The organism is Reichenbachiella sp., assembly GCF_965223055.1.
In the GTDB taxonomy this organism is placed as follows: domain Bacteria; phylum Bacteroidota; class Bacteroidia; order Cytophagales; family Cyclobacteriaceae; genus Reichenbachiella.
The window spans coordinates 1-57,671 of sequence record NZ_CBDCVM010000002.1 but is presented as its reverse complement, the minus strand read 5'-3'; the positions used below and the strand labels follow the sequence as shown (position 1 = coordinate 57,671).

Sequence of the window (57,671 nt, the reverse complement as noted above, 5' to 3'; positions counted from 1 at the left end):
CATATTTGTTTTGAACCGAGAATTGACCAGTGTTCAAATCCACAGCTTTGAATTTGATGTTTTGATACACCTTTTTTACTTCCCAAATGTGAGGGTTGATTTCTCGATTGGCTTGTACCAAACCATTGATGCAGAAGTTTGAATCACTCTTGACCGGTGCGTGTGGATAGTCCCCGCCGTAAGCAAAATACGCCTCTCCCTCTGGTGAGGTTTCCAACAATCCCTGATCTACCCAATCCCATATGAATCCGCCTTGCAGTTCTTTGTACTTTTCGATAGCGTCCCAGTAGTCCTGTAGATTGCCTACACTATTGCCCATGGCGTGCGCATATTCGCATAAGATCAGCGGTTTGTCTGTGTGTTTTTCTGCATACTCCACTATACGTTCGATCGAATGATACATAGGGGCTTGAATATCTGAGTATTCCGTATTCTGCGACATTTCGTATTGTACGGGTCTGCTCTGATCCTGCGCTTTGAGCCAATTGTAAGTGGCTTCAAAATTGACTCCATAGCCCGCCTCATTACCCAACGACCAAGTAACAATACTAGTGAAGTTTTTATCGCGCTCGTACATGCGTTGTACGCGATCCAAATGGGCCTTTTCCCATGACGGGCTGTTGGCTAATGTGACCTCAGGATCTCGAATATCCAACCCATGGGATTCGATATTCGCCTCATCCACCACATATAGTCCATACTCGTCGCACAGCTCATACCATCTCGTAGCATTCGGATAGTGACTGGCTCTGACAGCATTGATGTTGAATTGCTTCATCAGCTGAATGTCTTTGATCATAGAGGCTTCGTCTACCACATGACCTGTCACTGGATCATGCTCATGGCGGTTAACTCCTTTGATCATCACTGTCTGACCATTGATTTTGAAATTGCCGTCTTTGATTTCGGCGGTTCGGAAACCAATGCGCTGCGTATAGGCTTCGACGGTATTCCCGAGACTGTCTTTTAGTTCCATGGTCAGGGTGTAGAGGTTTGGCTTTTCTGCAGACCACTTGGCTGGATTTAAGATTTGTGATTCAAAGTTCAGGATTTGAACATCTTCATTTGATATTTGGGATTTGAGATTGGAAATTTTCTCCTCTCCATCCAGCAAGCTGACTTCTAATGAACCTACACCCCCGCTTACTTCGGCGGTGACTTCCAGCACTCCATGCTCATAGTTTTCATCCAACCCTGCCAAGACCGTATGGTCTGCGACATGAAACTTTGGGCGTGCATAGACGAAGACTGAGCGGTCGATCCCACTCAGGCGCCACATGTCTTGATCTTCGAGATAGCTTCCATCGCTCCAGCGGTAGACTTCGATAGCCACCAAGTTTTCGCCTGCTTGCACAAATGATGTGATATCGAACTCCGCTGGAAGTTTTGACCCTTGGCTATAGCCTACTTTTTTACCATTCACCCAGAGATAAAACGCGGAGCGTACGGCTCCGAATTGGATAATTACCTCGTTTCCATTCCAAGAAAGTGGCAGGTCGAAAGTCTTGCGGTAGGATCCCACCGGGTTATAATCATTGGGAATGTGAGGTGGATGAGCAGGGAATGGATAATCAACGTCCAGGTAATGAGGCACGCCATACCCCAGACGCTCCCAATTACCCGGCACGTCGATCAAATTCCATTCACTATCACTAAACGTTAACTCAAAAAAGTCTTTAGGTCGATCGGCTGGCTTTCTTACCCAGTTGAATTTCCACTTCCCATCCAAGGACAAATATCTCTCAGAGGCATGCTTGTCTTTCGCATTCGCTAATGCCACTGATTCATACGGAAAGTAGTCAGACCGTGCCGGCAATTTGTTGATCTCTGTTATGGATTCGTTTTCCCAATCGTAAGACGTGTCTGATGTAGTACAGCCCAAGGCCAAAACACAGGCTAGCCAACCTAATTTTTTTATTCCTTTCTTCATATTTGATTATTCTCTGATCAACATCAATAGGTGTGCAGCAGACCAACTAAAGTGTTTGGCATTGAGTCCTTCGCCAGTGATGGGATGATAATTTTCCCTGATCGGTCCGTCAGTCAATAAACTCTCGGCGTTGTCAAACAACTTCCTTTTCAATTCATCAGCTTCGGCTCGATAGCCATAATTCTCTAATCCTTTGATTCCGAAATAGACTTGATCGAGCCAAACGGGACCGCGCCAGTAACCGTTCTTAGGGTTGAATTTAGGATGTGAAGCATCTAGTGTGGGCAGTGGCACCTTGGTATTGAATTTATTCTGATTCATGAGTTGCTTCAGCACCGCCTTGGCTTGCTCGTCAGTAGCAATTCCGGCCCAAAGCGGAATCCAGCCCTCTGGCCCAAAAATCTGGATCATCTTTTCGTCCAGCATCATATCGAAGAAATAACCCTGATCTTCATCGTAATATTTGTCTCTGATTTGAGTAGCCAAGATATCTGCCTCTTGTTGATATCTGTTTGCATCTGCAGACTCTCCAAGAATTTTTGCCAATTGTACCAAATACATTTTTTCAGCATAGAGGTATGCATTGAGATCGACGGACTCCTGATCGAGAGAATACCCTCCTCCCTCATTGGTGAGCATGGTGGCCTCGTCGAATCGAACGGCATTGTCCATTCCACTTTCCCAAGCCGCTGCCACTCGAGTGCCATCGGTAGACCCGTATTCGCAGAGACCGTTTAGGTCGTGATCACGGAAGTTGTACCACCACTGATGATACTTCTTCAATTTTGGATATAGTGTCTTTACAAATGAAGTATCATTCGTTGCTTCAAATACTTTGGCAATAGACCAGGCTGACAAAGGTGGCTTGGTGTCACGCCAATTATGCTTTTCAATCAAAGTATCTCTAAAAATACAATCGGCAATCATGCCGTCAATATCCTGATAATCATACATGGTTATGATTTGATCTTTGGCTAATTGTGGTACAATATCGGCTAGACCTACTGAATGCTTCCAAGAGTCCCAAGCCCAAAAACCATGAAAGCCACCGTAAGCATAGGATGGAAACAATCCGTCATGCTTGAGCTCACCAGCGGCACTACGCCAGTTGTTGATAAGGGTATTGAGCGACTTGATGGCGACAGTTGTATAGACAGAGTCAATCTTCTCACCGTTCGTTTTCGTGAGGGTTTTGCTCAGATAGCCATTCCACCGCTTTTGATTGTTGGCGAAAGCCCAATCTGAGTTCTCCAGCACTTTTTTCACTGTTTCTCGATCGCGTCTCATTTCTTTTTCAGAAAAATAGGCAGACTGAACGTAAGAGATTCTAACCGGAAAATTTGGATTGAGATCGTATTCTTGCTCCTGACCGATATACGAATTAGAAACCATAGATCCCTCTGCAGGCTGGTCGAAAGTCAGTATCAGTTTCGTTTGGCTACTGTCGGACTGCAGCCATAATCGGCTATCCTCCACACTAAAATTCCAATCAGGTAGCCAAGTAGATGCTTTCAAATTTGTTGTAACTTTTGGCTGCTTCACGCTGCTTTGTATTTCGTATTGGACTAGAGTTGACCGGTTGGAAATGAAGATCAAATGCTGTTGTATGCTCAAGTTCTCCAACTCATAGGTTTGCGTCAATCGCCCGGGTAAATATTGGCTGCTAATTATTTTGGCGGAAGCCCAATCTAAATCCCTACCTCCAAGAGAAAGCTGTAAGGTAACCAGTTGTTTGGATGCCCATAATCCATTATCGTCGGTCATTAAAAACGGACCAATAAAGCCACCTGAAGGAGATGGGCTGAGTGAATAGCTATGCCATGCTCCTAAGTCAGAAAAACTATAGACTGATCGGTCTTTTTTGTTGGTAGGAAAACCGGATAGATCTAGCGTATTGACATAGGCAGACTGCAGGTCTGACGTCTTTTTCTCAGAGGAAAATTCACAACTAAAAAGTCCCCCCAACCCTACACTTTCTATAATGAGTAATATTATCAATCCATTTTTCATAGATCCAAATGTATGTCTTCAGAAAGATTTTAGTATAAATTTTACCCCTACAACACCCCTACATTGTAGGTAAATCATACAAATTCTGGTGTTAGGGCCATTTTTCGAGCTTTAATTTCTTCTACTAAAGCTTCCTGCACTGCTCGCTTTTGCAAATCCACCTTTAAATGTTCTTGTTGAAGTGTTGAACGTTTCAATTTTTCATTTTCTATATCAAATGCTTCGACCTGATCGATCGAAAAATCCTGAGGTTCACAGTGACTGACCGCGTATCCGTTCTTCTCCAACATTTGCCCAGCAATGGACTCAAAAATACTCACTTCTTCAGTGGTCAAAATAGCCTTATATTTTTGTGTATTATTTTTCAATATCGGTTGTGTAACGTTAGCCCACATATAACCAGAAGCCGCAGTATGTTTGGATTCCTCGGATTTGAAATAATTAAAAATTTGATTGGAATAGGGAATACCAAGAAATGCACACACCAAACTCATCACCTCCTCTGGTTTTTCAATCAAATCTTCGTACTTAATAGTAAGCGCTCGACCCGAGCCCAACCGATTAACCAACTTTTCGGATTTCTCTTGAAGTTCTTTCCAATATGTAGCCAGATGATAAATGTGCTTTTCACCTACCGCTACTTTTTTGAAGGATGCTGCCACATCTCTACCGTCTCGAACCAGTCTGATGAATAAGGGGTTCAACCCATGCCTCTCCATTTGATCCACATATTTGACATTCGCCATGCTTTTGCAACACCAAAAATCAGCTTCATTGGCAGAAGCCATTTGCTCATATACCTGAATAAAAACTTCTACCAAACTTCGCTGCTTTGCCGATCGAAATATTTGTTCTCTGTCCAGATTCACTTTTTCCCAAACCACGGGATTCGTTTCTACCAGTCGGCATACGTCGTCCACCAACTGAGAAAACTTTTCATCCACACTGAGATCACCATACTGATTCATCATTGGCATAAATGTCTTCAGAATATGTGGTGGGTGAGGCGCTACTACACCCTGTAACTCATTAATCATGAGACGGAGCAAATTAGAACCTGATCGTTGGGTACCTATAATTTGAATAGGTGTATATGTTTTATTCATAATAAAAATCCGATTAATCCTATGCCTAATGCAGTTAGCATGAGCATTGGGGTAGATGTTTTAAACCAAAGACTACAAACCAGTAGTATTCCAAATGAGATGATACCGGACCACTCACGAAGAGTATCACTTCCGATTGTTACTGCTGCGGACATTATAAGGCCAATGACTACCGGCCTTAATCCAGTAAAAATGGCTTTTAGCGCTAAATTTTCTTTGAACTGGCCCAGCCAATGACTACAGGTGATCATGAGCAATCCTGATGGAAGGAAAATACCAATCGTGGCCAAACAAGCTCCCGTCATACCGGCGACTTTATAACCGATAAAACAAGCACTAATCAATATAGGGCCAGGTGTAAGCTGACTAATTGCGATAGCCGTGTTGAATTCTGAAAAGGTTAGCCATTGCATCGATGATACTATTGATTCCTGAATGATGGGAATGATGACATAGCCTCCACCGAACAAAGTCAAACTCATGGATGAAAAGGTTAAAAGCACCTCCATATTCGATAGCCATTCGGTATGCCCCAGACCGATAAATAGCAAAAACAAAGTGGCCATCATAAGAGCTAACAATTCCGTCAAGCTTTTAAGTAAATGACTTTTCGGACTATCTCTTGTTGGCTCTGTGGTTTTAACTTCTTGTTTATAAAAGAAAAAGTATCCAATCACTGCCCCGGCAAGCATGATACCCATAGTTGTCATCACTCCACCTACCCATTGGCTCAGAAACAAGGAAGTTAACCCTAGCAAATAATGACCAACTCCAGCTAAATGTTTTTTGGACATGTTGACTACAACGGTCACGATGATGACAACGATTGCGGGCATTACCCAAGCAATGATGGTTTTGAACATTTCCAATTCGCCGAATTGGAAATAAAAAACAGAAAACATCAACACCAGCAAAAAACAAGGAAGTGTGACTGCAAACATAGAAAGCAAGCCTCCCCAAAAACCGCGCAACTTGTAGCCCACAAACCCCACAGTGTTGACTGCTAATGGCCCAGGTAGAACGGCTGCCAAACTCACACCATCCAATAAGATCTGAGGATCCAGTTTTTTATCTTCTTCGACCATTTGCTTTTGTAGCACAGCAATGAGCGCCATAAAACCTCCAAATGAAAATGAGCCAATCTTGAGAAAGGTCAAAAACAAATACTTCATCGATATGCTCGGTGAATTATTTGACATGGCTCAAATCATATAATTGAGGAACATATTCAGCTCTATAAGGATCTGGAATACCTACCCTTGCTCTGGATAGTACCTGCCCATCAGGACTCAGCACTACTAATGAGTTGGTGCGTGGTGCACAGAATAAATAATTATCATTATTCATCAAATAGGCACTTCCCATTTTATCGCAATACAATTCTTCTGGTAGCTCAATAATTTCTTCTACCACGCCCTTCTCATTTGTTTCATTCAATTGATAGGTCACTACTCTTGTTTTGCGCTCTTTTCTTCCATTATCAAAGACCTGATAGTGGCCTTCTGTATTCACATGAAAAGCATGCTGACCATAAAAATATCCTGATTCATCGATCGAAATATTTCCACCTTCTCCCAACTTCCATATCACAGCACCCGAATTAGCATCTACTTTCCACACTTGATTGAAGTTTCTAAAAGAAATTAGATAATTGCCGTCTGGATCTATAAACAAACTGTTGGCATGACTCCAATCGTCAGCTGTTTCAACTATTGAGCTATCTGCCAAAGGATCAGTATGGTCGAATACCGACCAGGCCCATAGCACTTGGCCGGTGCTATCCATCTTTACAATTTTATCACCCATGACCAGTTGATTGTTATCCCCTCCTTTTGCGGATAAATCGAATGCTTTGAAATCATAAACCAGAGCCAACAGGTTTCCAGCATCATCATACCTCACTTCATGATGAGCTTCCAAAGGTTCGTTCAGTGCGCTCAAATCCAAGTGCATGTGTTTGTTGCTCCAAAGGTCGTATGCTACTATCTGATCACCGGAGCTATTGCGATGTTTGGCAGCGCCATACAGCACTAAGATGGTATTTTGATCTGTCCAATGAGACAACTTAGGTTGCTTAGGCACAGATTGGTACCATACTACATCGCCGTCCTCATCTATAAGGTAAATGATTCCATTCACCATTCTACGCTGTGAAAGGATATAACCATCCAACCCTCTTACCTGCTCATCTTCCCAACGCAAGTGAAGGACATTGATTGGAAACTTTTTAGTAGTGAATGATTGCACTTGACTTTCTATTTCTGATTGATCATTCCTTACCATCACCTGATACTCATAGGTGGTTTTTCCTTTGAGCGCTACTAGCGTCACATGATGATTTTTGGTAGAATGAGAAAGTGGAGAATAGTATTTTTTATCTGACTTACCTTTCACCCAATAGGTCACATACGCTTTGGCCGAATCACTTAGATTAAAATCAATGTGCATCCGAAGTTCATTAGCTGAATCCTGTTGGACTATTGGCAAGGTCTCAAAATGTACAGTATCGGTATTGCAAGACATGGTCCAGCCACATAAGGTCAGCCATATGAAAAGTGGGGTATGTTTAAAAAGAATCAACATCAGCGTGTTTGATGAATATCAAAAATACTCGTAAACACATGCCGAAAGCAGTTTTTGAACTCTACATGACCTCTACACTACACATCCCGAAGGTAATCTGTGAGAATATCATCGGGATCAAGCTCCAGTTTCTTTCTTAATCGGTACCTGCTGATCTCTACTGATTTTACAGAGATATTATTGAGCGAAGAAATCTCCTTGGAGCTTAGGTTGAGTCTGAGTTGAGCGGCTAGTCGCATGTCGTTGTCAGTGAGATTAGGAAATTTCTCTTTAAGTCTAAAGAAGAAATCATCATGCAATTGTTCTACATCAGAATAGAATCCATCGATGTCTTCATTGATTTTTAGACGGCTCTCAAATTCACTTATCAGCGATTTGATTTTTTGGTCGGCATCAGCTCGATCCAGAAAGTCAAACTTCTTTAGAGAATTGGCTAGCAGCTGATAAGTTTCATTTCTTTGAGAGATGAAAAGCCCCATTTTTGTAAGTTCCTTTTTTCTATACTCCAGTCTTTCTTTGAGTCTTGCCGATTCCACTTCTTCTTTTTCCAATTGCACTTTGACCAGGTTCTGATTGATCTCGAAGATTTTCTTGTTCTTCTTCATACCACTGACCAGTCGGTTCACAATTAAAACACCGATTACCAATAACAAAATGATACCTACGAACAAGGCATTTTTCCTGAGTCCTTCGGCTTCTTTCTCTTGTTTGAGTAGCCTTACTTCATTCTCCCTTCTCTCGGCCTCATACAAAATGCGCATCTCTGCTAGTCTATATTGCTTTTCATCCGAAAGAATTTCTTTTTTTATGGAATCATAAGCCTTGAAAAATGTTAACGCTTGTTCATGATCTCCCAACTGATGATATAATTCAGCTGAAATCTGATAATTCCTTTCTTTAAGCACCTTATTAACATTCAATGAAGCAATATAAATTCTTGCTTCTTTGAGATATGTTAAACTTTGATCGTACATTTTGCGATGAAAATAAACGAGAGCCAACTCGTTTAGGGTCTCTACACGGTCATAATAATCCTTTGTGTTATCAATAAGTGTAAGTGCCTTTTTCAGATTTGCTTCTGCCAAATCCAGGTGACCGATAGCAGCGTAACTAATTCCTAGATTTTTAAGAGATTCTGATATTCTAACATCATTACTGAAGGGCTTTTTTAGTTTTAGAGATTTATCAAAATAATCAATGGCCTTTTCATGCTCCGACTTCTTAGCATAGATCAAACCCAGGCTATTGTAACTATAAGCTATACGTTCATTGTCTTTTAGCTCCTGGTGAATTTCAAGTACTTTGTAGTGATAATTGAGTGCATGGTCAAGGTAGCCAATATCGTAGTACAACCAACCCAAAGTCCTTAGAGTAAATGCAATGTCCTTAGCCTCACCAACGGCCTCTCGTACACTCAGTGATTTCAAACCATAATCAAGTGCCTGATCGTACGCATCGTTGAATAAAAACCCCTGGCATATATTAAGCAAGGCATATCCTTCTTCTTTTTGATCATGGAGTCGTCGAGCCAAGGTTAATGCCTGCTGACCGTATTCGATGGTCTTGTCCGCATTCACCTCCCAATAGGCTTCTGCCAAAAGATTAAGGTTTTTGACCCTTTCTTCACTGGACATTTGTGGAAGTAGGACTTCCAAACTATCTATTAAGGCACGGGAGCTGATGATGGGTTTGTCCCACATAGAGCTTTGGGCAAGGCTCACCTGAGAGATCAGCATGAGCCAAATTACTGGGGTATAGTTGCTTCTCAAAATATGCTTTTTACATTAGTAAATGTATCAAATTGATTTTACATGGCTGTTACAAATCTGGCCAAACCACTATTCGAATTGGTTCGTTGTTTACTGCTACCAATAGAGCTCGACTGCCATCTGTTAATTGGATTGATAGCATGTCCTTTACATCACAATTCAGGTTCAGGTGGTTAGTATACTTAAATCTCCCATCCCCCGACCCAATCATCACGGCTCCAAAACTCGCATCATTTCTCGGCGTCTCTACTTCCGATTGGTAAAGATTCCCTGCCAGCAGGATATCTAAATTCCCATCCTTGTCAATGTCTTCTATAAGAATTTTATTAGTTGCAGAAAACTGGGCCTCAACAGGAAGTGATGTCAAAGTAAATTCGCCATTTCCTATGTTCTCAGCATAGGAAGTAGCAAAAGTATTGACATGATATTGCAAAGCGCTAGCTAGTTTTGATTGATCATAGACCTGATCTAAAGTGGCTTGGCCAAATTCATGATAGGTTGGAAATTTTTCTTTGATAAAGGGCATCTGGTTGGATGAACATTCTCTTCCTCTGAGCGGGAATAGCTTTTCATCATTGTAATAGCCCAACACAATATCCGTACTGCCATTGGCGTCGAAGTCATCAGCATATATAGAAAATGGCTCGTCAACAGTAGCTCTATATTTATAGTTTAGGCCATTGTTACCCAACACAAGGTCTAAGTCACCATCCTTATCGAAATCTGCAGTTGCTATACTATTCCACCAGCCTACAGAATTTGGCACTACTGTTTTAGTAAATTGACTTGCTTCGTTTGTGAAGATTGTCAGTGGCATCCATTCACCTACTACAACTAAATCCATAGAGCCATTCCCATCATAATCCATCCATTTGGCATCAGTCACCATCCCTAAATCGATCATTTCAGGTGCTTTGGTTATGGTGACATCTATAAATCGTTCTCCTTCGTTTTGAAGTATAAAACTACTGACAGGGTTGGGGTACACACCTGGTTTTTGTCTGCCTCCAACGAACAAATCCATATCTCCATCCTGATCATAATCAGCCGCAGCTATCGCATATCCGCTCACCCTAATGTCCGGCAATACGTGACTTGCATCTATAAATTCACCCTGTTTATTGAAGTACAAATGATCTTTAAACTCAGGAGCACCTTCGTCAAACTCATTGCTTCCGCTGACCACATACAAGTCTGGCCACTGATCTCCATTGGCATCGAAAAAAAGTGCAGACACCTCTTCAGCAGAGGAATATTTTTTCCAAGGCGCGGCCTTCAATGGTTTAAACTCTCCCAGTTTATTTTGCATGAACAACACTCCACTTTGCCCTTTGGCGCCACTTACATATACATCTTCTAAGCCATCCAAATTCACATCTGCCATTGCCAATCCAGGGCCCATTTCGGACATTTTATGCGGAAGTAAACTCTCTCGTGAAAAATCATTGAATTTTGATTCCTGATGTATGAAAGGAAACGTTGGCAACTCTTTTTTAAGTTTTGTTACCGATTTCTCTTGGATTTGGCTCTTGCGATAATCCAGAATAATCAATTGGTTGGCCGTTGCATACTTTTGTGTTTGCACTCTACCATCTGGCCAAGTCACCAAGAGAGAGTCTATTGTTTCGACCAACCCTAACCCAAATATCAACCCTTCTGACACTGAAGATTGATAGCCTCTGGTGAGATAATGTTCCTGCATTTGCAGCCCGTTCGATGTATAAACAATGACTTTGGCTCCTATACCACTTTTGTTTTTTTCACTCCCTCTAAATTTTACCGTGAGGTAATTTTGTTTTTCAATTTCCTGCGTATTGTTTTTATAGATTATGGGTTCTTCGTCAATATTATTGGTGATAAAATCTAAATCACCGTCATTATCAAAATCGGCATAAGCAAGCCCATTGGAATACGTGAAAGAAGAGATCCCCCATTGTTCTTGCTTGTTCTCAAACTGAAGATTGCCTTGGTTCTTAAAAACATAGTTTCTGATTTTCTTTTGTGGAGTCATATTGATCAGTTCTTTGATCAATCGTACTTTATCTACTCCTGTTTTGCCTTCGACCGCCTCCAAACGCTTCATTTTATACTTTCGATAGTCATTGTTTCTGAAATCTCTTTTCAAACCATTGGTCACAAACAAATCTTTATGTCCATCCAGATCAATATCGACTAAAAGAGGTGCCCAGCTCCAATCAGTGCTGTGTACACCTGCCAATTGCCCAATATCACTAAACTCAGCATGGCCTCGATTGAGTTGCAACGTATTATACATATACTGATACTGCAGCCCATTGTCCAAATGTGTTTGAAAACGCTCTGGGTTCATTCCGCTCATGCTGGTTTTGATACCGTAGTTATCCTCGGCTACCATATCGAGCGTCATGATATCCTGTAAGCCATCGTTATTGATGTCTTGGATATCTGTACCCATGGCGTAATTAGAATGGTGCATGAGTGCAGATTCCGACTGATCTGTGAATGTTCCATCCTGATTGTTGATGTATACATAATCATGCTCAGAGTAGTCGTTGGCTACGTAGATATCCGGCCAACCGTCATTATTCAAATCTCCAATCGAAACGCCCAATCCATAGCCTATTTCATTACCATAAATACCGGCCGATTCGCTTACATCCCGAAACCTACCGTTATCATTTACAAACAATTTGTCACCTACAAAAGGATCTCGGGTTTTCTTTAAGTCTGCTACTTCGTAAAATGGTCGTACTTCCACATTGTGATTGAGTAAAAAAACGTCCAAATCGCCATCTCGATCATAGTCGAAGAATGCGGCTTGTGTGGAATAAGAAGGGTCGTCTAGGCCTAAGGCCTGAGCCTGATTAGTATAAGTTGGTATCCCTTTTTTCATTCCTGAAGAAACGAAGAATAGGTTTCTTCTTTGACTTTCGTCCAATTTGCCCGATCGACATATGTAGATATCCAAAATACCATCGTGATTGATATCCACCATGGTCGACCCTGTGGTCCAGCTAGGCGAATCTCGTAATCCAGCATCATCAGTGACATCCTTGAACTTTAAATCTCCCTGATTGAGGTATAGTTTATTTGGCGTGATATTTCCTGTGAAAAATACATCCACCAATCCATCGTTGTTGACATCCCCGGCTGAAACGCCTCCTCCATTGTAGTAATACTCATAAGTGAGGCTATTCATTCTTTCATTTTCAGGAATGATGTTCTTGAAAAGAATTTGTGTGTCCTGACCTTTTAGTTCAGTGAACAGGGTCTGATTGGGTTGATTTTTCTGATACTGCTTTTCACCTGACTCACAAGCAGAAATACAAGCAATTATTAAAATCCAAATGGCTACTCTTTCCATCATCTCTTCAATGTAAAAAAGAGCAAGAGAATATTTCCCTTGCTCTTTGAACTATTATCAACTCCTAATTTCTAAAATCCATCATTTTGGGTCAGGTTATCATTCTTGTTTATTTCCTCTAGTGGGATAGGGAAAATGTCATGTTTACCATCCACATAGTTTTCCGCAAAAGGCTTGTTATGCGCCGCCATCACTTCACTGATTTTTTCAGGGGCCGCACTTCCCTTCGCCCATCTGTATAGGTCAAACCATCTTATGGTATATTCCATAGACAACTCCACGGGTCTTTCGTGATGCCTGATTTGTTGTCTGAGCTCTGCCTGTGTCATTGATCCTGCTGGAATATCTGCAGCATTTGATCTGTTTCGTACTCTATTCACAATGGCAATCGCCGCATCGGTGTTTGAAGCACTTTGCTCGTTTAACGCCTCTGCTTGCATCAACAACACATCTGCAAATCTCATCAGATGAATATTGATTCCGTTGTAATAATCTTTGTCAAACTCTCCAGTGTATTTTTTAAAATACTTAGTGTGAGCTAGTGCATCCTTTACATCACTATAGGCTACAGGAATACCACTATACACATCTAGCATTTCGGAATTTGCATCATCGAAAAACACTGAACTGTATACTCTGTCGCTCAATTCAGCAGTAGACGTCTGATCTGTCATCATTTCACTCAACAACCAATCTGATGGATAGTACAATTCCCATCCGCCTAAAGCACCAGGAGTCACTTCAAAATTGAATGGGTGACGCTCATCGTTGCCATTGGCTCTATTGGCACTCCATTGAATTTCGAAAACAGACTCTACGCCATTTTCGCCGGCTCCGTTAAAATTATCCGCATAACTGGGCAACAGATCGTAAGGTCCATTATCCACTACGTTTGTAAGTTCGTTAGCTGCTACATCGAATTTCTCTTGAAACAGGTACACCTTTCCTAGATAAGAAGCTGCAGTCCAGCTAGTAGCTCGACCTATATCATCACCTTCTCTGGTCTGTGGTAAAGCAGCTTTGGCGGCCACTAGATCTTCTTCAATCTGTGTCCACACAGCAGCAGGCTCTGCTTGAGACACATAAAAATCTTCAGGACTTTTAGGTGTTTCTGTGATCAAAGGAATGTTTTCAAATGCAACCAACAAATTGAAATTGTATAGGGCTCTCAGAAATTTGGCTTCTGCTACAAAAGTCGCTTTGTCTTCATCAGACATTATTTCTATACCAGGTACTTTTTCGATGATCTGATTAGCGTATGATAATCCTGTATAATTGGCCTTCCAAAAACTGGCAATAGCACCATCGTCTGTGCCATTGGTGAAGTCTGCAATAGACTTTCCGTAGTCAGTAGGCGCATTCAGAATATCATCCGCCTTCCAAGTCACACTGATATACAGTTGCTCAAAGAATGTCCACTTGGATCCCGTATGAGATTGCAAAGAGCCATAGGCGGCTACCAATGCTTTTCGCGCATCATCTTCATTCTGCCAGAATGAAGATTCTGTCAATTCTTGCACGTTTTCTGGTTCTAAAAAATCTTTACAACCGAAAAAGCTAAGTGCTGTAAATAGAATTACAATATATCTTTTCATGATTATTTTATTTATCATTTTAAGTCCTAATTAAAATTTGAGCTGAACGCCCATGATCAGGTTTCGAGATAGTGGGTACAGCCCCACATCTACTCCTCTGGAGAATTGCTGATAACCTGTGTTGCCAGGGTCGTAGCCATCATAGCCAGAGATAGTCAGCAAATTTTCGGCAGCCACATACACTCTAGCACTAGAAAACAAATTGTTCACTTCACCGAAGCTATAACCCAGCTGGACATTTTTCAATCTCAAATAAGAACCATCCTCCATGAAGTAATCTGAAGGTCGAATGTTCTGATTGGCATCCAACATAGTTACTCTTGGTACACTGGTATTGGTATTGCTTGGTGTCCAGGCATTCAATAAATCTGCTGAGAAGTTTTTGTCATCTACCTGTCTTCGGTAGAGGTAAACTTTAGTGCCATTATAAATTTCGTTGCCTTGACTTCCTTGTAAGAATAGACTGAAATCAAATTTTTTGAACGAAGCATTAAATGTCAACCCATACTCAAATGCAGCAATACCACTACCCAAGTATGTTCGATCGTCATCGTTGAGTTCTCCATCATTATTGGTATCCACAAATTTCAGATCACCAGGTTGAGCATTTGGCTGAATACCATGCGCATCGATTTCTCCCTGATTCTGAAACAAACCGTCAGTTTTGAAAAGATAAAATTCGCCAATCGATCTCCCAACTTCTGTTCGCGTAGTAGGATGTGTATCATAAATCACATGCCCATTAGTAAATGACTCATCTGCAAAACCAAGCTTAGTCACTTCATTTCTGTTGCTAGTGATATTCCCAGCAATATTGAACTGGAAGTCACCTTTTACCTTTTTATAGGTCAAAGCCAATTCCCATCCCTTGTTGACCAACTGCCCACCATTGGTTACTGGAGTAATGGTAATACCCGAAGTAGCAGGCACAGGTACGCCCACTAGCATATCGCTGGTTTCGGTATGAAAGTAATCGAAAGTGAATGTGAATTGATCATCCAACAGTCCCAAATCTAAACCGACGTTTCGTGTCGTAGATTCTTCCCATTTGATATCATAGGAAGCCAAAGAACGACTGATTGTTCCTATGTTTGGCACCTGAGAGGCTTCACCACCCAACGGATAGTTCAATGCCGAGTTATTACTAGATACTCGAGCCAGGAAGAGATAATCATCAATATTTTGATTTCCTAGCGTCCCAATACTAATTCGAGGTTTTAAGTTGCTTATTATTGGCACATTGAAAAACTCTTCAGAACTGATTCTCCATCCTAAAGAAACTGAGGGAAAAACACCATATCTATTGTCTTCACCAAACCTCGAAGAACCATCTCTTCGAATACTAGCTTGCACCAGATATTTGTCTCCAAAGGCATAATTGAACTGTCCAAAGACGGAAGAAATAGTTCTTGTAACATTTGAACCAAAAGAATTGGCATCTCCAATACCCGCGCCAAGAGCCATTAGTTTATTAGAAGGCAATTCGTTGTTGCTTCCTCCTGTCGACTTGTACACACGCTCTTCAGCGGATACTCCTACCAAAGCAGAAACGGAATGATCTCCGAATGTCTTGTTATAATCCAAAACATTGTTCCATACCCACTCTGAAGTTTTAGATCTTAACTCCCAAAGTGAAGCTTTGTCATTGGCACTTTGTGGACCAAAAGTATAGGTAGGCACATGATACACCTGATCTTCTCCATACATATTCACACCAAATCGAGTTCTGAACTTTAAACTTTCAATGATCTTGGCTTCCAAATACACATTTGCTTGAAAGTTGTCTACGTTACTTTTATCTGTAATTAAGTTGTTTAAGCCCACTACGTTGCCTGACGAAACCACTGCTTCTGCGTATCCATTAGGAGAATTTGGGTCATAGACAGCATTGTGAGGCATAGACTCCAATATTTGGAGAATAGGTGAGAGACCTGAGTTGCCACCATTATCTACGGACTCGTCTTCGCCGAGTCTATTTCTTTCTGATCGAGCATAGGAAATGGTTTGACCAATGGTAAAGCGGTCACTCAACTTGAAATCTATATTCATTCTCAGGTTGTACCGATTGTAGTCGGTAGCGATAATTGTTCCTTCTTTGTCAAAAAAACCGACAGAAAAATTATAATTAGCAAATTCATTTCCACCAGAAATACCCAAATCATACTTCTGTTCTATGCCATTCCTGAACATTTCATCCTGCCAGTCAGTATCAGTAGTGATCGGCAATGTGGTATACGCCAATGGAGTCTGCCCTTCGGCAACATATGCGGCTGTACTTACTTGATTATTCTGCTCTCGGTTTAGGACATCTATTTTTTTAGTGATAGAACTCACTCCTACATAGGCATTCAATGACACTACTGGAGGTCCTACTTTTCCTCTTTTGGTAGTGATTACCACCACACCATTGGATGCACGAGACCCGTATATGGTAGCTGCTGCTGCGTCCTTCAAGACATTGATCGATTCGATGTCGTTCGGATTGATCGAAGATATATCACCAGGAATACCATCAATCACGAATAAAGGGTCATTGTTTCCAATGGTTCCCAAGCCTCTTACTCTGATCACTGGAGCAGACCCGGGAGAACCTGACCCAGAAGTGGAAGTCACACCTGCCACCTGACCTTGCAACATTCCCGCTACATTGGCACCAGGGAGCTTTTGCAAGTTTTCTACATCGACAGAAGAAACCGCACTACTCAGTTCAGCCTTTTTCTGCGTACCATATCCAATCACAACAATTTCCTCCAAGGTTTCAACATCGGGTTCTAATACCACTGAAACAGTAGATTGATTTCCAACGACTACCTCCTGTGTGGTATAACCGATGTAACTAATAACTAGAGTGGATCCGCTCCCAACTTTAAGAGAGTAATTTCCATCAAAATCAGTGACAGTTCCGTTTGATGTTCCTTTTTCAAGAATGCTTACTCCTGGAAGTCCCCCTTCTTCATCAGAGGCCGTAATGGTACCCGTGATGACGGACTGTGCTTGAGCTGGTAAACCCAGCTGAATTAGGAAAAGTACCAACAGTACTGTGCCCAATGTTTTAAGTATGTTTTTTTTCATAGACTTTATGATTAATTAATTATGGGTTTTGATTCAAGATCAAATGTTCATCTTAATTAATCATTGTCATAAAAAAACACCTTTACACCACCTCTACAATGGGGTAAAAACGGCATTTGGTGACATTAGAGCAAGATTTAATAAATGTTAATTTTACGGTTTTTGTCAACCAATTTTACTTCCTTCAGTTTGGTTCTTTAATCGAAAGGGTAAAATTTCATTAGAAATTTGTGTGGTAAGCTAATATAGTATCAGGTGAGAAATTGAAGAAAAGTGGCATTTGATTCTTTCTTCTTGTCCAATCCTCCATTTATTTCTTAACCGTTTTGAGAGACTCCACCAACACAGCTACAGAAATGAGTATTCCACCAATCCATACATTTCCTTGAGGAGATTCATCAAGAAATAAAAACCCAAGTCCTATTCCGATTAAAGGAGTCAAAGTACTCAAAATACTGATGACTGTAATGGAGAAATTTTTGAAAGACACTACGAAAAGCGTATGTCCTAAAGCCGTTGTAAACAGCCCAAGCGTCAGTAGTTTCCACCAGTCTACAACGATCATATCCAGTTGCAGGCTAATATCTCCTAAAAGGAAAACAGGACTAAGTAATACCGAAAGGCCAACAACTTGCATGAACATTAAAGTAATACCTGAATGGTTTTGGACATGCAATTTCAGCATGATATTTCGGAAGGAATAAGCAATCGCAGAAATCACACCTATAAATACACCCAATGTGACATCATTACCTAAATCATAATCCGGCACCAAAAAAAACACCCCAAAAAAGGCCACAAACGAAAGTCCGATGTCAATCATTTTAGGCTTAGACTTTACAATAATAGGTTCCAAAATTGCAGTAAAAACTGGGTAGGTAAATAAAGAGAGCATTCCAATAGCCACACTTGAATAGTGTAAAGCATAAAAGTAAGAGACCCAATGCAAGCCAAACATTATGGTACTAAGCAAAACTATCATGCGAGCCTTTGGCTCCTTTATCCACAAAGGCAGCTTCAAGAATTTCAATACAAAACCTAATGCAATCCCTGCTATCACACATCGCACCCAAATGGCGAGTCCGGGGGAAACATTCATGGCCCTTGCAAGTACTCCTGAGGTACTCATGACGATAATAGCTAAAACGAGCTGAGGAAAGTGGCTTTTGGATAGATTCACTAAGGCAGATGTGAGAAAGTGGTATAGAAAAAAATGTTCGAACTATTCACGAAGCATTCACTGCTAGACGTGAATGTACTTTTTATTTACTTCAACTTAAAACATACTTGTTCTAGTGCAGGTTCAGCCCTTTCTTCACCAAGATCATAGGCAGTACGAAGCGCTTGACAAGCTTCATCGTCTTTTTTTGCTTTCATATAAGCTAATCCCATGTTGTAGTAGACCACGCCATCACCGGTTTCAGATCTTAGATAACGTTGATAGTACGTAACGGCCTGAGGGTAATTTTTTAATTCCTGATAGGAGTTGCCGATAAGAACAAAATTCCTAACTAAAGTATTATCGGTGTATACCGAAGTTTCGAAATCTTTAATGGCCTCTTTGTGCCTATCGAGTTTTGCTTTCACCATTCCTCGATTCATAAGGTCATTGGCATTATCTCGCTTGATCATCAAAGCAGAATCGTAATCCAATAAGGCTTCTTCATATTTCCCTTTTTGGTATTTTTCAAAAGCCCGACGCGAATAAGCCATAGCAAAGTCACCAACTCCATAAAGAATCTTATTGATTTCATCTTTTTCTTCTTCATCCACCAAAAAACTGAGGTTATAAAGCGCAAGTCGATGGTATTGATCAATCTCCAACGCACTTCTAAAATCCTTTTCTGCTCCAACTTTATCCTCCTTACCTAGCTTAAAAAGGCCTCTATGCACATAATAGTTTGGTTCGTGATTATTGAGTTCGATGGCCTTATCAAAATCCAATCTGGTTGGTGTATTGAAACCCATTTGTTCATAAGTTAAAGCCCTGGCCAGATATACATCCGCCTTCATGTCGTCCAGAGTAGCTATTCCCGAGAAAATCATTTCACCTTTTTCATCATAGGAAGCGCCTTTGAAAACAATGGCTTGGGTCTCAAAGGTTTCGACATTATTGATTAAATAAGTAAAGTCTTGAGCCGCTTGTTTGTAATTTTTTTGTTTGTGATAAATCAGCGCTCGTTTGAATATCGCGGTATTATTTTCTGGATCCACGCGTAAAGCAGCTTCAAAATCAGTAAGTGCACCGATATCATTGCCTGCTAACTCCTTAGCCTGGCCCCTGGCAAAAAAGTATTCGGTAGATCCACCAAACAACCGTAGGGCACTATCATAATACAATACAGCTAGTGAAAACTGGCCACGACTACCTGCACTATTCCCCTGTTGGTAATATTCTTCTGCTATCCTTTTTCGTTCTGCCGGACTGGCATTAATATCCATTCGTTGGGATAGCCCATCAGTGGTGAAAGCAATCATTAACATCCATAGCCACAGGTGTGTTCTTTGCATTCTCATTGTAATAGTGTCAATCTTTCAAATATGCTTCATCATGTCTGAAGTGAATCTGGATCCTCACTTTCAAACCTCGAAATGAAGGTCCAAAAACAACCCTTCTCATTCCTTTCGTCAATTTACAAATTTTGCGTTAGAAATTTATTTTTTGGGATTATTATAAGAAGCATATTCAAAAATCCTTTAACCCTATATCTTTGTCGACTTATTGAAAATTTATCAGAATACAATGACTAAGGATTTTGTCGAAGAATTGAAATGGAGGGGTATGATTCATGATATGATGCCCGGAGTACAAGAACAGCTTAATAAAGAAATGACATCTGCCTATATAGGTTTTGACCCTACTGCAGATTCTCTTCATATTGGTAGTTTGGTGCAAATCATGACCTTGGTTCATTTCCAAAAGGCAGGACACAAACCTTTCGCCCTAGTAGGTGGTGCTACAGGTATGGTGGGCGATCCTTCTGGAAAATCTGCAGAACGGAACTTACTAGACGAAGATACTTTAAACCATAATTTAGCTAGCGTTCGAAAACAGTTAGAGCAATTTTTGGATTTCGATTGTGGCGACAACTCTGCCGAAATGGTCAATAACTACGACTGGTTTAAGAATTTCAATTTTCTAGATTTTATTAGAGATGTAGGAAAACACATTTCTGTAAATTATATGATGGCGAAAGACTCGGTAAAGAGTCGTTTGGAAACCGGTATGTCATTTACTGAATTCAGCTACCAACTGGTACAAGGCTATGACTTTTGGTGGTTATACAACAATAAGAATTGCAAATTACAATTGGGGGGGTCTGACCAGTGGGGTAATATCGTAACCGGAACAGAATTGATTAGAAGAAAGGGACAAGGAGAAGCCTGGGCCATTACCACTCCGTTGATCAAAAAAGCAGACGGTACCAAATTCGGAAAGACCGAAGGTGGTAATGTCTGGCTAGATAAAAAATTGACTTCTCCGTACAAATTTTACCAGTACTGGTTGAATTCTTCGGATGAAGACGCTACTAATTACATCAAAATCTTCACCTTGAAAACCAAGGAAGAAATTGATGCTTTGATTGCCGAGCATAATGAGGCCCCACACATGAGAAAACTTCAGCAGGAGCTTGGTAAGGACATTACGATCCGAGTTCACTCGGAGGAAGATTACAACATGGCTATTAAAGCCTCTGGCATCTTGTTTGGAAAATCCACCACTGAAGATTTGGAGTCATTAGATGAAGATACTTTCCTTGCTGTATTTGAAGGAGTGCCACAAACAACTATCTCAAAAAGCACTTTTAGTAGTTCGCAAAATGTAACGGATCTACTTTCTGAAGATAGTAATGGCATCGTATTCCCATCAAAAGGCGAAGCACGACGAATGATTAAAGGAGGTGGGGTAAGCATCAACAAAGCCAAGTTGGAAAATGAAAACCAAGCAGTTGATTTTAAACTACTAAATAATAAATATCTGCTCGCTCAAAAAGGCAAGAAGAATTACTTCCTGATCACTGTAGAAGACTAATATGCCAAGAGGACTCGCATTCTTATTAATTGTTGTTTTATCCATAAACGCCTGCACGCAAAACATGGGACAAGAACATAAACACACCAATCATTTAATAGATGAAACAAGTCCTTACTTACTCCAGCATGCACACAACCCAGTGGACTGGTTTCCGTGGGGAGAAGAGGCACTGAACTTGGCCAAACGTGAGGACAAGCTGATGATCATCAGTATTGGCTATGCGGCTTGTCACTGGTGTCATGTGATGGAGCATGAGTCATTCGAGGACTCAACAATAGCTGCCAAGATGAATGCCAACTATATCTCGATCAAGGTAGATAGAGAAGAACGTCCAGACATCGATCAGATTTATATGGACGCCGCACAGCTCATGACAGGAAGAGGCGGTTGGCCACTCAATGTGATCACACTTCCAGATGGTAGGCCTGTTTTTGCAGGCACTTACTTTCCGAAAGAAAACTGGGGTAAAGTGGTTGACTATTTCGCAGAAATGTATCGCACGCAACCAGGCAAGATGCTGGAGCAAGCTGAAAAAATTACCGAAGGCATTAATCAGCTTGAAGTACCGGAACTCAATGAATCAGGAGCTCCATTTGATTCTACTCGATACGCAAATGCTGCAACGAAAGTAATCACATCTATAGATAAAAAGTACGGTGGTCGACAAGGAGCTCCTAAGTTTCCAATGCCTGCCATTTATGAATTCTTGTTAGCCCGAGACTATTATCAACCTAGTGAAGAAATCAGGGACGCCCTGAAAGTAACTTTAGACGGCATGGCAGATGGAGGTATTTACGACCATCTTGGTGGCGGATTTGCCCGTTACTCCGTAGATGAGACCTGGACCGTACCTCATTTTGAAAAAATGCTATATGACAATGCACAGTTGATTAGTTTGTACAGTCATGCCTATCAAGTTTTTGGTGATGAAAAGTATGCACAAGCTGTCAGCGAAACTATCACTTTTTGTAATCGTGAATTGTCCGATAAGTCCGGAGGATTTTACTCCTCGCTAGATGCGGATAGTGAAGGCGAAGAAGGGAAATTCTATGTATGGTCTGAAGCGGAAGTTGACCAAATTCTGGGGGGTGACACTGAACTTTTCAAAACGTATTACGGAGTAACCAAAAAAGGAAATTTCGAAGGCCACAACATTCTGGAAAGAAAAGTATCAATCAGAGAACTTGCAGATAAATTCAACCTTTCCGAATCTGAGGTCAAAGAGAAACTAACCAGGTCCAAGTCTAAAATGATGGAAGTTAGAGATGGCCGAGTTCACCCAGGATTAGATGATAAAACTTTGACTTCTTGGAATGGCCTCATGATTATCGGACTAGTAGATGGTTATTTTGCATTGCAAGATGAGGGATACCTGAGCAGAGCAATAAAGACTGGTGAATTTATCAAAACCAATCAAATACAAACTTCGGGATTGTTACTCCGAAACTATAAGAACGGTCAGTCTACCATCAACGGCTTTCTGGACGATTATGCATATACCATTTTAGCCTTTATCAAACTATACGAAGCCACATTTGACGAATCATGGTTGGTCGAAGCAAAAAAGCTAAAAGAATATGTGATCGAACATTTTTCTGACAAACAAACACAGATGTTCTTCTACACCTCAGATCAAGATGAAAAACTGATTGCCAGAAAAATGGAGCTATCTGACAATGTAATTCCTGCTTCGAATTCTGCTATGGCTGAGGCTCTCTATTTACTAGGTCAGTTTTATTTCAATCAGGAAGATCTGGATCATGCGACTCAAATGGTGTCTAATATGGAAAAAGAATTTGCTGAGCAGCCTTATTTCTATAGTAACTGGGCCAGACTATATGGACTGATGGGACAACAACATTTTGAAGTCGCTATAGTAGGAGAAGGGGCGAAAAGTAAAAAACTCGAATTGGCTAAAACATACATTCCAAACAAAATTCTATTAGGAGGAACATCTGAGGGAACTCTTGAATTATTGGATGGCAAGTTATCTGAAGGACAAACACTGATTTACGTATGTGAGAACAAATCTTGTTTATTGCCAGTAGCTGAATGTTCGAAGGCTATAGAACAAATATTAAAATAAACTTTCGATCAATGAAAAAATAAAACCCAGCCTGGTCTACCAAGCTGGGTTTACTTTTATTAAGGGGAATATTTTATTCTTCTGTGTATTTGATTTTCAAAATTCGCTCATCGATGAGTAATAATGAAGCTGGATCTTCTCCAAGCATATCGAAGAATTCTAATGCTCTTCTTGCTACAAACTCCTCTTCTACTTGCTCTTTCACAAACCACTGCATGAAGTTCTCTGTAGCAAAATCATTTGATTTTCTACAAGCCGCCACGATTTGATTAATGGATTCGGTCACATTGATTTCACTTTCCAGAGCCAGCTCAAATACTTCTCTCAAAGAACTGAATTCATTTTGTGGAGCCTCTATAGTCGCCACTAATGGCTGACCTCCCATATCGCTGATATAGTGAAACAGTTTCAACATATGAGCTCTTTCCTCATTGCTCTGTTCGTAGAAAAAATGCGCACTATGGTCAAATCCATGCTGATCACACCATGCTGCCATAGCCAAATAGGCTGCTGACGATTGTGCTTCCAACTTCACTTGTTTATTGAGCATGCTCATGACATTGTCCTGAACTGCTACTTTTTGTCTCATTAGATCTTTCATGTCCTAGTATTTTATGTTCATGAATGTGCAAGTGTTGATCCCATTGCAACTTCAATTCAAGATAAATATATACTATAGGTAACTAAATGGAGCCAGAATAGTTCGGACAAATAGAAATTTAGAACTAGTCTAAGTTAGACTAAAATGCAGTTTTGGTTTATACCAACGCTCTAACGAGCCGCTGTTGTACGATGCTATTAAGTTCAAGCATTACTAGAGAACCTGGAATGAGGTCCTTCATTTCGATAATTTCATCCAAGGTCAGCACCATGAGATGTTCTTTGTTACACAAAGGAATGATTTCAATGTCATTGATTGAGGCATCACTCAAAAGCATTTCTTCGATATTCAATTGATCCAATTTGGTTTTGAATGCAATCAAAGCACAAACTGCCATACGATATTCATTCCCTTTATACTTGAGATAAAAATGATTATCCTTATCGTTTTGAAGTACTTTTCCGTTTGTTGTATGGTATATCTCGTGGATCACGAAGCAAAATTAGTTCTTATTTAGACTTATTACAAATAATACTTCAAGGTCTTTGTAAATTATTTTTCAAACTCAAAATCACTCACATGGAGCGTCTCCTTTCCCTTTTTATTCTGCTTGGATTTTCTATTAATGTCTCCTCCCAGCATGCCATATCTTATATCGCCAATGAAGGTATTTATATTCAAGCAGAGAATAAGAAAATATTGATAGATGCCATTTTTGACAATTATTATGAATCCTATGCCGCACCTAGTGAAAAAACTATTCAACAGTTAAACGATAAACAAGACCCTTTTCAGAATGTTGACTTGCTCTTAGTGACTCATGCTCATTTGGATCATTTTAATGCTGAAATGGTTAGTAGGTTTCTCAAGTCGCACCGAGAAACCGAACTCATTGGCCCAAAACAAGCGATCGACTCTATAGTCAAAATAAGGAAAGACATGGAAGTATTAGCTCCAAGGCTCAATGGAGTTGAATCTAAAACAGAATGGGACGCCCTATTCTTGAAAGGAGTTAGCGTTCATACTGCTTATGTACGTCACGGAGGCAAGCAAAACTATGATATCGACAACCAAATCTATTTGATTCATGTAGAAGGTAAGAAAATACTACACTTAGGAGACGCAGAGATGGACCCTTCTCATTTTTCAAAACTGCATTTATCCAAACCTCCAATAGATGTAGCGTTAATTCCTTATTGGTTTTTGGCATATCCACCAGGCATCGACATTGTTAAGAATCAAATAAAACCCAAAAAGCTCGTGGCTATCCACTATCCTAAAGTAGGAGACCCCAAGACACTTCTAAAAATTAGGGAAACCTTCCCCAATGCCGTTGTATTTATGAAAGAAGGCCAAATGATAGACTTTTAACTACTTCTACAATTTAGGAATAGAAATAAAATTCATTTAAACTAATTTTGCTTTCAAACAAACCAATGTTAAAGTAAACTTAATTCTTACATGCAATTTCTGAGAGGCACAATTACTGCGTTTTTCTTATTCCTGTCATTCTCCTTATTTGCTCAAAAAGCCACCTATGTAGCCAATAGTGGAGTGCTTGTACAAGTTGGTCAAAACAAGGTCCTCATTGATGCCTTTTTTAACGATGGAAGAGGACGGTTCCTGGCGCCAAAGGAAGCTCAACTAGACGCTATGGTTGCGGGTAGACCTCCTTATAATAACCTTTCGCTTGCTTTAGCTACGCATGCTCACCCTGATCACTTTAGTCCTATACAAATTGGTAAGCTTTTGTTCACCAACAAGAAACTAAAATGCCTAGCAACACCTCAAGTAGTCGATTCTATTGAAGCAGTAATGGATAATTTTGAAATTATACATGACCGCACGCTAACATTTCCTCTTTCTCGATCTTGGAAAAGCTATACTCAGGAAGGGTTAACCGTAAAGGCCGCCTATGCCAAGCATGCTGGAAAAAGCAACGCCAAAATTCAGGATTTGATTTTCTTAGTGAATTTCAATGGCAAAAAAGTACTTCACCTGGGCGACGCCAATATGGACCCGGATCGCTTTGAAGAGCTAAAGCTGGAGTTTGAAGAGGTGGATCTAGCCTTTGTACCTTTCTGGTATCTGACCAGCTTTTATGGAGCCGAAGTGGTTCGCCAACATATTGGAGCTAAAAAAGTAGTGGCTATTCATATTCCTGAAAACTACAGTCAGCAGTCTTTGGATAAGATCAGAAAGTTTATGCCAGATGCTATCATGTTTGAAAAGGCTGGACAATATGTATCATTCTAATCTTCGGGCTTAGCTACCAAAAGTACTTCACCGTCTGCCAATACTTGATATCCCAGATCGTAGCAGTAATAGAACATTTCTCCTGCCTTAGTCTCTCGGGTGTTAGTATGAAAATCAAAATCGAATCCTGCACGAAGTAGGTGATCTCGATGAACTTTGGTACCCTCTCCATTCTTGAAATCAACAAGAATTCTTCGATTCTTTCGAAGGGCATTATTTACGTTTCGCACAAAATTCGTGGCATCTGCATTCACTCTGTTGTTATATGAGTTTCTACAAGCATCAGAACAGAATTTCTTATCCGTTCGGCCGAACAGTGGACGCTCACATTCTTCACAAAGGCGTTGGTTGGCATTTTCCTTCATAAGCTTAAAGTACTGAAATACTGATACATATCCAATAATAAACGACTACAAACGGTTACAATTACTTAAATACCGACTCCGGTTTGCTGGTCATTTCATATTTGCCATGTCAAACGACAAATTCATCTGCCATCAGGTGAACCTTTTATAAAACTTAACTTTTAATATTATGACTACTTTAAAAAACAACGTGCAATTAATTGGCAGATTAGGCAACGATCCGGAATTGAGAACTTTCGACAGTGGCAAAAAAATGACCGCCTTCTCATTGGCTACTAATGAAACCTACTACAACAACAAAGGTGAAAAAGTAGAAGACACTCAATGGCACAACATTGTAGCCTGGGGCAAAAAAGCTGAAACCATTGACTCATACCTTAAAAAAGGAAGCGAGATCGCCATTCAAGGCAAGCTAGTAAACAGAAAATACGAAAAAGAAGGTGTGACCAAGTATATCACAGAGATTAGCTTAAATGAAATGTTAATGCTCGACAAGAAAGAAAGTTAATACCGATCGAGTCCTAATGAGGTCAGTTCAATAATTTGGGCTGGCCTTTTTTTTGTTTTATGCCGCTGGCAAATCAAAATAAAAAGTACTTCCAACACCCACTTCACTCTCGCACCAAACCTTGCCACCCATGGCTTCCACATATTTTTTTACAATTGGCAACCCTAGCCCAGTAGACTTCTCGTTTTCAGTTGGTAACGTGGATATTTTGGCGTAACGTTCAAACAATTTTTTCATCTCTCCTTTAGGAATTCCCTGACCTTGATCTTTCACTTCAAACCTGAGCTTACCATCATGTGTCCCAACTTTCACATAAATCTCAGACTTCTGCTTGGAAAACTTGATGGCATTGGCACATAAGTTTTCAAGCACCTGCAACAAATAGTTTTGATCGGCCATGCATTTCAGGTCCTTTACGGAATGGGCATAAAAAGAAATATGTTTTTGCTCTGCCTCAGGTGTAATGTGATGAACCAGTTTGGTAAGAATATCAGACACATTAATCTCCTCAATTTTTAAATTGATTTTTCCTACATTGATCGCCTCTACATCCAGTATCTGATTAATTCTGGTTCTCAGCACATCAGTCGATTGATTAGCCAGTTCAACCATCTTTTCTCGTTCTTCTCCATCTGCATCCTTGATTAAGGCTAAGAGTCCTTTAATGTTGTTCAATGGGCTCCGTAGATCGTGAGCTACCATTGCAATAAGGTCATCCTTTTCTTTATTCAATCCGGTCAATTGCACTTTCTGATCCGACAGTATAGTTGAAAGATCTTTTTGTCTGCGGTAGAGGTAGAAAAACAATGCGATCACCAGTAGGGAAAGAAAAATACCCACAGTCAAAAATTGGCTGATTTTATGCTCCTTATCGGCCAATGATTTTTGATAAGAGTTAATAGTCTCCAGGCCTTTAATATCTTCTTCTTTTTGCTCAAGGTCATACTCTGTCCGAAGTCGATTGATTTGTTCTTGAGACTCTTTTCCTAGCAAACTATCCTTTACTTGTTTGTACTTTTTGTAGTAATCCAGTGCTAATTCAAAATCTCCAAGTTCTTCGTAATTCTGAGCAATTAAAGAGGTTAGCTCTTCCTGCTTCTCTAAAAATCCATGCTCAGTAGCCAGGTTATATGCTCTCAGGGCAGACTTATTAGAAATATCTGCTCTACCCATACTTTTCAAGGCCTTGGCCAAAACAATCTGATTACTCACCACAACAGTCCAATATTGCAAATCAACGGCTATCGCTTGAGAAGCGTCAACATGATGTAACACTGAGTCTGTTTTATTCATCATTAGATATATCTCGGACAAATTGTGATGTGCAATGGCTATACCTCGATTCAATCTTACTTTTTCGAAGTTTCTGAGGCTATAGTACACTTCAGATAATGCCTTATCGAATTCTCCAAGATCCTTATACAACAATCCTCGATTGAGTTTGCTTATGGATATTCCCACCGTATCATTTAATTGTTCTCCCATTTCGATGCTCTTGTCGAAATACTCCAGAGCACCTTTGATATCGCCTAGTTTTCGATATATGATTGCCACATTATTAATGACCCCTCCAAAAACTGCACTATCATTAGTCGCTTCATAAATTCTTGAAGCTTCGAGATACTTACTCAGTGCCTTACCTTGATTACCATTATTATCATGTAGTGCGCCTTGTAATGATAACATATCTCCATACGAGCCCGAATCCGCAACAGACAAATACAAATTGGCAGCAGTATCCAAGTGACTCAACGCTCTAAAATATTCATCCTGATTTCCAATATGGTTTCCATATTGATGGTGAACCTTAGCACGAACAATTGGTGCTAGATCCACATTTTGAGCTTCGTTCAAAGCCAGATCAAAATAATAATCACTGCTGTCGCCTTGCTGTCCTTGCTCATAGATGATTCCTTTTTCTATAAGGGACTCGATGAATACGTCTGCGTTATCTTCTCTATTTGACTCTTGGATAGCCAAATCAAGTAAGAGCAAAATAGAATCGGAATTGGAGGTCCTAAAGGATGCAGACAAGAGTTGTTCAGCTTTCGATTCATTCTGTGCCTCAGCATCAATATGACAATTTAAAATCAGCAGCCAAAAACCAATATAAAACCTTAACAAACTCCTCATCATGCTCAGTGTACCTCGCGGTAAAAACCCACAATTTAGTTTAATCTACAAAAACATATAACCAATGATTAATAATCTTTTATTCCACACATTTCATCCAAATCAGCAGACAATTGCTTTGTCAAGTTACTCCTAAGAAATTGATCCGTGTTTACTGATTTTTGCTCCAAATTTCCTTTTTTAAATGCCACATATATCCTTATCAATTTATTTTTAACACCTTCCCGGTTTTCAAAATCAAAAACTTGTCCTGAATTAGTTTCATTCAAAACATCTCCTACATCACTCTCGATTTCACCTAAAGTAAGTATTGGTTTTTTGGTTAAAAGATACTCAAATAACTTCCCTGGAAGTATCCATTTAGCATTTTCACTTTGATTGAGTAGCAGCAACAGAACTGTAGAATTTTGATAATACCCAAAAACTTCCTGATGTGATATGTAATCTAAATGCCTTAAGCAGCCCGATAATTCTTCCGAGTTTTTCAACCTGTCCAAAATTGAATCGCTAACCATACCAGCCAATAGAATTTCCAGATCTTCTTTGAACCCTTTTATTTCAAAGCAAAGATCTTCTAATGTCTTCCATAGAATCTGGGGATCTCTTACTTCGTTGAGAAGCCCCATATGCGTAATTCTAAATTTTGAATCTACTTTCAATTCACTCTTTAAGTTCAAATCATCCTCATCTACACCATTCGTAATGATTTTAATTCTACAAGATTCAGATTTTTCTTTAAGTGATAAGGCCAATCTTTTACTAACTGTCAATGTCAAATCAGCATTACTCAAAACACTTTTCTCTAATTTTGCATGAATTTTTCTTACCAAGGGATTCACGTCTAGCTTGTCTAGTACATCCCAATCCGACCAAGGGTCTCGAAAATCAGCTATCCATTTAATATCGCATTTCCTTTTTAGTTGGAGACCAATCAAATGCATACTATGTGGTGGGCCTGTCGTAACGACTGCATCAATATTATGCTGCTCAATATATGGTACCAAAAATTTAACTGATGGGTTTACCCAAAATCTCCGCGGATCAGGAATAAACAAATTCGCTCTGACCCAAACACTCAATCGATCAACAAATGACATATTGGTCTTTTCTATCACAATTCCTTGCTTGAGTTTTTCCTTTTTCTTGAACAGTTTCTTATAGACGCCAAATGGCTCCCATATAGGAAACCGCAGCACCTCCAATTCTGAACTCACATCTTTCGAAAGAGATTCATCTTTCAAATCAAATTCAGGATTCTCTGGTGTAAATACAATTGGTTGCCATCCGAAATCAGGTAGATATTTCGCAAACTTGAGCCATCGCTGTACACCTCCTCCTCCACTAGGTGGCCAATAATAAGTGATTATCAGTACTTTCTTCTGGGACATATTGCATCTAACTATGAGTGGCTAAATAAACCAAAATTGATTGGTATCTATCGAAAATGTGAAATTTTAAATAATTAGACACATTAAGTAAATGAAATCACAGATTTCAAGCATATTGTTGATGAAATTTTAGTTTTTTATGACTTACTTTGAATGCCCAAAACATCACAACACCCAAAAACGGTATAAAGGTTGAGTATAAAATATTAGTAAATACCTTATGAAAAAAATCGCATTATTTACCTCAGGGGGCGATGCACCGGGCATGAATGCCTGCATTCGATCTGTAGTGAGAAGTGCCATTTATTTGGATCTCGAAGTTTACGGGATCAAGTATGGCTATGACGGGATGATCCGAGGCGAAATACAGAAAATGGAGTCGTATTCCGTAAGTAACATCGTACAAACTGGTGGAACCATTCTAAAATCAGCACGAAGTGAAGATTTTAGAACCAAAGAAGGAAGAGAAAAAGCTTACAAAAATCTCCAAAAACATGGAATTGAAGGGCTTATTGCCATTGGCGGTGACGGTACATTTACAGGAGCAAATTTATTTTATGATGAGTTTGGCATTCCTGTAGTTGGAGCACCCGGCACCATCGACAATGACTTATATGGTTCTGATTACACTATCGGTTTTGATACCGCAGTCAATACAGCTTTGGACGCCATAGATAAAATTAGAGATACGGCAGCTTCTCATGATAGAGTATTCTTTATCGAGGTAATGGGAAGACACAGTGGGTACATTGCCATACAGTCTGGAATTGGAGGAGGTGCCGAAATGGTCATGGTACCTGAAACTTCTACAACTATCGACGATGTAATTCAAAAATTGAGAGATGGACGAGATAATAAAAAAACCTCATCTATCGTGGTGGTTGCAGAGGGAGACGAACAAGGAAGCGCCCTGCAGATTGCAGAAAGAGTAAAAGTAGAAACTCCGAAGATGGATATTAGAGTGACCAGTTTAGGCCATATCCAACGCGGCGGTGGCCCTACTGCCTTTGACAGAATACTCGCCTCAAGGTTAGGACTCGCTGCAGTAGAAGGTCTAATGAATGGTCAGAAAAATGTAATGGTAGGAGTAATCGATAATAAGATCACGTATACCAACTTAAAATTGGCCATTTCTAAATCAAAGCCACTCAATGAAGAGCTCATTAGATTGACCAAAATATTGAGTATCTAATACTCTGCTGATAAACACACAGCAAGATTTTCAAAGAGGTTTCTGGGCAGAAACCTCTTTTTTTTATCCACCAAATGCGTAAGAAGCCGATATTTGAATCATGGAGTTTTTTAATGAAGTAACGCTTCCGGATGTAGTACCGGGTTCTTCAATCATTTGAGAAAACCCTTTGGACCATCTAAGAGAACCGTTGACTTTATACTCTGGGATAGTAACTCCAATGCCAATGACAGCCGCTACATCCAACCCTTTGATTTGATCTTTTACATCAGTTGGTGACCCACCTGAAAAAGACACTTCTGCCTGAATTGGAATACCGAACTGGGGCCCGGCCAGCACATGAAAGTATTCTAGAAAATTGTATCTACCCAACAGCGGGATTTGAATCAAACTCAATTTGAACTCATTTTCCTGAGTCGTATTAACTTTAAACTTCCCTCCTTGCTGCGAATAATAGACCTCTGGCTGGATGGCAAACATTTCAAAATCAATAGTGGAATAAAGTCCAATATGAAATCCGAAATTCCCCTGGCCCACATCAGACAATTCGTTTCCTCCTGTGTTTAATGCATTGATTTTTGGATTGTTGAAATTGATTCCTCCCATAATTCCAAATTCCGAGGTCACGTCTACCTGAGAGCGAGACCTGGATCTGGATCGGTTTCTAGATTGTGCCTGGGTCAGTTCATTTACAAATAACAGCGCCAGAATGAGCAGTATTTTTTTCATGTTTTTGGTTTTTGAATAGCAACTCTAAAGACCACTAAGATTCGTAAAACCCCAATGAAATGCAAAAACAATTTTCAAAGACTGCATGTGAGCACATCTCAATCAACTTGTTAAGTATAGATTATGAATTATTTGCTTCTACCAGCCTATATGGCTCAAAAATCAACGTAAAAAATACAGCTGAATTATTTCAACACTTCCACTTACAAGTGTTTGCTTGAAACTATGATTAATCTCAAAGAATTAAAACCTACAGGCAAATAGATTATTGTCAATTGGGATTACTATATCGAGGATAAGGATGCTTTGTAGCAAGGAGAAGATATTGCTCAGCAATCTGGTATGAAACTAAAATTGGTAGGCATCTGAATCTATTAAATCGATTCGCAGTCGCACCTCATCAGCAAAAGCTTTATTTTAGACTAATGCAATTTAATGAAAACAAGCAGATTTCTGAAGTGGCTCAAAAAGCCCTGGAGAGGCGTATTCTTCTTAGAAGTAGAATCAAAGATTTTTTCTTCATCTTCGTTGGAGTCAGCATGGCAAGCATAGGTTTAAAAGGTTTTTTGTTGCCGAACGACTTTTTAGATGGAGGAGCCATGGGTGTGGCACTACTTTTTGATTTGGTCACTCCGTTGGATTTATCCCTGCTCATTTTGCTCGTGAACGCCCCATTTATAGCCATGGGATACAAACAGATTTCCCCTCAATTTGCTATAAAAAGCACATTAGCTATTGTCGCCTTATCTTCTCTGGTACATTTTATAGAAATACCTCCTTTTACAGCAGACAAACTACTTATTTCATTGTTTGGTGGGTTCTTTTTGGGCAGTGGTATTGGACTGTCTATCCGAGGGGGAGCCGTGATAGATGGTACAGAAGTACTGGCGGTATCTGTCAGTCGCAAATCGAGCCTAACAGTGGGCGATGCGATCGCGTTGTTCAATATATTACTTTTTATTGTTGCAATTTGGCTGGTGAGCTTAGAGACTGCTATGTACTCGATGCTAACTTATCTAGCCGCTTCCAAGACCGTTGATTTTATTATCAATGGCATCGAGGAATATATCGGAGTCATGATTGTGTCTGACGAAGCGGAACAAATCAAATCTACCATTGCCAATGACTTGGGCCGAGGAGTGACTGCCTTTCGAGCGGATGGTGGTTATGGTAAAAAAGGAGATCATCTACCGGATCGAAAGATACTTTTTTGTGCAATCACAAGAATGGAGATTTCAAAAATTCTACTAGAAGTAGAGAAAATTGACCCTGCAGCTTTTGTTATCCAATACCCTATTAAGGACACTAAAGGGGGAATGATTAAAAAAAGGCCATTGCACTAAAGTACAATGGCCCTTTTAAAGTGTTTTAATTAAAACTAGTTATTGCCCATCAATGCAAAAGTCACTGAAGCTTGTATCATAGAGTTTTTCCAATCGAGTCCACTTACGTCAGAAACATTCGCTAAGGATTTAACCCATCTCAATTGAGCGCCTAACCCCATTGGGAGATCCAATCCAGCGCCAAGAGCAATTGAAGTATCCATTCCCTTTAGATTGTCTTTAAAGTCAGTACCACTGGAATCCTTAGCTTTCAAATTGAAGCCAAATTGAGGGCCAGCATTTAAATACAACACTTTCAATATGCCCAATCTTAATAATACAGGCACTTGGACGTAGCTCAAGTCGAAATCTCCTACATCAGAACTTAAGTTTTGCACTGAGAAATAAGCCTCTGGTTGAATCCCAATCGGCCCAGCTTTCACGACAGCATAGGCACCAATATGATAGCCAGTTTTATTGCTCACACTAACACCGGTTACATCGGCAGTTGCAAAATTTAGTCCTCCTTTTAAACCAACAGTTAATTGAGCTTGTGATGCATTCGCCATAAACAGCGCACCAATAACGAGTAGTAAAGTAATTTTTTTCATAAGTCTTTTATTAGATGTTTTTGATAAGACTGCTAATATAATGTCTTCCCCCAAAAGAATCTCCATTTTCCTTTGGCTGACTAGGTATAAAATCAAAGATTTGCAAAACACCTGTATGACTAATCATATTTCACAAAAGCTTGAGGAAAGAGCACTGGACGGAAGCACAAGAAAACTTCTTTCGACGAAGGGCATGGTAGATTTCGTTTCCAATGACTACTTGGGTCTTAGTAGATCAAAAGAACTCTTTGAAAGAATCAATTCATATGATTATAGCCAAGAAGTAAATCTGAATGGTTCTACCGGTTCTCGCTTGCTTGCAGGCAATTCTACCACAGCTCAAAATGTAGAAGAAAAACTAGCAGGTATTTTCAAAAGCGAAGCAGCACTACTTTTTAATTCAGGATACGTAGCTAATCTGGCCCTGATTTCTTGTGTACCGCAGCGTGGAGATACCATTCTATATGATAGCTTGTCTCATGTTTGTCTGAAGGAAGGTGCTTTCCTGAGCAAAGCCAATAGGTTTCCTTTTCGTCACAACGACTGCGAAGACCTCGAAATAAAACTCAAACAAGCCACTGGTAATATTTATATTATCATAGAATCTGTTTATTCCATGGACGGTGATCTCGCACCCTTTGGAGATATCATTTCCTTATCGGAAACATATGGGGCTAAAATCATTGTAGATGAAGCCCATAGCACTGGACTCTATGGCACAGCTGGTTCTGGCAAATTATGCGCCCTCGGGCTGGAAGAACACATCTTCGCCAGAGTGCATACTTTTGGCAAAGCCATGGGTGTGCACGGCGCAGTGATCTGTGGGTCGCAAGAATTGATCGACTACCTCATCAATTTTGCAAGGCCATTTATATACACCACTGCCCTCCCCTTGCACAGCTTGCTTTCTATAGATGCAGCCTTCGATCACCTATCGAAAAACATGGAATTGCAAAAAAACAGTAAGGAAAAGATTTTCTATTTCAATTCACTATTCAATCAGAATATTGGAGGAAATGAAAATATGCTGAGAATGGAAAGCAATACACCTATCCAGCCTATTGTAGTACCCGGCAATGCTCGGGTCAAGTCTATTGCAGAAGCATTGCAGAATAGTGGATTTGATGTGCGTCCTATCTTATCACCAACGGTGAAGGAAGGATCAGAGAGACTGCGTATTTCAATACATACGCACAACTCAGAAGAAGAAATTTCAGAATTAATCAATGAACTAGCCAAACACGCATGAAAAAATATTTTGTTACCGGCATAGATACCGACGCAGGAAAAACCATAGCCAGTGCCATTTTAGTAGAAAAACTAAAGGCCGACTACTGGAAACCTATTCAGGCCGGAGAACCCACCGATTCCAACACCGTACGTAGCCTGATCAGTGCTGACAGAATTATTCATCCTGAAGGCATTGTATTGAAAGCACCCATGTCGCCACATGCGGCAGCGAAGCTGGAAGAAATTGATCTGCGGGCCGAACAACTCACGGTTCCTGTAACCAAAAACAACTTAATCATTGAAGGAGCGGGTGGCCTTCTAGTCCCTATCAATGATGAAGAGTTTGTTATCCAATTGGCTAATCAATTTGACGCTGAAGTAATTCTTGTATCCAGAAACTATCTCGGTAGTATCAACCATACGATGCTCTCCATTGCCTACCTAAAACAAAATGGTTTTAGTGTAGCCGGCATTATTTTCAATGACACACCGAATCCTGAAACCGAACGCTTCATTCTTCAATATTCCCAATTGCCTTGTTTAGGCCGAATTGAGCCATTGGACGAAGTCAATCCATCAACTATTCAATCACAATTAAAAAACATCGACCTATGACCAACGCTGAAATCAAACAAGCCGACAAAGACCTCATCTGGCACCCTTTTGCACCGTTGATAAGTCCTTTTGAGTACATTCCAATCAAATCCGCAAAGAAAGCGCGTCTCTTTACGCATGGAGGCAAAACGATTATTGATACAGTGTCTTCATGGTGGGTCAATATCCATGGCCATTCCAACATGCACATTGCCAATGCCATTCACAAACAAGCACTGGAACTGGAGCACGTGATATTCGCAGGATTCACCCATGAGCCGGCGGTAAAGCTGGCCAAAAACCTGATGACCATTTTGCCTGAGAATTTTTCGAAAATCTTCTTTTCAGATAATGGCAGCACCTCTATAGAGGTAGGGCTCAAAATGGCTTTCCAATATTGGTGCAATGAGGGACAAGAGAATAGAACCAAAGTGATTGCACTCGACGGTGCCTACCATGGAGATACGTTCGGCGCCATGTCAGTAAGTGCACGAGGCGGCTTCACCAAACCTTTCTTCCCGTTTTTGTTTGATATTGAGTCGCTCGATTTCCCTACGGAAGAAAACTTTGAACAAGTGCTGGCTCACTTCGATGAATTGACCAGCGACCCAAATTGTGCAGCCTTTATCTTCGAACCCTTAGTGCAGGGTGCTGGCGGTATGCGCATGTACTCACCAGATATGCTGCAACAATTAGTAGCGTTGGCTCAATCCAAGGGTATCATCTGTATTGCCGACGAAGTAATGACCGGTTGGGGGCGTACAGGTACTAATTTTGCCACTGACCAGATCGAAGCGAATCCTGACATCATGTGCATTTCCAAAGGCATTACTGGTGGTTCGTTGCCTCTGGGTATTACGGCTTGCAACAAAAAAATAGAAAAAGCCTTCCAAAGTGAGGATTTAGAAAAAGCCCTACTTCATGGTCACTCCTATACGGGCAATCCAATGATTTGTGCGGCCGCCAATGCAAGCTTTGAGCTGTTTCAAGCCAAAGAATGCAAGGACAACATCCAACGCATTCATGATAAGCATCAAGCTTTTGTAGAGCAGCTCAAGACCTTCGATAACATTGAGAATATTCGATTGACTGGCACCATTGTGGCCTTCGACTTAAAAGGATTTGGAGCAACTGGGTATGATAGTGAAGCTCGAAAGAAGATTTATCCTTACTTTTTAGAGAAAGGTGTGTTGATCAGGCCTCTAGGAAATGTCATTTACTTGCTTCCTCCATATGTCATTACTGATGAAGAATTGGAATTGGTCTATGAAACGTTACTTGAGTTTTTAAGAGAAGGGTAATAGCAATTAACGCTCATTGAAGCCTTTGCCTTCAAATATCTTGGGAAGGCACTTTTGAATTCGGGATTCCCGGGTCTTCGATTGTTTGGCCTGAGCGAAATGCAGCAGATATCCTCTTTGCCTTCCGGGTGTCAAAGCCTCGAAGGCAGATTTGATTTTCGGTTGATCGTTCATGGCCTTCTGAAATTCTGGTGGAATATCAAATTCAGAAACTATCTTGAATTCAACAGCCAGGCCTGCACGTTCTAATTCGATAGCCTCAAATATATAAGCTCTCAGTGTAGACTCAGCATTTAGCACCTCTTGAGCCGTAGTAAACTTAAACAACCGTGCCGACTGTGAATTTTCACCAGGCTTTTGGAGCAAACCCTCTGCATCCTGCAACAATGCGCCTTTAAAAAAACTCAGTGAAGCGTTGGCCTTAAAAGCACTAATCATGATCACATTTTTATTTTGGAAGGTGTAGCACGGCATGCCCCACTTGGCTTCTTCGTTCAGCCCACAGCTTAATACAATTCTTCTAAGCTCAGACAGACCCTTGGTCCAAAGATGAACCTTGCAATTGGGCGTAGCATAATCTGCACATCTGCCACAGCCATTTACAAAATAATTGTCTACATCAGTATTCATTGGCTTCTAATGTTCCACAACCCTTACGGATAATAATCTAACATCCATAACTGGCCGATCCATAGCCGCCGTCTGCACTGCAGCTATGGCATCTACCACTTCGAGTCCCTTCACCACCTCGCCGAATACGGTGTAGTTCTGATCCAAATGTGGCGTGCCACCGACGGTCTTATACACTTCTCGTTGTGGTTCAGGGATCACATATTTTTCAAAACTTTGGTAATCCTCCATCAACTCCTTGATACTGTTATTGAGCTGTGTGTGGCGCGTCCAATCTTCCGCCTCTTCGGCCTTTAATAATTCGGATACAACGTCTTGATTGCTGCTGTCATTTTTGAAAGCATTCTCCTTGAGCCAACCATTGATGCGCCCCTCGGCTACTTCGAGCAAACTGTCGTTGAATATTTTGCCCTGTACGATATAGAACTGTGTACTACTGGATGCCCTGGCCAGATTACCATCTCGCGCCGCACCTAATGCCCCTTTCTTGTGGAACAAAGAAGGGTTGAATTCTGCATCTACACGGTAGTCCAGTCCACCATTGCCAAGTGTATCACCAGGCTGAGCATTTTTGCTATCTGGATCTCCCCCCTGGATCATGAAATTTTCAATCACTCGATGAAAAAGCACACTATCCAGCACGCCATCTTCAACCAATTTGATAAAATTGTCTCTATGCTTGGGGGTTTCATTGTACAACTCTATTATAATAGAGCCCATGTCTGTCACCATTTCTAAGGTTGTTCTTTTTTCGGCATCTTTAGCTTGTTTGGTCGTTTGCGAGCAGCCATATAATGAGGCCAAAATGATACAGAGAGAAAGTATTTTATTTAAGTTTTTCATGATTGTGAATATGACGCACCAGTATCCGTCATTCTGGTTAATTGTTTGGATTACAAGATAGGCAAATCTCCGATATGGCTCATTTATCGACCTCCTAGCTCATGAGGTGAAAAACAAAATCCTTCTCTAAATAATTGGTTGAACCTAAAGAAACGATCCAGCAATATTCGTGAATGAGATTTCGGAGTGTTTTAGAGCATTTGTTCTCCATCCAGCTTGACTTAATTCGAATCACTTCCCATATTATTCCTTACTGCTCTAACCATCCGATTGTAATCTCTGTTTAATCGTGCCCAAAAAAGTTCTCCTTTACTTGTGTTTACAAACTGAACCACAACAGCATCAATATCTTCATGATATTGTGCAATGCTTGTATATCCGTTTAGCCATCCTGTGTGTTCATATTTATATATTGAAGTATAAACCTCCTGTTCTTCAGCGTTGAGTAGAGTACCGTCAATTAAAGCTCTCAAGAATATGCCCACATCTTCGGCTGTGGCTACCATTGATCCACCGGGTCTCGTATGCTCTTCAATTAATTTAAAATCAGAGTCAATATCAACACGGTAGCCGCTCATGATGTCATCGGCATTGACTTCACTCGATAAGCTATATGTATTTTTTAACCCTAATGGATCAAGGATTTCCTTTTTTATATACTTATGATGACTATACCCCAATTTTCTGTCCAGTATCTCACCTATAATTAGATAGTTTGTATTTGAATATTTATTCTTTTTGTTTGGTTTGAAGTCTGCAGGCTCATCATAAATCAAAGCAATTGTTGTCATGTAATCCAGATTAGGATCGCTACCTGCAAAACCTGCCTTAAATATATACTCCGGTATGCCACTTCTGTGCTTTAGCAACATTTCAAGTGTTATCTGATCCGCATATTGTATTTTATCTGCTACTTCAGGAATTAACTCTTTCAAGTTATCACCCAAAGCAAGACTATCAACACAAATAAGCTTTGCAACAGCTGCAGCAATATAGAGTTTACTAATACTTGCGATTTTAAATAAGGAATTAGGGTCTGCAGGGATTTGTTTTTTTCTATCCTTCCATCCAGCTACATAGGTGACGGACGTGTCGGCTTGATTGACATGCAATATCATACCATCATAAACCCCATCTACAGCTTTGTCTACTTCATCTTGAACATTTCCCTGAAACTGTGAAAATTCCCCAGTGAAGCTACTACACATCAGTGTGATAAATAGTACGTTAGAAACCAGCGACATCTTACTATTACTTATTAATCTGATGGCCAAAACAAGGAATACTTTGAAGAATAATTGTAACCGAATATAGTGAACTATGTCCCATACTCACCTTAAATGTACCTAATTATGCCTCATAAAGACGACTGGTCTTCAAACATGAATAATTCTATCCATTTTTTCAACGTTTATAAAAACACAACAGCCTCAAGCATTTGCCCGAGGCTGTCTGTTTACCTAACCTAAAAATCTAAACTCTAAATTTTCTAATGCTGTTTAAAAATTACTTGCTTCGATAGTATAAAGGTCAAGGCGTGATATACCCTACTCACAATTAAATTTAATTTTGAATTCGATGTTGCTCTTCTCTAGAGGCAGTGGCCTTGTTTCTTCTTCTCTTCAGTTTGTTGTTGCCAAATGAGCGCGTATAGGTCAGATTGAAGACCTGGTTTTCGAATCGAAATCTACTTCTAAGATTGAGATTTTCCTCTGGCACCATTGTTTTTCCTTTGAAATCTCTCCCACTGAAAGCATCCGTCAAAGAAAATTTGAAAGACCCTTGATCATCTTTAAGGGTCTTTTCTAAGCCAAAATTCACAATTGCATAGGAATGGAATTTGGAAATGCCGAAGTAGGATGGCGTGCCCATAAATGCTGACACTTCTATACTGAAGTCCTTAGGTAGTTTAAACGAATTACTACCATTGAGTCGAGCACTGATTGCTGAAACTCGAATTGGCGTATCCAGCTGCTCGGTTTCTGAATTACTATAGACCCCTGTTAAGGTATATTGCATTTCCCACCAATCAGTAACTGATATCGGCACAGTGATACTGGCACTATAGTTATCTCTGAAATTCATATTTTCTGCTGAAACTAATTGTATTCGTCCATTGTCAGCCATTCGAGGCTGAAACCCTACGATGGCATCCTCATCACGGCTATATTGCACATTGATCAAAGTAGACTTCCACCGATACTCCGCTTTGAAATTGTTGGTGATGGAGGGTAGCAATGCCTCATTGCCTGTCCAAAAAGTAGTAGGATCCATGAATATAACAAAAGGAGCAATTTCATTGAATGTCGGGCGAGTAACTCTTCGGCTATATGATAGAACCCAGCTATTGTTATCGTTGATTGTTTTATTGATGAAAACACTTGGAAACCATTGCCCAAAACTACGATTAACCACATTCTGCTGGGTACGACTATCCAAGTCAGTTTTCGTATGCTCATATCGCAGTCCAATATTGACACCTATCTTCTCTGTCGCCTTGAAACTAATCGAACTATAGGCAGCTAAGATGTCTTCGGTCATACTAACTTCTCTCGTCAGGTCAGGGTCTATCACCCTGGAACCGTCTTCTACATATATCACTTGTACAGAATTATCTAAAGTATTGAAGGCTCCTTTTAACCCCACTTCCAATTTAGTATCTTCCTTTATTTGAAATGTATAATCCATTCTTGGCACCCATGTGCTCAACGGAGTTTCTTTACTCGAATATATATCTGGAAGGCCAAGGGTACCGTTTGAGCCGTCAATATCCTGGAAATACTGTTGATAATTAGTTGGGTTTGATGAATCGAAAGTGATGTAATCAATTTCAGCGGATAAAGAGTGTCTATCATCAAATACATGTTCAACATTTGTATTGTAAACGAAATAAGTGCTTTTGTTCACTTCATGATTAATCATATTCAAGGCATATGAAAGACTTTCATTAATCAGAAAATCCACTTCATTTACAGCATCCATATTCCAGTCACGGTCGAAAAAACTAACTCCCGCCCCTATCAAAGTTTTCTTTGTCAGCTGATAATCAAACCCTAATTGCGCATTGTGAGAGTACGTAATTGGGTCACGATAACTGACTGTGCTTGTTCTATTTTCGTCACCAGTATTTGTCAAGACAATTTTGTCGTTCGCATTGAGTTGATCTGTGTGGTCCAACCGATAGGAGTAGTTACCAAAAATATTCCAACCCTTCTTTCTATGGTTGAAGTTCAGGCTTCCTCCTACTTTTTCACCTCCGCCGTATCCAGTAAATACAGAAAATGATCCGTTAGTACCCAAATCAGATGTTTGTTTCAAAACAATATTAATCAGTCCAGCGTCTCCTTCAGCTTCATACTTGGCTGGCGGGGTCGTAATTAGTTCCACACTTTCCACATTATCCGCATTCATACCTTCTAACATCTGAACAGCTGCGGATAATGGCATCCTACTTACTTTACCGTTGATCATCACCCTCACACCTGATTTTCCAGCAAGTGTCAAACTATAATTGGATCTGTCTACTGTCACTCCAGGAGATTTCTCAAGTATATCCAAAGCAGTTCCGGCACTGGCTGTAATACTGCTTTGTACATTGATCACAGTACGATCGATTTTCTGTTCGAAAATTGGTTTGTCAGCCACCACTACAACTTCATCAAGCTGCTCCGCATCTTCCAACAAAGTAATCTCTCCTAAATCCTGACCTTCCTTTTTGACTTGAATGGCAGCTTGATAATCTTGATAACCAATGGAGGAGATTTTGAACAAGTAGTTTCCTTCAGATACGCTCATCTTAAAAATTCCTTCGGCATCTGAAACGGCTCCTTTGATTAAAGAAGAATCAGATGGATTCAGTATAAGAATATTTGCAAAAGAAACGCCGGCTTCAGCATCCCGTACGGTACCAGTCAGGGTAGCTTGTGCACTAATTGCAAACGGGTAAAAGATTAAAAGGCCCATGGCCACGAGTAATAAATTGATAAATCTAGACATTGGTTTAAAATTGAGTTTTTGATTTTTTATCAATTCTGAGTAAGTGATGCCATCCGTATGATGACGTTCATTTGTGTTTTGGTATGCTAGGTTACGGCCTATTTTTCGAAATGATTTGCTTTGTGACGTCTTGTGACAAAGTATGACAATAAAAAAGACCAACAGCATGATGACTGTTGGTCTTTCGCATATCTACTATATTCTAATCTATGATTTTGCTAGTTACATATCTCTATTCCTGGAGGCGGTCGTACACCCAAATTAACTGGCAGCCTTCCCCTTGTTCCTGAATAATCTGAAGTTCGTTGGATGTGAGAGTGAATCGGTCTGCAGCTTCTTTACCACTTTCGACATTTAAAATCAAAAATTCTCCAGAAACCACATACGTACCATCGTCTTCAAAGAAACTATCTTCAAATTCATATCGTGTGGTGTAAGTTCCATCACCAAGAAAAGTGACTTGAAACCCATCGCAACCAGTATCAAAACTATCCGAAAATTCGCCACATTCTTCCGTGTATCCACTATTGCAAATCCACGTTCCTAAAAGTTCTGGAGAATCTTCGCTGCAACTAAACAGCAATAAAATACAAGCGGAACAAATCCATGTGAACTGGTTTGAGAAATTGTGCATTTGAAAAATTGGGTTAAACCGTGAGGCACATGGCCTACCTTGACTATGCACATATCAAGAAACAACGTATGATTCTAATTCACTTACTTTGCGTAACTAATTGATCTCATTTCTCTGATCACTGTGACTTTAATCTGCCCTGGATACTGCATATCATTTTCAATTTTAGAAGAAATTTCAAATGATAAATCACCGGCGGACTTATCAGTAACTTTATCCGCATCTACCAATACACGAAGTTCTCTACCTGCCTGAATGGCATAACATTTATGCACTCCATCAAAACCAAGTGCCAGAGATTCCAGGTCTTTGAGACGTTTGATATAAGATTCCATGATCTCTCTTCTGGCTCCAGGGCGTGAGCCAGATATAGCATCACAAGTCTGAATGATGGGAGAAATCAAGGTAGTCATCTCAATTTCGTCATGGTGAGCCCCTATGGCATTGCACACATCGGGATGCTCTTTGTATTTTTTGGCCAATTCCATACCCACAATAGCATGTGGCTGCTCTGCTTCTTCAGGCCATACTTTCCCAATATCATGAAGGAGTCCAGCTCGTTTAGCTTGCTTGGCATTGAGTCCTAGTTCAGAAGCCAAAGTAGCACACAATTTGGCTACTTCTCTAGAGTGCTGCAACAAGTTCTGACCATAAGAGGATCTGAATCTCATTCGACCAACCATCTTGATTAATTCTGGGTGCAATCCATGAATGCCCAAATCTATAACCGTTCTTTCCCCTATTTCTACAATCTCTTCTTCAATGTTTTTAGTCGTTTTAGAAACGATCTCCTCGATACGTGCCGGGTGAATTCTTCCGTCGGTCACCAATCGATGCAAGGATAATCTTGCAATCTCTCTTCTTACTGGATCGAAACCAGAAATAATAATCGCTTCTGGGGTATCATCCACTATGATCTCTACACCAGTAGCCGCTTCCAGTGCTCTAATGTTTCTACCTTCTCTACCAATAATTTTACCTTTGATGTCATCACTTTCGATATTGAAAATAGAAACACAATTCTCAATAGCATGTTCTGTAGCCGTACGCTGGATGGTTTGAATTACAATTTTTTTAGCTTCCTTGGTGGCGGTAAGTTTTGCTTCTTCAATGATGTCTTTGATATGGGAAGAAGCTTTTGTTCTTGCTTCATCCTTCAGGGTTTCCTTCAACTGATCAATGGCCTCTGTAGCAGATAGGTTCGATATCTTTTCAAGGATGGCTGTTTGCTCTTGTTTAGTCTTTTCCAACTCCTCTTTTCTGCGCTTTACAATTTCCATTTGCGCATCTAGATTTTCTTTCTGGCTTTCTAGTTCTGCTTCCGTTCTTTTGTTTTGCTCTATTTGTTTAGAGACATGACTTTCCCGCTGTTTGACTTTATTTTCGTTGGCAATTATCTGATTTTTCTTACGATTTGATTCTTCCTCAAACTCAGACTTCTTCCTCAAGAAATGCTCTTTGGCCTCGATAGCCTTTTCTTTCTTTACATTCTCTGCGTTGATCGTTGCCTCCTTGATGATCATTTCGGCTTGTCCTTTTGACGCAGATAGTCGCTTGCCTTCAGCTCTTTTTGCCAGAAATTTACTGATGCCAAAACCTACAGCTAGTCCGCCTAAGGTCGAAATTATGATAAGTAGTGTGTTTTCCATGATATATATATTTATCATGGCACGGGAGCAAAAAATGCTTAGCAGAAATGAATATTATAGTTCAGCAGAGACTAATCGGTTTAATTTAGAAATTTGATCCATGGCCACTTCGTCGGTCGTCTGTCGCAATTCCATGGCTCTAAGCTTCTCTACGAAGCTATCTATAGCCACCATCGCCAATAGATCTTGTTTATCATCAATACCAAATTGATCTTGAAAAGACTTCAGCTTTTCATTTATTTTTTTACCCGCTTCACGAATGGTCGCTTCCTCACTGGCTGCTACCTTCATGGGGTATTCTCTGTTGCCTATTTTTATTTTTATTGATAACTCTGTCATTGAGACTATTCTATTCGCTCAATTGAGCAATACATTTATCAACTTCAATTATATATTCATTCAGCATGTCATTCAAATCTGCAGCACTGTGGCTACTGTTTCCTACCATGCCATTCACAATTTTACTAATTTTATCTTGATTTTGAAAGCTGGATATTTCCTCGCCCTTCTGATTGAGTTGCTCTCGCAATTCACCATTCTCTTTTTTCAGCACCTTAACTTCCTCTTTCATTTTTTGATGATCACTGATCAACAAAACTAATTTTCGTTCTAAGTGGCTGAGTTCTGAGCGTAGAGGATTGTCTGACATTATTACTTTCTAATTATTGCGTTAAGGTCTCTTTCAAAACTGGCGATTAGGCCATTCATTGTTTTGTCTATCGCCTTATCATTGAGGGTTTTATTTTCATCCTGCAAGATGAAACTCAATGCGTAAGACTTCTTCCCTTCACCAATACTCTCCCCTTGATAGACACTGAAGACATTAATTCTTTTGACCAACTTTCTAGACTCTTTCTTTGCCAACTCCATAATTTGCTGGAAGTTCACTTGTTCATCAATCACCAATGACAAGTCTCGTCTCACTTCCGGAAATTTCGGTACTGGTTTGTATAGTATCTTTTTACCATACTTTTTCAGCATTTTGGCCCAATTGAACTCAGCATAGAATACATCTTGTGTTACTTCTGCCACTTTTTGAACCTTCCTGCTCACCTTGCCGAGGGACACCAATAATTGGCCATCCTTCGAGATATCTAGACCATAGTCGAAAACAGGATTGTTGGTCGGTACGGAATCGAATTCAGCAATGCTAAATTTATCTAAAATTTTATGAACTGTAGATGATATGTTGTAAAAATCAATCGACTTTTTATCCACATTCCAGCTTTCGTCAGTTTGCTCACCAGTCAAAAACAAGGCTAGCTGTTCGTGCTCTATATATTGGATTTCTTTTGTCGTGTAAATTCTACCAAATTCAAAGAATTTTAAGTTGGTCTGCTTTCTATTGATGTTGTACTTCAAAGACTCCAGTCCAGAGAAAACCATGGTCTGTCTCATGACACCAAGTTCTTCACTCAGCTTGTTTAGTACTTCTACATTCAGCTTAGCATCCCAAAGCCCTGTTTTGTTTACATAATCAGGATTTGTCAGTGAATTGCTTATGATTTCATTGAATCCTTGAGCGGCCAGAAAATCTGTAGTTTTCGATTGAATCTTATCTTTATCCGGAGTTGGGAAAGCCGCCAGGTAGTCTGCACCGTAGTTCTCTTCCAACTCCACATTATTGTAACCATAAATTCGAAGAATTTCTTCTATCACATCTGCCTCTCGAGTGACATCTACACGATAAGGAGGCACAGTCGCTTTAAACCCTTCTTCTGACTCTTTGGAGACGGTGATATCCAGATCTTCTAAAATTTCTTTGATACGATCATGTGGTACTTGTTTACCAATCAGTCGATCAATGTTCTCATACTTTAACTCAATTTCAAAATCAGCAATAGGCTCAGGATAAATATCAACTAGATCAGAACTAATCTCACCGCCTGCCAATTCCTTAATCAAAATAGCGGCATACTTTAGCGCATGCACCGTCATATTTGGATCAGTACCTCTTTCGAATCTGAAAGATGCATCTGTCTTTATGCCATGTCTAGTCGCAGTATTTCTGGCCCAATCTGCCGAGAAGTACGCAGCTTCTAAGAAAATTGCTGTTGTACTCTCTTTTACTCCCGAGCTGATACCACCAAAGACACCACCGATACACATCCCTTCTTCGGCATTGCACACCATTAAATCTTTGTCGGTGAGTTTCCTTTCTTTCTCATCAAGCGTAGTGAATTTTGTACCATTTGGCAAAGTCTTCACAACCACCTTGTTTCCTTTCACCTCGGCCATATCATAAGCATGAAGTGGCTGGCCTAGCCCATGCAGCACATAGTTGGTGATATCAACTACATTATTAATTGGGGCCAATCCAATACTCTTAAGACGGTTTTTCAACCACTTAGGAGATTCTTTTATTGTCAGGTTGGAAATGGTCAATCCAGAGAATCTTGGACAGGCCTCAAAATTTTCTACTACCACTTCTACTGGAGTGGAATGATTGTCCACTTTAAATGAACTCAAGTCTGGGAAGACAGTGGGTCTTCTAAATGCAGCTTTGAGATCACGAGTGACTCCGTAGTGAGAAGCGCCATCTGCACGGTTAGGTGTCAGGCCTATTTCTATCACTGTATCAGTTTCTGGCTTGAAGTATTCTCTGGCTGGCGTGCCATTCGGCATGTCAGTATTCAACACCATGATGCCATCATGTGATTGACCTAACCCAATTTCATCTTCAGCACAGATCATCCCTAAGGACACCTCTCCTCTGATTTTCGCTTTTTTGATTTTGAATGATTCGCCTCCTTCCGGATACAAAGTAGCACCCACAGTGGCAACTACTACTTTTTGTCCTTTGGCTACATTAGGAGCACCACAGACAATGGGAGATGGTTCGTCCGCACCAATATCAACAGTAGTTAGGCTTAGTTTATCTGCGCCTGGATGTTTCTCGCAAGTCAACACCTCTCCAATCACCAAACCTTCTAGCCCGCCTTCGATTTCTTCGAATTTCTCTAAGCCTTCTACTTCTAATCCTGTATCTGTTAATATTTCTGAGATGACACTTGAGTCTTCTTTCAACTCAATAAAATCCTTCAACCAATTCAGAGAAACCTTCATTAAACTACCTGCTTTTTACTCTTGATAAAATAAGCCGTAAAATTATAAAATTAGATGACTATGCTGTGCACTTGAGCATTTAATATTTGCTTGGCTAGTATCTAGATGTGAGTAATGTGTATTGAGACTTGCCTTTTGGGTGGTAGGTGTTTGGCTTTTGGTATTAGTTTGATTGCATATCGACACAATGGCGGCTCGAAGAATACTAGTATCTAGACTTGAGTAGTGAGATTTGTTATTTGAAAATTGGAGCTTGTGATTTACTATTATGACTTCGGTTTTTTGCCAAAAAGTGTGTTAAATAGTATTATCCCCATGCCACAGGCCATGACCAAGTAAAACCAGCGAGGCGAACCCATTTGATACGAACGATAAAAATGAAGAGAGGCTAAAAAAATTAAGACGAAGCCTCCTAGAATCCCATAACGGTTGAGTTTTTTGATGTTCATGAAAGTTCAATGGTTCGTTCCCATTCTTCGAATCTTTCGATGTCCTCCTGAACACTTTTGTAAATCCAATACACAATGGAAATATCGTCTGTAAGACCTAAAATGGGGATAATATCCGGAATCAAATCCAAAGGGGTGACGAAGTAGATCAAAGTGCCAACGATCATAGCCAACGTCCGCCATGGAAACTCCTGATACTCTCCGGACAGCTGAGCTTTTACCATACGGATCATCACATATACTTTTTCAGAAAATTCCTTCAAGCGATCATTATTCTCCAGCACTTCGGTCAATTTTTCGCGAGTAGAGCCTATTAAACTCTGTACGCGTTTGTTGTCTTTCAAAACTTCTTCCGCCTTCTTTTGATACTTTTTGAAATTTTCTTTCTTACTCATAAACCTCGATTTAAAATACCTGCTGGATTTCATTCTTAACGAAGGATAAAGTCATATCCGTGCCCAATTCTTGTCTTTCTATCACTTTTTCAAAAACTTTTCGGGAGAGGTCAATGCTTTTCGCTTCTTCCTCTAATTCACCAGAAGCCTCGTTGATCAGCATAATGATTTCTTCCATGGCATTTTTCACCAAATTCCAGGACTCTTCTGACATATAAACCTGCTGAGACAGATTGTGTCCAAATTCTTCACGGATTTCGTGCAACAATACTTGCTGAAATTCACCAGCCGTCATTTCTCCTACATTCAATCTAACGATTAGGTTTTTCGGAGCTATGCGCTCCAAAAACAGACATATTCTCTCATACGCTTGCAAACGAACAGGCAATACCGTCTCATTATTTTTAATCTTAATATCAATTAGTCTTTTCTCATATTCTTTATTCAAAAACATACGAGTGGTCAGGAACATGGCGTATAAAACTGCCCCTGCCGGTAGAATGATTTTTCCAAATTCTGTTAGTGCCTCCAATTCTTAAATTTTAGATTGTGTAATCCAAAAATAAGTATTTTTGCCATAGAAAAATGGAAGAGTGAAAAATGAGTCTGGAACCAGTTACTATTACTTCAAAAGCTGTAGAAGAAGTGAAAAATATCATGAACAACAAGGGCATCCCAGAAGACTATGCGCTAAGAATTGGCATTAAAGGAGGCGGATGTGGTGCGATGGGTTATATGCTGGGATTCGATCAACTGAAAGACTCCGATATTTCCTATTCCCATAATGAAGTTCCCATTATAATAGAAAAAAAACATGTCATGTACCTCATGGGACTTGAAGTTGACTTCGTAGAAGACGCTGAAGAAAGAGGTTTTTGTTTTAATAAGGAGGAAAAATAATTGATTTTATTATCACTTCATCCACTGCAGTTTTCCAAGACCTCTAATAAAGCACTTTCCTTCGACTTAGGTGAAATGTTTTTGATGCAATCTTTATTTGGCAATTCTTGATTCAAATATTTAAACACTTTCTTTACCGAATATGAACTTATAATGAGCTCACCTCTTTGTCCAAGAAGATACTCTATTTTTTTATTATATCTGTCCTTTTTGTTACCTACAGACAAAATCTCATTATAGTTGTTGGGCTGAAGAGCCAATTGAGACTGAGCATACAGTTGATATTTCCCATCAAATATTACTCTGTAAAATACGCTATCATTTAAACTTGAATTGTGCAAATACTTACCCAACATATAACTACTGCCGTTCTGCGAAAATGACTTTAATCTTTCGCCTTTTAAAACAAGGGTCTGTCCATTTATTTTTAATTCAAGATTATTAGTCAATAAATTAAATTTGGCATCCACTCCTTCTATAAATTTATCATCGGGGAATTGAACTTTGGTTAAACAAACCGAATCAGTTTCATAAAAATGACCTTCTATTTCTTCTCCTTTCTCGAGATTCATCCGTGCATTTTGCAATTGTATTTCTACAATAGTTCCACTTTGTACGACTTGACCCAGAAGCTTATTGGGTAATAGCATACTTAACACCCCTATTGTTAGAAAATACAATCTAGATAAAGAATTCATAGCAGTTATTATTAGTCTATTTGATTATCCATTTCTCCACTCCTAATCTTCTCTCACCATCCATAAAATGGAGCACGTAAATTCCGGAATTGAGCATCTTATCAAATGTGAAATTTCCTTTTTGATCCAATAGAGTCTGATCCAACATATTACCTGAAAGCGAGTAGACTCTAACCATAATTTGTGTATTGCCGTTGTAGTTTTCTAGAGATACATGACTCAATTCACCAGAGGCCGAAGGGTTCGGATAAACATAGAGGCTTCTTTCCTCACCAATATTTGATGCAATCAATACCTCTTCATATAACACATCTAGAGTCACCAATGAAGATGAATAGGACTTGTCATTTATATAGGATACGATTTGAAATTGATGAGAACCAGATGTATTTAAGGACGTAGCTATATCCAATACGGCGACATCAGGATTCGCAATAATTACATCTAAATCTCCATCAATATACACTTCTAATGAGTCATAATCCGCTCTAGCATTCACTTTCAATTTTGGAGGGATTCCCATGATTCGATCATTGCTGACTATAAATGGAACATTATTTATCTCATCTAAATCCAACGTCCATATACCACGACCATGAGTGGCCGCAATTACCTGATCATCTACTATTTTCAGTTCCCATACTGAAAGTGCGGGAAATCCATTTCCTAATGCATGCCAGTTTTGACCTCCATCGACAGATTCCATAATTCCGATTTCGGTACCCACCCAAATAATATTCGTATTATATGGCATTACCACGAGAGCATACACGGCAACATCCGGAAAACCATTTGAACTGGTAAGATTTTCCTCAAATCCGGAAATATCAACCCATGTTTTTCCTAAATCATTAGTTCGTAAAACTTTAGGGGAATTAGGAAATGAAAATAAAGCAAAGGCTGTTTTAGGTTCAGTAGGATGAGTTTCTATTCCTGAAATTCTGCCTAACAAATCGAAATGCTCATAGTTTTCGACTGCATTGAAAGTATTGCCACTATCTAAAGATACGTGAAGTTTACTCTGTGTGGTCATACCTCCGCCTGCCCAAACAATCATGTGATCGGCCTGAGACACTGTGACGTCCATCACAAACCCAAAATCTTCCCAATCTTCTGAGACAGCTGCTAGCTCCCAATTGTCTCCAAAATCTGAGGATGACCATACTCCTTGACTGGCCACCGTATATATCCGATCAGGATCGTTTTTTGAACTTGAAAGTTTGGACACAAAGGGACTCGAAGGATCGAATAAACCTGAGGTAGCCGACCCCCATGACTTACCTCCATCTGTAGTTTTTCTAAAGCCATTATTCTGTGAAGAAGTGATAATTTTATTGACATCCGAATAATGCCACAAGGCTTCAAAACCATCTCCGAAATTTGCTCTCAGATAATCAGATGCACTTGAAGCATCTTCTGCTCTGGGAGATCGCCAGCTGGCATTGTCCTGCATTCCACATATATATTCATTTTTTCCTGGTGCTTTATCTACTCCATAAAGTTGACTGGTATTGTATCCCTTTCCTACATGAGTCCATTCGCCATTATTCACTCCCGGCAAAGTGGAAGTATTAGAAACAAATACACCTCCATCATTAGCATTAAGGATTTTGAAGGTCTTATTTTCATTATCTACAACAATAGGAAGCAGCTGATGATGATCAGGATGAAGTTCCGTTTGCTCCTTGATTCCTTCTTGTTGTGTATTGGCATTATTTCCGGCATACTGACCTCTTGAATCAGAAATATTGAAGGTTTTTCGATATCTCGACTGCACTTCAGATTTGAATATTTCTATTGAAGAATTTGGTAATTCGTTCGCTACAAAGGAGTATCCTCCTGCCAGGGCAGGCCACATAAAATAGATTTGTTTATATGAGTGACCAGCATCATTAGAGATATTCGCATTTGGAGTTTCACTGTATTCAATTCCGTTTACAAAAAGATATTCACGTGCTATAGTGGCGTCTGCATTATTCCGTTCTTCCAAATTCCAAGCACCATCATTTTCTTGATCTCTGAAAGAAGCCATCAACTGTTTGTTGTTTGTTCTATCCCATACCTGAAACGGCACCTCTACGTAATCTTGATACAAATACCCACTAGTGGGCACACCAGCTCCATCATCGCCATTGGATCCAGAACTTTCCTTTATAGAAAATCTATGTGCCTTTTGTTTAATACCTGGACCAAACAGGATTTCTACATCCACATAAGAATTTTCATCGAGTTGTGTAGCCTCATTGTTAGATCCAATTTCCATTCTCCCGCCAAAAAAAGAAGCTCCAAAATTGACGAATTCTATAAACCCAACATTTGTGGTATCTACACTCCCAATAGCTGGCACAGCAACACTCAGGTCTCCGATTTCCATTTTCCATAAATCAACTCCTCCTACGTATAAAATATCCGGATCAAATGGATGTGCCATAATGGTATTGTCATACCCTCCCTGTCCATCCAAATGGTTATGATTAATTCCTCCATTTTCTTCAATTAGGATTTGCCAACTATCACCGGCATTCAGAGAAACGTAAACATCAGAATCGTTGGAGCCAGTTGGGTTAGCTACCCCGAATCCACCGGAAGTTCCACCTTGAACTGAAATGAAGATCCGGTCCGGATCGGCTGGTGAAATATCCATTTCTATTCTACCAGAAGTTATAATATCTGTGCCGATAACAGTCCACGTTTCACCAGCATCTATACTTTTTACCAGTCCAGTTCCATTTATAGTCGCATATTGAATACTAAAATTATCAGGACGGAAATCCATGTCCTGAATTCTACGGTTTGAAGTGAATTTTTCACTCCAAGATGTGCCTCCATCAATTGACTTAAATATGGTAGCCTTCAAGTCTTCCTGAAATACTTTAGTGCTTGATTGCGAGACTGCTGCTAATAATATATTAGGATCATTTGGATCTACGATTATTTTAAAGACATTGCGGAAATCAGGATCAGATGCTGTAGCAGAAATCTGCGCCCAAGATTGCCCTCCATTGGTAGATTTGAATATTCCGTTTCCATCAATTCCACCCACATTATTAAAAAACTCACCAGTGCCCGCATATATCACAGATTCGTTCGATTTGGAATAGGCTAAAACCGTAGTGGCCATATTTGGAAAAGATTCAGACTTCCAATCCCACGTCTTTCCACCATCAGTAGTTTTCCAAATTCCGCCCCCAGCAGATCCTGCCAACCAGGTCTCTCCATTAGGGTCTGAATCAAAATTCAGTAATGACCTGGTCCGTCCTGGCACATTCCCAGGACCTCGTTCGATCCATTGGCTTGTAGATACTCTTTGGGTATTTGCCTCGCTTATTCTCCTCGTTTTTTTTAGTTCATCAATTTTGTAATTGATTCCATAAGATCTATTCTCCAAAAAAACATCACGTGTCCGAATAAGATGATGATATTGCTCTAACTGCTCAGGTTGATCCTGAAATGGAATTTCTTCATCAATAAAGTTTATGGCAAGTTTTTTTTCGCTTTCACGGCAATTGAAGAGGGTAATTATTAATATCAATTGAACAAGAAAGATGAGTTTGTTTTTACTTTTCATTTTGAGGTGAGTTGTTCACATTAATGATTTGATCACTATAATTTCGTCCAGAGGTGTTATCGGCATACCCTCGGTATTTTCGAATTTGAATATGCTGTTCATCAAACCAAGAAACTTCTGAGTTGTGCAAAGTGTCGGCAATTTGGATTTTACCGTCTTTCATAAGTTGAAAGAAAAATATTTTATTCACTGAATCTATGGTAGATATACATAGCTGATGTGAATGATTACTATTCTCTTCACATATCATATTTGTATTACTCGGATAATTGGTCTCAATTTTTCTTGTACTCACACATCCAAGGGTCAAGCACAAAATGATAGGGATATATTTCATACATGTAAAAAATGCCTTGAAAGGAAGCCTTCCAAGGCATTTTAACTTTTAATTATACGTATGTCATTCGAAAGCTAATGTCACATCTGTATAGCTCGCAGATCCTATGTCATTAAGAGATCTGAAGGATATGGTAATGATGTTGTCATGATCAAAATCAAAGCCATCATCATCTTGTGCAGGAACCGTATAGTCTAGACTAAACTGATTTGATCCTGTTCCATAAGTAAAAACAGAATCAGCCAGTCCTTCTACTATTTGGTTTCCTTCCTGAGCAAAGTGCCTGCCATAGTAATTTCTTACTATAGTATAAGTACTCTCGTTTGCTCCTTCACCAGTATTAAATGTAGCAGTGATACTTACCACGTCACCTGCATTGACAATCACATCTTCCCAAACTGAGATACTGTCTCTGCCAACTTCTACACCGTTGACTACCATGTCTGTAACTCGTGGTGTAGTCGCCAACCAGGCGTTATGTTCCTTTAAAACGACATTGTCATCTACGCCAGTTACACATGCACTTAGAATAACAACTAGTGAGAGCAATCCTAATAAGGATTTTGTTCTATTTATATATATATGATTTTTCATAATTTCAATATTTACAATTTCAAATTATTGCTTTTCCCAAGGCTTTACAGTCGAAAATCCAATCGCCGGAAAGGTAATATTCATATTCAATGAGACACCCGGGTCTGCAGTAACTGTCCCAATCATAGCCAAACCAAAAATTGTTTGAGCAGTAGTTCTTGGTTCAATGACAACATCTGAATTCCCTAGATCATAAAAATTAGCAGGCTGATCAGCATTAGGATGGGCATATACATCTGTAGCTGAATAATAGCCATCACCATTATCTGTCACAGTCATAGTTTGACCAAATGAAGCTCCTCCAAATGAAGTACTTGTGGACGAATAATTTCCGGCCAAGGTAGGACCAGGTCCAGCAGCATGTCTTACTGCTACAAAACGCGTAGCAGTAGCAGCTGAAGTTTGTCCAAGTGCATTAGTTGTTTCCACCGAATAAGTGACCGAATAAACTCCAACATTGCTAGGGTCCACATCACTGGTCACCACCATATCATCAGAGATATCCTCAGCTCCTAATGTGGCCATAGCACCAGCATCCTCATAGGCCCCTCCCACTGTCACAAATGCAGGATTGTCTCCTTGAACCAATACGCTAGGGAATTTAATTTCAGGTATTTCTGTAGATTGAACTTTTAATGTGCTCTCTTGTGCTTCGAAATATTCGCAAGAGGAGAGAACGATTAAACAAGCCGTTAAGGCTAATAATATATTTTTCATAACATATGTGTTTTTTAGTTATATCAAATTATTGGATCCACCAAACGCCATCTCCAATGTTTCCATTTGGTGTAGCATTAGGATTAGTAGAAATTTCTGAAACAGGGTAAAGAGCTCTCAATGGGAATTGACTACCATTCAATGAAGCACCAGTACCAGCACTTGATTGTGAGAAACTTAATAGCGACCCTGCACCAGTAACATTATTGAAATAGTTGTTTCTTCTAGACTCAGCCCATGACTCAACATTGTTAATTCCACATAGACCAATCCACTTTTGAATAGCAATCATTTCAAGTCTTTCTGCTTGTGATCCTCCAGTCGGATATTCATAATTTCCTCCAACGCCTGTAAAAGCTGGTGCAGATGCTGGCATACCAGCAAAAGTAAATGCCTCTTGAACCGCCTCTGCATAAGTTGTTGCCGCACTTCCGCTTAACCAACCTCTTTCTTGAGCTTCTGCTTGAAGAAATAAACTCTCGAATCCATTGATGAAATACACAGAACTCGTTGGAGCTACTATATTAGTTGAGCTAGGGACTGAAGTATCGGAAATTGGTGTACCTCCCGTCTGAGTCACTCCATCTCCCTGATTGATCCCTACATGTGTACCAATAGAAGGACCTGTCGTCGGTGCATCAAAATAAAAATCAATTCGAGGGTCTCCTTGAGCATTAAAGAAATTAATCATTGTGTTGCTGGCATTGATATTCAAACCAGCCAAGCCTAATGTCGAAACATCACCTCGATAGAGTGGATTTTCATTGTTTGATCCTCCAGGAAATGGAACCATTATATCCTCACCTGCTTCTAAAAACAAAGCACCATCCGTCTCCAATTGTTGAATTCCAGCCTGAGCTACGCTTGGTCTTGCTAAGGCTTGTCTCATATAAATTCTAAGCTTGAGCGTATTAGCAAATTTGATCCACAAGTTCATATCTCCTCCTGCCAGAAAATCTTCTGATCCAGGATTTATTGCTGAAGGGCTAAGGTCGATTAGGCCCAAAGCTTCATCAATCATAATAATCAGTCCATCATAAACGTCCTGACCGTTATCATATGAAGGATTCAAATTACCTTCCTTTCCTTGCAATGCTTCAGAGAATGGAACATCATCCCAAACGTCTACAAGCATTTGATACGTGTAAGCACTAAGGATAATTGCTACGGCTTCATAATTTGGAGTTCCGTCTTTGTTGGCCTGATCTCTTACAAACTTCAAATCTTCTAATGCCCAGGCATATCCATGCAGCCAAGCGGTAGAAGTTTGATTACCGTTATAAGTATAGTTATCATAAACCTGATACTGTGAAGCTTGAAATGCTTGTGTCCAGTATTGATTTAGAAAACCTGTCATAATTCCCAAATCCAAATTCATCATTACAGCGATGGAAGCCTCAGCTACCGGCAATGTGAAGGCCGTAGTAGAGCTTTC

Annotated in this window: 46 protein-coding genes (1 of these 46 running past the window's edge); 11 read left to right on the top strand and 35 right to left on the bottom strand. The window is 39.9% G+C overall.

Features of this window, described 5'->3' with window-relative positions; translation table 11 throughout:
- The 11 genes from ACOQO5_RS00290 to ACOQO5_RS00240 all read right to left on the bottom strand — a co-directional run.
- On the bottom strand, positions 1-1,930 hold the 5' portion of the coding sequence (locus ACOQO5_RS00290; protein ID WP_420579672.1) for a glycoside hydrolase family 2 TIM barrel-domain containing protein. Its footprint begins 1,175 nt before the window's first position; 1,930 of the gene's 3,105 nt are visible here — the first part of the coding sequence; the start codon lies at positions 1,928-1,930; the stop codon falls past the left edge of the window.
- Between the two features lie 6 nt (positions 1,931-1,936).
- Positions 1,937-3,940, bottom strand: a complete 2,004-nt coding sequence (locus ACOQO5_RS00285; RefSeq protein ID WP_420579671.1) for an MGH1-like glycoside hydrolase domain-containing protein — start codon at positions 3,938-3,940, stop codon at positions 1,937-1,939.
- A 74-nt stretch (positions 3,941-4,014) separates the two neighbouring features.
- Entirely contained in the window at positions 4,015-5,046 is a 1,032-nt protein-coding gene (locus ACOQO5_RS00280) for a sulfotransferase family protein (RefSeq protein ID WP_420579670.1), read from the bottom strand.
- Positions 5,043-6,245 carry a chromate efflux transporter gene (gene chrA / locus ACOQO5_RS00275; RefSeq protein ID WP_420579669.1) on the bottom strand — a complete coding sequence of 401 codons (1,203 nt, stop codon included), beginning with the start codon at positions 6,243-6,245 and terminating at the stop codon, positions 5,043-5,045. Before chrA ends, ACOQO5_RS00280 begins: the two co-directional genes overlap by 4 nt.
- On the bottom strand, positions 6,235-7,569 hold the full coding sequence (locus tag ACOQO5_RS00270; RefSeq protein WP_420579668.1) for an aryl-sulfate sulfotransferase: 1,335 nt from the start codon (positions 7,567-7,569) through the stop codon (positions 6,235-6,237). Before ACOQO5_RS00270 ends, chrA begins: the two co-directional genes overlap by 11 nt.
- Before the next feature lie 137 nt (positions 7,570-7,706).
- Positions 7,707-9,398 carry a tetratricopeptide repeat protein gene (locus ACOQO5_RS00265; RefSeq protein WP_420579667.1) on the bottom strand — a complete coding sequence of 564 codons (1,692 nt, stop codon included), beginning with the start codon at positions 9,396-9,398 and terminating at the stop codon, positions 7,707-7,709.
- A gap of 49 nt (positions 9,399-9,447) precedes the next feature.
- The gene (locus ACOQO5_RS00260; RefSeq protein ID WP_420579666.1) at positions 9,448-12,744 is read right to left on the bottom strand and encodes a VCBS repeat-containing protein; all 3,297 of its coding nucleotides are present in this window, start codon (positions 12,742-12,744) and stop codon (positions 9,448-9,450) included.
- A 68-nt stretch (positions 12,745-12,812) separates the two neighbouring features.
- Complete coding sequence (locus ACOQO5_RS00255; RefSeq protein WP_420579665.1) at positions 12,813-14,336, bottom strand: RagB/SusD family nutrient uptake outer membrane protein; 1,524 nt, start codon at positions 14,334-14,336, stop codon at positions 12,813-12,815.
- Positions 14,337-14,366: 30 nt separating this feature from the next.
- Entirely contained in the window at positions 14,367-17,408 is a 3,042-nt protein-coding gene (locus tag ACOQO5_RS00250; protein WP_420579664.1) for a SusC/RagA family TonB-linked outer membrane protein, read from the bottom strand.
- Between the two features lie 310 nt (positions 17,409-17,718).
- Complete coding sequence (locus ACOQO5_RS00245; protein WP_420579663.1) at positions 17,719-18,588, bottom strand: DMT family transporter; 870 nt, start codon at positions 18,586-18,588, stop codon at positions 17,719-17,721.
- Positions 18,589-18,674: 86 nt separating this feature from the next.
- Positions 18,675-19,919 carry a tetratricopeptide repeat protein gene (locus ACOQO5_RS00240; RefSeq protein ID WP_420579662.1) on the bottom strand — a complete coding sequence of 415 codons (1,245 nt, stop codon included), beginning with the start codon at positions 19,917-19,919 and terminating at the stop codon, positions 18,675-18,677.
- A 232-nt stretch (positions 19,920-20,151) separates the two neighbouring features.
- Here ACOQO5_RS00240 and tyrS point away from each other — a divergent pair, with 232 nt between their 5' ends.
- Together tyrS and ACOQO5_RS00230 are read left to right on the top strand one after the other, a co-directional pair.
- Positions 20,152-21,441, top strand: coding sequence for a tyrosine--tRNA ligase (tyrS, locus tag ACOQO5_RS00235; protein WP_420579661.1), 1,290 nt, complete (start codon positions 20,152-20,154; stop codon positions 21,439-21,441).
- A gap of 64 nt (positions 21,442-21,505) precedes the next feature.
- A complete protein-coding gene (locus ACOQO5_RS00230; RefSeq protein ID WP_420579660.1) occupies positions 21,506-23,530 on the top strand; it encodes a thioredoxin domain-containing protein in 2,025 nt (674 codons plus the stop codon).
- A 73-nt stretch (positions 23,531-23,603) separates the two neighbouring features.
- On the opposite strand, the gene ACOQO5_RS00225 is transcribed toward ACOQO5_RS00230, so the two are convergent.
- The gene (locus ACOQO5_RS00225; RefSeq protein WP_420579659.1) at positions 23,604-24,131 is read right to left on the bottom strand and encodes a ferritin; all 528 of its coding nucleotides are present in this window, start codon (positions 24,129-24,131) and stop codon (positions 23,604-23,606) included.
- Positions 24,132-24,288: 157 nt separating this feature from the next.
- Complete coding sequence (locus ACOQO5_RS00220) at positions 24,289-24,624, bottom strand: hypothetical protein (RefSeq protein ID WP_420579658.1); 336 nt, start codon at positions 24,622-24,624, stop codon at positions 24,289-24,291.
- Between the two features lie 86 nt (positions 24,625-24,710).
- Here ACOQO5_RS00220 and ACOQO5_RS00215 point away from each other — a divergent pair, with 86 nt between their 5' ends.
- Together ACOQO5_RS00215 and ACOQO5_RS00210 are read left to right on the top strand one after the other, a co-directional pair.
- Positions 24,711-25,502 (top strand): MBL fold metallo-hydrolase, encoded by a 792-nt coding sequence (locus ACOQO5_RS00215; protein ID WP_420579657.1) that lies wholly within the window; start codon positions 24,711-24,713, stop codon positions 25,500-25,502.
- A 90-nt stretch (positions 25,503-25,592) separates the two neighbouring features.
- Positions 25,593-26,387 carry an MBL fold metallo-hydrolase gene (locus tag ACOQO5_RS00210; protein WP_420579656.1) on the top strand — a complete coding sequence of 265 codons (795 nt, stop codon included), beginning with the start codon at positions 25,593-25,595 and terminating at the stop codon, positions 26,385-26,387.
- Here the strand turns inward: ACOQO5_RS00210 and ACOQO5_RS00205 are convergent.
- Positions 26,384-26,752 (bottom strand): hypothetical protein, encoded by a 369-nt coding sequence (locus tag ACOQO5_RS00205; RefSeq protein ID WP_420579655.1) that lies wholly within the window; start codon positions 26,750-26,752, stop codon positions 26,384-26,386. The genes ACOQO5_RS00210 and ACOQO5_RS00205 overlap by 4 nt on opposite strands.
- Positions 26,753-26,921: 169 nt before the next feature.
- Between ACOQO5_RS00205 and ACOQO5_RS00200 the strand changes: the two genes are divergently transcribed.
- Entirely contained in the window at positions 26,922-27,260 is a 339-nt protein-coding gene (locus ACOQO5_RS00200) for a single-stranded DNA-binding protein (RefSeq protein ID WP_420579654.1), read from the top strand.
- 57 nt (positions 27,261-27,317) lie between these two features.
- Here ACOQO5_RS00200 and ACOQO5_RS00195 read toward each other — a convergent pair whose 3' ends face one another.
- Together ACOQO5_RS00195 and ACOQO5_RS00190 are read right to left on the bottom strand one after the other, a co-directional pair.
- Complete coding sequence (locus ACOQO5_RS00195) at positions 27,318-29,396, bottom strand: ATP-binding protein (RefSeq protein ID WP_420579653.1); 2,079 nt, start codon at positions 29,394-29,396, stop codon at positions 27,318-27,320.
- A 65-nt stretch (positions 29,397-29,461) separates the two neighbouring features.
- Complete coding sequence (locus tag ACOQO5_RS00190) at positions 29,462-30,781, bottom strand: glycosyltransferase family 4 protein (protein ID WP_420579652.1); 1,320 nt, start codon at positions 30,779-30,781, stop codon at positions 29,462-29,464.
- A gap of 220 nt (positions 30,782-31,001) precedes the next feature.
- On the opposite strand from ACOQO5_RS00190, the gene pfkA reads away from it, so the two are divergent.
- Complete coding sequence (pfkA, locus tag ACOQO5_RS00185) at positions 31,002-31,973, top strand: 6-phosphofructokinase (RefSeq protein WP_420579651.1); 972 nt, start codon at positions 31,002-31,004, stop codon at positions 31,971-31,973.
- Between the two features lie 63 nt (positions 31,974-32,036).
- On the opposite strand, the gene ACOQO5_RS00180 is transcribed toward pfkA, so the two are convergent.
- Entirely contained in the window at positions 32,037-32,702 is a 666-nt protein-coding gene (locus ACOQO5_RS00180; RefSeq protein ID WP_420579650.1) for a porin family protein, read from the bottom strand.
- 425 nt (positions 32,703-33,127) lie between these two features.
- On the opposite strand from ACOQO5_RS00180, the gene ACOQO5_RS00175 reads away from it, so the two are divergent.
- Positions 33,128-34,045, top strand: a complete 918-nt coding sequence (locus ACOQO5_RS00175) for a YitT family protein (protein ID WP_420579649.1) — start codon at positions 33,128-33,130, stop codon at positions 34,043-34,045.
- Between the two features lie 35 nt (positions 34,046-34,080).
- On the opposite strand, the gene ACOQO5_RS00170 is transcribed toward ACOQO5_RS00175, so the two are convergent.
- The gene (locus ACOQO5_RS00170) at positions 34,081-34,635 is read right to left on the bottom strand and encodes a porin family protein (protein ID WP_420579648.1); all 555 of its coding nucleotides are present in this window, start codon (positions 34,633-34,635) and stop codon (positions 34,081-34,083) included.
- Between the two features lie 115 nt (positions 34,636-34,750).
- Between ACOQO5_RS00170 and ACOQO5_RS00165 the strand changes: the two genes are divergently transcribed.
- The 3 genes from ACOQO5_RS00165 to ACOQO5_RS00155 are packed head-to-tail and all read left to right on the top strand — an operon-like array spanning position 34,751 to position 37,760.
- Positions 34,751-35,884: an aminotransferase class I/II-fold pyridoxal phosphate-dependent enzyme gene (locus ACOQO5_RS00165; protein WP_420579647.1), complete on the top strand. Its 1,134-nt coding sequence runs from the start codon at positions 34,751-34,753 to the stop codon at positions 35,882-35,884.
- Positions 35,881-36,480, top strand: coding sequence for a dethiobiotin synthase (bioD, locus tag ACOQO5_RS00160; RefSeq protein ID WP_420579646.1), 600 nt, complete (start codon positions 35,881-35,883; stop codon positions 36,478-36,480). Before ACOQO5_RS00165 ends, bioD begins: the two co-directional genes overlap by 4 nt.
- Entirely contained in the window at positions 36,477-37,760 is a 1,284-nt protein-coding gene (locus ACOQO5_RS00155) for an adenosylmethionine--8-amino-7-oxononanoate transaminase (protein WP_420579645.1), read from the top strand. Before bioD ends, ACOQO5_RS00155 begins: the two co-directional genes overlap by 4 nt.
- Positions 37,761-37,766: 6 nt before the next feature.
- Here ACOQO5_RS00155 and ACOQO5_RS00150 read toward each other — a convergent pair whose 3' ends face one another.
- The 11 genes from ACOQO5_RS00150 to ACOQO5_RS00100 form a co-directional block, all read right to left on the bottom strand.
- The gene (locus ACOQO5_RS00150; protein WP_420579644.1) at positions 37,767-38,390 is read right to left on the bottom strand and encodes a YdeI/OmpD-associated family protein; all 624 of its coding nucleotides are present in this window, start codon (positions 38,388-38,390) and stop codon (positions 37,767-37,769) included.
- A gap of 6 nt (positions 38,391-38,396) precedes the next feature.
- Positions 38,397-39,233, bottom strand: coding sequence for a peptidylprolyl isomerase (locus ACOQO5_RS00145; protein ID WP_420579643.1), 837 nt, complete (start codon positions 39,231-39,233; stop codon positions 38,397-38,399).
- A gap of 221 nt (positions 39,234-39,454) precedes the next feature.
- Positions 39,455-40,507, bottom strand: coding sequence for a serine hydrolase domain-containing protein (locus ACOQO5_RS00140; RefSeq protein ID WP_420579642.1), 1,053 nt, complete (start codon positions 40,505-40,507; stop codon positions 39,455-39,457).
- A gap of 289 nt (positions 40,508-40,796) precedes the next feature.
- Positions 40,797-43,229, bottom strand: a complete 2,433-nt coding sequence (locus ACOQO5_RS00135; RefSeq protein ID WP_420579641.1) for an outer membrane beta-barrel protein — start codon at positions 43,227-43,229, stop codon at positions 40,797-40,799.
- A 232-nt stretch (positions 43,230-43,461) separates the two neighbouring features.
- The gene (locus tag ACOQO5_RS00130; protein WP_420579640.1) at positions 43,462-43,863 is read right to left on the bottom strand and encodes a lipocalin family protein; all 402 of its coding nucleotides are present in this window, start codon (positions 43,861-43,863) and stop codon (positions 43,462-43,464) included.
- An 83-nt stretch (positions 43,864-43,946) separates the two neighbouring features.
- Complete coding sequence (gene rny / locus ACOQO5_RS00125; RefSeq protein ID WP_420579639.1) at positions 43,947-45,512, bottom strand: ribonuclease Y; 1,566 nt, start codon at positions 45,510-45,512, stop codon at positions 43,947-43,949.
- 54 nt (positions 45,513-45,566) lie between these two features.
- Positions 45,567-45,851 (bottom strand): cell division protein ZapA, encoded by a 285-nt coding sequence (locus ACOQO5_RS00120; protein WP_084373781.1) that lies wholly within the window; start codon positions 45,849-45,851, stop codon positions 45,567-45,569.
- A gap of 10 nt (positions 45,852-45,861) precedes the next feature.
- Complete coding sequence (locus ACOQO5_RS00115; RefSeq protein ID WP_420579638.1) at positions 45,862-46,083, bottom strand: hypothetical protein; 222 nt, start codon at positions 46,081-46,083, stop codon at positions 45,862-45,864.
- A gap of 80 nt (positions 46,084-46,163) precedes the next feature.
- A complete protein-coding gene (gene pheT / locus ACOQO5_RS00110) occupies positions 46,164-48,578 on the bottom strand; it encodes a phenylalanine--tRNA ligase subunit beta (RefSeq protein WP_420579637.1) in 2,415 nt (804 codons plus the stop codon).
- Positions 48,579-49,023: 445 nt separating this feature from the next.
- On the bottom strand, positions 49,024-49,422 hold the full coding sequence (locus ACOQO5_RS00105) for a YkvA family protein (protein ID WP_420579636.1): 399 nt from the start codon (positions 49,420-49,422) through the stop codon (positions 49,024-49,026).
- Positions 49,423-49,432: 10 nt separating this feature from the next.
- Positions 49,433-49,954 carry a hypothetical protein gene (locus tag ACOQO5_RS00100; RefSeq protein WP_420579635.1) on the bottom strand — a complete coding sequence of 174 codons (522 nt, stop codon included), beginning with the start codon at positions 49,952-49,954 and terminating at the stop codon, positions 49,433-49,435.
- A gap of 68 nt (positions 49,955-50,022) precedes the next feature.
- On the opposite strand from ACOQO5_RS00100, the gene ACOQO5_RS00095 reads away from it, so the two are divergent.
- Positions 50,023-50,322, top strand: coding sequence for a HesB/IscA family protein (locus tag ACOQO5_RS00095; protein ID WP_420579634.1), 300 nt, complete (start codon positions 50,023-50,025; stop codon positions 50,320-50,322).
- Between the two features lie 17 nt (positions 50,323-50,339).
- Here ACOQO5_RS00095 and ACOQO5_RS00090 read toward each other — a convergent pair whose 3' ends face one another.
- The 6 genes from ACOQO5_RS00090 to ACOQO5_RS00065 all read right to left on the bottom strand — a co-directional run.
- Entirely contained in the window at positions 50,340-51,020 is a 681-nt protein-coding gene (locus ACOQO5_RS00090; protein ID WP_420579633.1) for a hypothetical protein, read from the bottom strand.
- Positions 51,021-51,036: 16 nt separating this feature from the next.
- Positions 51,037-54,588: a T9SS type A sorting domain-containing protein gene (locus ACOQO5_RS00085; RefSeq protein ID WP_420579632.1), complete on the bottom strand. Its 3,552-nt coding sequence runs from the start codon at positions 54,586-54,588 to the stop codon at positions 51,037-51,039.
- Positions 54,578-54,883, bottom strand: coding sequence for a hypothetical protein (locus ACOQO5_RS00080; protein WP_420579631.1), 306 nt, complete (start codon positions 54,881-54,883; stop codon positions 54,578-54,580). The genes ACOQO5_RS00085 and ACOQO5_RS00080 overlap by 11 nt, the downstream gene beginning before the upstream one ends.
- 105 nt (positions 54,884-54,988) lie before the next feature.
- Complete coding sequence (locus tag ACOQO5_RS00075; RefSeq protein WP_420579630.1) at positions 54,989-55,519, bottom strand: hypothetical protein; 531 nt, start codon at positions 55,517-55,519, stop codon at positions 54,989-54,991.
- A 24-nt stretch (positions 55,520-55,543) separates the two neighbouring features.
- The gene (locus ACOQO5_RS00070) at positions 55,544-56,236 is read right to left on the bottom strand and encodes an immunoglobulin-like domain-containing protein (protein WP_420579629.1); all 693 of its coding nucleotides are present in this window, start codon (positions 56,234-56,236) and stop codon (positions 55,544-55,546) included.
- A 28-nt stretch (positions 56,237-56,264) separates the two neighbouring features.
- A partial coding sequence (locus tag ACOQO5_RS00065; protein ID WP_420579628.1) for a SusD/RagB family nutrient-binding outer membrane lipoprotein occupies positions 56,265-57,671 on the bottom strand: 1,407 nt, incomplete at its 5' end.

Bases quoted from the DNA above. Each gene is read 5' to 3' on its own strand.
- ACOQO5_RS00075 (WP_420579630.1), bottom strand. From the start codon at position 55,519: ATGAAAAATCATATATATATAAATAGAACAAAATCCTTATTAGGATTG.
- ACOQO5_RS00210 (WP_420579656.1), top strand. From the start codon at position 25,593: ATGCAATTTCTGAGAGGCACAATTACTGCGTTTTTCTTATTCCTGTCA.
- tyrS (WP_420579661.1), top strand. From the start codon at position 20,152: ATGACTAAGGATTTTGTCGAAGAATTGAAATGGAGGGGTATGATTCAT.
- ACOQO5_RS00195 (WP_420579653.1), bottom strand. From the start codon at position 29,396: ATGATGAGGAGTTTGTTAAGGTTTTATATTGGTTTTTGGCTGCTGATT.
- pfkA (WP_420579651.1), top strand. From the start codon at position 31,002: ATGAAAAAAATCGCATTATTTACCTCAGGGGGCGATGCACCGGGCATG.
- ACOQO5_RS00285 (WP_420579671.1), bottom strand. From the start codon at position 3,940: ATGAAAAATGGATTGATAATATTACTCATTATAGAAAGTGTAGGGTTG.
- ACOQO5_RS00085 (WP_420579632.1), bottom strand. From the start codon at position 54,588: ATGAAAAGTAAAAACAAACTCATCTTTCTTGTTCAATTGATATTAATA.
- ACOQO5_RS00205 (WP_420579655.1), bottom strand. From the start codon at position 26,752: ATGAAGGAAAATGCCAACCAACGCCTTTGTGAAGAATGTGAGCGTCCA.
- ACOQO5_RS00240 (WP_420579662.1), bottom strand. From the start codon at position 19,919: ATGCAAAGAACACACCTGTGGCTATGGATGTTAATGATTGCTTTCACC.
- ACOQO5_RS00150 (WP_420579644.1), bottom strand. From the start codon at position 38,390: ATGAATACTGATGTAGACAATTATTTTGTAAATGGCTGTGGCAGATGT.
- ACOQO5_RS00260 (WP_420579666.1), bottom strand. From the start codon at position 12,744: ATGATGGAAAGAGTAGCCATTTGGATTTTAATAATTGCTTGTATTTCT.
- ACOQO5_RS00250 (WP_420579664.1), bottom strand. From the start codon at position 17,408: ATGAAAAAAAACATACTTAAAACATTGGGCACAGTACTGTTGGTACTT.
- ACOQO5_RS00105 (WP_420579636.1), bottom strand. From the start codon at position 49,422: ATGAGTAAGAAAGAAAATTTCAAAAAGTATCAAAAGAAGGCGGAAGAA.
- ACOQO5_RS00130 (WP_420579640.1), bottom strand. From the start codon at position 43,863: ATGCACAATTTCTCAAACCAGTTCACATGGATTTGTTCCGCTTGTATT.
- ACOQO5_RS00135 (WP_420579641.1), bottom strand. From the start codon at position 43,229: ATGTCTAGATTTATCAATTTATTACTCGTGGCCATGGGCCTTTTAATC.
- rny (WP_420579639.1), bottom strand. From the start codon at position 45,512: ATGGAAAACACACTACTTATCATAATTTCGACCTTAGGCGGACTAGCT.
- ACOQO5_RS00190 (WP_420579652.1), bottom strand. From the start codon at position 30,781: ATGTCCCAGAAGAAAGTACTGATAATCACTTATTATTGGCCACCTAGT.
- ACOQO5_RS00255 (WP_420579665.1), bottom strand. From the start codon at position 14,336: ATGAAAAGATATATTGTAATTCTATTTACAGCACTTAGCTTTTTCGGT.
- ACOQO5_RS00215 (WP_420579657.1), top strand. From the start codon at position 24,711: ATGGAGCGTCTCCTTTCCCTTTTTATTCTGCTTGGATTTTCTATTAAT.
- ACOQO5_RS00115 (WP_420579638.1), bottom strand. From the start codon at position 46,083: ATGAAAGAGGAAGTTAAGGTGCTGAAAAAAGAGAATGGTGAATTGCGA.
- ACOQO5_RS00280 (WP_420579670.1), bottom strand. From the start codon at position 5,046: ATGAATAAAACATATACACCTATTCAAATTATAGGTACCCAACGATCA.
- pheT (WP_420579637.1), bottom strand. From the start codon at position 48,578: ATGAAGGTTTCTCTGAATTGGTTGAAGGATTTTATTGAGTTGAAAGAA.
- bioD (WP_420579646.1), top strand. From the start codon at position 35,881: ATGAAAAAATATTTTGTTACCGGCATAGATACCGACGCAGGAAAAACC.
- ACOQO5_RS00155 (WP_420579645.1), top strand. From the start codon at position 36,477: ATGACCAACGCTGAAATCAAACAAGCCGACAAAGACCTCATCTGGCAC.
- ACOQO5_RS00180 (WP_420579650.1), bottom strand. From the start codon at position 32,702: ATGAAAAAAATACTGCTCATTCTGGCGCTGTTATTTGTAAATGAACTG.
- ACOQO5_RS00175 (WP_420579649.1), top strand. From the start codon at position 33,128: ATGCAATTTAATGAAAACAAGCAGATTTCTGAAGTGGCTCAAAAAGCC.
- ACOQO5_RS00145 (WP_420579643.1), bottom strand. From the start codon at position 39,233: ATGAAAAACTTAAATAAAATACTTTCTCTCTGTATCATTTTGGCCTCA.
- chrA (WP_420579669.1), bottom strand. From the start codon at position 6,245: ATGTCAAATAATTCACCGAGCATATCGATGAAGTATTTGTTTTTGACC.
- ACOQO5_RS00070 (WP_420579629.1), bottom strand. From the start codon at position 56,236: ATGAAAAATATATTATTAGCCTTAACGGCTTGTTTAATCGTTCTCTCC.
- ACOQO5_RS00270 (WP_420579668.1), bottom strand. From the start codon at position 7,569: ATGTCTTGCAATACCGATACTGTACATTTTGAGACCTTGCCAATAGTC.
- ACOQO5_RS00165 (WP_420579647.1), top strand. From the start codon at position 34,751: ATGACTAATCATATTTCACAAAAGCTTGAGGAAAGAGCACTGGACGGA.
- ACOQO5_RS00095 (WP_420579634.1), top strand. From the start codon at position 50,023: ATGAGTCTGGAACCAGTTACTATTACTTCAAAAGCTGTAGAAGAAGTG.
- ACOQO5_RS00200 (WP_420579654.1), top strand. From the start codon at position 26,922: ATGACTACTTTAAAAAACAACGTGCAATTAATTGGCAGATTAGGCAAC.
- ACOQO5_RS00120 (WP_084373781.1), bottom strand. From the start codon at position 45,851: ATGACAGAGTTATCAATAAAAATAAAAATAGGCAACAGAGAATACCCC.
- ACOQO5_RS00225 (WP_420579659.1), bottom strand. From the start codon at position 24,131: ATGAAAGATCTAATGAGACAAAAAGTAGCAGTTCAGGACAATGTCATG.
- ACOQO5_RS00230 (WP_420579660.1), top strand. From the start codon at position 21,506: ATGGGACAAGAACATAAACACACCAATCATTTAATAGATGAAACAAGT.
- ACOQO5_RS00090 (WP_420579633.1), bottom strand. From the start codon at position 51,020: ATGAATTCTTTATCTAGATTGTATTTTCTAACAATAGGGGTGTTAAGT.
- ACOQO5_RS00170 (WP_420579648.1), bottom strand. From the start codon at position 34,635: ATGAAAAAAATTACTTTACTACTCGTTATTGGTGCGCTGTTTATGGCG.